At 65.9% G+C, this 54862-nt stretch carries 55 protein-coding genes and 1 tRNA gene (2 of these 56 only partly in view); 17 read left to right on the top strand and 39 right to left on the bottom strand.

Going from position 1 to position 54862, the window contains the following annotated elements; genetic code table 11:
• Positions 1–121 carry the 5' portion of a peptidoglycan DD-metalloendopeptidase family protein gene (locus MY55_RS01340; protein WP_043574438.1) on the bottom strand. The gene continues 557 nt to the left of window position 1, outside the view, so only the first 121 of its 678 coding nucleotides appear in the window; the start codon lies at positions 119–121; the stop codon falls past the left edge of the window.
• A gap of 67 nt (positions 122–188) precedes the next feature.
• Here MY55_RS01340 and MY55_RS01335 point away from each other — a divergent pair, with 67 nt between their 5' ends.
• Complete coding sequence (locus MY55_RS01335; protein ID WP_052258011.1) at positions 189–923, top strand: substrate-binding periplasmic protein; 735 nt, start codon at positions 189–191, stop codon at positions 921–923.
• A 55-nt stretch (positions 924–978) separates the two neighbouring features.
• Here the strand turns inward: MY55_RS01335 and ettA are convergent, their stop codons facing one another.
• The 9 genes from ettA to gpmI form a co-directional block, all read right to left on the bottom strand.
• Entirely contained in the window at positions 979–2646 is a 1668-nt protein-coding gene (gene ettA, locus MY55_RS01330) for an energy-dependent translational throttle protein EttA (RefSeq protein WP_065201906.1), read from the bottom strand.
• Between the two features lie 88 nt (positions 2647–2734).
• On the bottom strand, positions 2735–3160 hold the full coding sequence (locus MY55_RS01325) for a BLUF domain-containing protein (protein WP_065201863.1): 426 nt from the start codon (positions 3158–3160) through the stop codon (positions 2735–2737).
• Between the two features lie 108 nt (positions 3161–3268).
• Positions 3269–3748, bottom strand: a complete 480-nt coding sequence (locus MY55_RS01320; protein ID WP_065201862.1) for a DUF456 domain-containing protein — start codon at positions 3746–3748, stop codon at positions 3269–3271.
• A complete protein-coding gene (gene ppk1 / locus MY55_RS01315) occupies positions 3748–5823 on the bottom strand; it encodes a polyphosphate kinase 1 (protein ID WP_043574440.1) in 2076 nt (691 codons plus the stop codon). Before ppk1 ends, MY55_RS01320 begins: the two co-directional genes overlap by 1 nt.
• 68 nt (positions 5824–5891) lie before the next feature.
• On the bottom strand, positions 5892–6164 hold the full coding sequence (locus tag MY55_RS01310; RefSeq protein WP_043574441.1) for an oxidative damage protection protein: 273 nt from the start codon (positions 6162–6164) through the stop codon (positions 5892–5894).
• Between the two features lie 99 nt (positions 6165–6263).
• Positions 6264–7571 (bottom strand): amino-acid N-acetyltransferase, encoded by a 1308-nt coding sequence (argA, locus tag MY55_RS01305; protein WP_043574442.1) that lies wholly within the window; start codon positions 7569–7571, stop codon positions 6264–6266.
• Between the two features lie 148 nt (positions 7572–7719).
• A complete protein-coding gene (locus tag MY55_RS01300; RefSeq protein WP_279625421.1) occupies positions 7720–9150 on the bottom strand; it encodes a S41 family peptidase in 1431 nt (476 codons plus the stop codon).
• A gap of 28 nt (positions 9151–9178) precedes the next feature.
• Positions 9179–10519 carry a murein hydrolase activator EnvC family protein gene (locus MY55_RS01295; RefSeq protein ID WP_043574444.1) on the bottom strand — a complete coding sequence of 447 codons (1341 nt, stop codon included), beginning with the start codon at positions 10517–10519 and terminating at the stop codon, positions 9179–9181.
• A gap of 67 nt (positions 10520–10586) precedes the next feature.
• The gene (gene gpmI, locus MY55_RS01290; protein WP_043574446.1) at positions 10587–12110 is read right to left on the bottom strand and encodes a 2,3-bisphosphoglycerate-independent phosphoglycerate mutase; all 1524 of its coding nucleotides are present in this window, start codon (positions 12108–12110) and stop codon (positions 10587–10589) included.
• A 106-nt stretch (positions 12111–12216) separates the two neighbouring features.
• Between gpmI and MY55_RS01285 the strand changes: the two genes are divergently transcribed.
• Positions 12217–12513 (top strand): ArsR/SmtB family transcription factor, encoded by a 297-nt coding sequence (locus MY55_RS01285; RefSeq protein ID WP_043574449.1) that lies wholly within the window; start codon positions 12217–12219, stop codon positions 12511–12513.
• A 42-nt stretch (positions 12514–12555) separates the two neighbouring features.
• Here the strand turns inward: MY55_RS01285 and MY55_RS01280 are convergent, their stop codons facing one another.
• Positions 12556–13029 carry a DUF4442 domain-containing protein gene (locus MY55_RS01280; protein ID WP_047236976.1) on the bottom strand — a complete coding sequence of 158 codons (474 nt, stop codon included), beginning with the start codon at positions 13027–13029 and terminating at the stop codon, positions 12556–12558.
• Between the two features lie 281 nt (positions 13030–13310).
• Here MY55_RS01280 and MY55_RS01275 point away from each other — a divergent pair, with 281 nt between their 5' ends.
• The 7 genes from MY55_RS01275 (at position 13311) to trhA (ending at position 17789) form a co-directional block, all read left to right on the top strand.
• A complete protein-coding gene (locus MY55_RS01275; protein ID WP_043574453.1) occupies positions 13311–13925 on the top strand; it encodes a MotA/TolQ/ExbB proton channel family protein in 615 nt (204 codons plus the stop codon).
• Positions 13926–13927: 2 nt separating this feature from the next.
• The gene (locus MY55_RS01270) at positions 13928–14344 is read left to right on the top strand and encodes an ExbD/TolR family protein (RefSeq protein WP_043574455.1); all 417 of its coding nucleotides are present in this window, start codon (positions 13928–13930) and stop codon (positions 14342–14344) included.
• 13 nt (positions 14345–14357) lie between these two features.
• Positions 14358–15377: a tetraacyldisaccharide 4'-kinase gene (gene lpxK / locus MY55_RS01265; protein ID WP_047236975.1), complete on the top strand. Its 1020-nt coding sequence runs from the start codon at positions 14358–14360 to the stop codon at positions 15375–15377.
• The gene (locus MY55_RS01260; RefSeq protein WP_043574457.1) at positions 15367–15549 is read left to right on the top strand and encodes a Trm112 family protein; all 183 of its coding nucleotides are present in this window, start codon (positions 15367–15369) and stop codon (positions 15547–15549) included. The genes lpxK and MY55_RS01260 overlap by 11 nt, the downstream gene beginning before the upstream one ends.
• Positions 15546–16304 carry a 3-deoxy-manno-octulosonate cytidylyltransferase gene (gene kdsB / locus MY55_RS01255; protein WP_047236974.1) on the top strand — a complete coding sequence of 253 codons (759 nt, stop codon included), beginning with the start codon at positions 15546–15548 and terminating at the stop codon, positions 16302–16304. The genes MY55_RS01260 and kdsB overlap by 4 nt, the downstream gene beginning before the upstream one ends.
• A gap of 43 nt (positions 16305–16347) precedes the next feature.
• Positions 16348–17004: an adenylate kinase gene (adk, locus tag MY55_RS01250; protein WP_047236973.1), complete on the top strand. Its 657-nt coding sequence runs from the start codon at positions 16348–16350 to the stop codon at positions 17002–17004.
• Positions 17005–17171: 167 nt separating this feature from the next.
• Complete coding sequence (gene trhA / locus MY55_RS01245; RefSeq protein ID WP_043574460.1) at positions 17172–17789, top strand: PAQR family membrane homeostasis protein TrhA; 618 nt, start codon at positions 17172–17174, stop codon at positions 17787–17789.
• Positions 17790–17852: 63 nt separating this feature from the next.
• Here trhA and MY55_RS01240 read toward each other — a convergent pair whose 3' ends face one another.
• The 15 genes from MY55_RS01240 to MY55_RS01170 all read right to left on the bottom strand — a co-directional run bounded on the left by MY55_RS01240 (position 17853) and on the right by MY55_RS01170 (position 31805).
• Positions 17853–19448, bottom strand: a complete 1596-nt coding sequence (locus MY55_RS01240) for a DUF3369 domain-containing protein (RefSeq protein WP_043574462.1) — start codon at positions 19446–19448, stop codon at positions 17853–17855.
• Positions 19445–20992: a sensor histidine kinase gene (locus MY55_RS01235; protein ID WP_065201861.1), complete on the bottom strand. Its 1548-nt coding sequence runs from the start codon at positions 20990–20992 to the stop codon at positions 19445–19447. The genes MY55_RS01240 and MY55_RS01235 overlap by 4 nt, the downstream gene beginning before the upstream one ends.
• 117 nt (positions 20993–21109) lie before the next feature.
• Positions 21110–22024: a DMT family transporter gene (locus MY55_RS01230; protein ID WP_065201860.1), complete on the bottom strand. Its 915-nt coding sequence runs from the start codon at positions 22022–22024 to the stop codon at positions 21110–21112.
• A gap of 78 nt (positions 22025–22102) precedes the next feature.
• On the bottom strand, positions 22103–23569 hold the full coding sequence (locus MY55_RS01225; protein WP_065201859.1) for an NAD(P)H-hydrate dehydratase: 1467 nt from the start codon (positions 23567–23569) through the stop codon (positions 22103–22105).
• Positions 23566–24183 (bottom strand): flavin prenyltransferase UbiX, encoded by a 618-nt coding sequence (locus MY55_RS01220; RefSeq protein WP_065201858.1) that lies wholly within the window; start codon positions 24181–24183, stop codon positions 23566–23568. Before MY55_RS01220 ends, MY55_RS01225 begins: the two co-directional genes overlap by 4 nt.
• A gap of 72 nt (positions 24184–24255) precedes the next feature.
• A complete protein-coding gene (gene rapZ / locus MY55_RS01215) occupies positions 24256–25098 on the bottom strand; it encodes an RNase adapter RapZ (protein ID WP_043574474.1) in 843 nt (280 codons plus the stop codon).
• A complete protein-coding gene (gene hprK / locus MY55_RS01210; protein ID WP_043574476.1) occupies positions 25079–26035 on the bottom strand; it encodes an HPr(Ser) kinase/phosphatase in 957 nt (318 codons plus the stop codon). The genes rapZ and hprK overlap by 20 nt, the downstream gene beginning before the upstream one ends.
• Positions 26028–26489, bottom strand: coding sequence for a PTS IIA-like nitrogen regulatory protein PtsN (gene ptsN / locus MY55_RS01205; RefSeq protein ID WP_043574478.1), 462 nt, complete (start codon positions 26487–26489; stop codon positions 26028–26030). The genes hprK and ptsN overlap by 8 nt, the downstream gene beginning before the upstream one ends.
• Before the next feature lie 122 nt (positions 26490–26611).
• Positions 26612–26938 carry a ribosome hibernation-promoting factor, HPF/YfiA family gene (gene hpf / locus MY55_RS01200; protein ID WP_043574480.1) on the bottom strand — a complete coding sequence of 109 codons (327 nt, stop codon included), beginning with the start codon at positions 26936–26938 and terminating at the stop codon, positions 26612–26614.
• 67 nt (positions 26939–27005) lie between these two features.
• Complete coding sequence (locus MY55_RS01195) at positions 27006–28409, bottom strand: RNA polymerase factor sigma-54 (protein WP_065201857.1); 1404 nt, start codon at positions 28407–28409, stop codon at positions 27006–27008.
• A gap of 3 nt (positions 28410–28412) precedes the next feature.
• Complete coding sequence (lptB, locus tag MY55_RS01190) at positions 28413–29141, bottom strand: LPS export ABC transporter ATP-binding protein (protein WP_081284603.1); 729 nt, start codon at positions 29139–29141, stop codon at positions 28413–28415.
• A gap of 2 nt (positions 29142–29143) precedes the next feature.
• Positions 29144–29698: a lipopolysaccharide transport periplasmic protein LptA gene (lptA, locus tag MY55_RS01185; RefSeq protein ID WP_043574488.1), complete on the bottom strand. Its 555-nt coding sequence runs from the start codon at positions 29696–29698 to the stop codon at positions 29144–29146.
• Positions 29688–30257, bottom strand: coding sequence for an LPS export ABC transporter periplasmic protein LptC (gene lptC / locus MY55_RS01180; protein WP_043574491.1), 570 nt, complete (start codon positions 30255–30257; stop codon positions 29688–29690). Before lptC ends, lptA begins: the two co-directional genes overlap by 11 nt.
• Complete coding sequence (locus tag MY55_RS01175; protein ID WP_047236967.1) at positions 30254–30778, bottom strand: KdsC family phosphatase; 525 nt, start codon at positions 30776–30778, stop codon at positions 30254–30256. Before MY55_RS01175 ends, lptC begins: the two co-directional genes overlap by 4 nt.
• A gap of 46 nt (positions 30779–30824) precedes the next feature.
• Positions 30825–31805, bottom strand: coding sequence for a KpsF/GutQ family sugar-phosphate isomerase (locus tag MY55_RS01170; RefSeq protein ID WP_043574495.1), 981 nt, complete (start codon positions 31803–31805; stop codon positions 30825–30827).
• 133 nt (positions 31806–31938) lie between these two features.
• Here MY55_RS01170 and MY55_RS01165 point away from each other — a divergent pair, with 133 nt between their 5' ends.
• Positions 31939–33978: a cation:proton antiporter gene (locus MY55_RS01165; RefSeq protein ID WP_425266084.1), complete on the top strand. Its 2040-nt coding sequence runs from the start codon at positions 31939–31941 to the stop codon at positions 33976–33978.
• A gap of 45 nt (positions 33979–34023) precedes the next feature.
• Here MY55_RS01165 and MY55_RS01160 read toward each other — a convergent pair whose 3' ends face one another.
• Both MY55_RS01160 and MY55_RS01155 read right to left on the bottom strand, forming a co-directional pair.
• Positions 34024–36174: an AsmA family protein gene (locus MY55_RS01160; protein WP_043574500.1), complete on the bottom strand. Its 2151-nt coding sequence runs from the start codon at positions 36172–36174 to the stop codon at positions 34024–34026.
• A gap of 59 nt (positions 36175–36233) precedes the next feature.
• Positions 36234–36307 (bottom strand) — tRNA-Gly (locus MY55_RS01155).
• Positions 36308–36920: 613 nt separating this feature from the next.
• Between MY55_RS01155 and MY55_RS01145 the strand changes: the two genes are divergently transcribed.
• Positions 36921–37508, top strand: coding sequence for a hypothetical protein (locus MY55_RS01145; RefSeq protein WP_047248686.1), 588 nt, complete (start codon positions 36921–36923; stop codon positions 37506–37508).
• 10 nt (positions 37509–37518) lie between these two features.
• Here MY55_RS01145 and sgrR read toward each other — a convergent pair whose 3' ends face one another.
• The gene (gene sgrR, locus MY55_RS01140) at positions 37519–39219 is read right to left on the bottom strand and encodes an HTH-type transcriptional regulator SgrR (protein ID WP_047237794.1); all 1701 of its coding nucleotides are present in this window, start codon (positions 39217–39219) and stop codon (positions 37519–37521) included.
• Positions 39220–39307: 88 nt separating this feature from the next.
• Between sgrR and MY55_RS01135 the strand changes: the two genes are divergently transcribed.
• A complete protein-coding gene (locus tag MY55_RS01135; protein ID WP_043574508.1) occupies positions 39308–39523 on the top strand; it encodes a hypothetical protein in 216 nt (71 codons plus the stop codon).
• Between the two features lie 3 nt (positions 39524–39526).
• Here the strand turns inward: MY55_RS01135 and MY55_RS01130 are convergent, their stop codons facing one another.
• The 5 genes from MY55_RS01130 to hflK all read right to left on the bottom strand — a co-directional run bounded on the left by MY55_RS01130 (position 39527) and on the right by hflK (position 46540).
• Positions 39527–41911 carry a chitinase C-terminal domain-containing protein gene (locus MY55_RS01130; RefSeq protein ID WP_047237793.1) on the bottom strand — a complete coding sequence of 795 codons (2385 nt, stop codon included), beginning with the start codon at positions 41909–41911 and terminating at the stop codon, positions 39527–39529.
• Between the two features lie 398 nt (positions 41912–42309).
• Entirely contained in the window at positions 42310–43395 is a 1086-nt protein-coding gene (locus MY55_RS01125) for a YjbE family putative metal transport protein (RefSeq protein ID WP_065201854.1), read from the bottom strand.
• Between the two features lie 21 nt (positions 43396–43416).
• On the bottom strand, positions 43417–44670 hold the full coding sequence (locus MY55_RS01120) for an NRAMP family divalent metal transporter (protein ID WP_080509338.1): 1254 nt from the start codon (positions 44668–44670) through the stop codon (positions 43417–43419).
• Positions 44667–45545, bottom strand: coding sequence for a protease modulator HflC (gene hflC, locus MY55_RS01115; protein ID WP_043574514.1), 879 nt, complete (start codon positions 45543–45545; stop codon positions 44667–44669). The genes MY55_RS01120 and hflC overlap by 4 nt, the downstream gene beginning before the upstream one ends.
• A complete protein-coding gene (gene hflK, locus MY55_RS01110; RefSeq protein WP_043574515.1) occupies positions 45545–46540 on the bottom strand; it encodes an FtsH protease activity modulator HflK in 996 nt (331 codons plus the stop codon). Before hflK ends, hflC begins: the two co-directional genes overlap by 1 nt.
• A 271-nt stretch (positions 46541–46811) precedes the next feature.
• On the opposite strand from hflK, the gene MY55_RS01105 reads away from it, so the two are divergent.
• The 4 genes from MY55_RS01105 (at position 46812) to MY55_RS01090 (ending at position 50169) form a co-directional block, all read left to right on the top strand.
• On the top strand, positions 46812–47711 hold the full coding sequence (locus tag MY55_RS01105; protein ID WP_043574517.1) for an SPFH domain-containing protein: 900 nt from the start codon (positions 46812–46814) through the stop codon (positions 47709–47711).
• Positions 47712–47803: 92 nt separating this feature from the next.
• Positions 47804–48019, top strand: coding sequence for an HP1242/YdcH family protein (locus MY55_RS01100; RefSeq protein ID WP_043574518.1), 216 nt, complete (start codon positions 47804–47806; stop codon positions 48017–48019).
• A gap of 130 nt (positions 48020–48149) precedes the next feature.
• Positions 48150–48431 carry a hypothetical protein gene (locus MY55_RS01095; RefSeq protein ID WP_043574520.1) on the top strand — a complete coding sequence of 94 codons (282 nt, stop codon included), beginning with the start codon at positions 48150–48152 and terminating at the stop codon, positions 48429–48431.
• Between the two features lie 109 nt (positions 48432–48540).
• On the top strand, positions 48541–50169 hold the full coding sequence (locus MY55_RS01090) for a glycosyltransferase family 4 protein (protein WP_043574523.1): 1629 nt from the start codon (positions 48541–48543) through the stop codon (positions 50167–50169).
• 10 nt (positions 50170–50179) lie between these two features.
• On the opposite strand, the gene MY55_RS01085 is transcribed toward MY55_RS01090, so the two are convergent.
• Both MY55_RS01085 and MY55_RS01080 read right to left on the bottom strand, forming a co-directional pair.
• The gene (locus MY55_RS01085; protein WP_230623351.1) at positions 50180–50926 is read right to left on the bottom strand and encodes a substrate-binding periplasmic protein; all 747 of its coding nucleotides are present in this window, start codon (positions 50924–50926) and stop codon (positions 50180–50182) included.
• Between the two features lie 95 nt (positions 50927–51021).
• Entirely contained in the window at positions 51022–51795 is a 774-nt protein-coding gene (locus MY55_RS01080) for a 2OG-Fe dioxygenase family protein (protein WP_047243459.1), read from the bottom strand.
• 230 nt (positions 51796–52025) lie between these two features.
• Between MY55_RS01080 and MY55_RS01075 the strand changes: the two genes are divergently transcribed.
• Positions 52026–52712: a DUF1345 domain-containing protein gene (locus MY55_RS01075; RefSeq protein WP_047237790.1), complete on the top strand. Its 687-nt coding sequence runs from the start codon at positions 52026–52028 to the stop codon at positions 52710–52712.
• Positions 52713–52772: 60 nt separating this feature from the next.
• Here MY55_RS01075 and MY55_RS01070 read toward each other — a convergent pair whose 3' ends face one another.
• The 3 genes from MY55_RS01070 to aceB form a co-directional block, all read right to left on the bottom strand.
• Entirely contained in the window at positions 52773–53384 is a 612-nt protein-coding gene (locus MY55_RS01070) for a glutathione S-transferase (protein ID WP_043574528.1), read from the bottom strand.
• A gap of 87 nt (positions 53385–53471) precedes the next feature.
• Complete coding sequence (locus MY55_RS01065; protein WP_052877973.1) at positions 53472–54161, bottom strand: SIMPL domain-containing protein; 690 nt, start codon at positions 54159–54161, stop codon at positions 53472–53474.
• Positions 54162–54309: 148 nt separating this feature from the next.
• Positions 54310–54862 carry the 3' portion of a malate synthase A gene (aceB, locus tag MY55_RS01060; protein ID WP_043574533.1) on the bottom strand. 1043 nt of this gene lie beyond the right edge of the window, so 553 of the gene's 1596 nt are visible here — the last part of the coding sequence; its start codon lies off the right edge, out of view — the gene reads right to left on this strand; its stop codon occupies positions 54310–54312.

The following is a 54862-nucleotide window of genomic DNA, read 5'->3' as shown; positions in this document are numbered from 1 at the left end:
ACAGGGTGTCGCCGGACTGCACCCGGTAATAGCCGGCGGGGGCGGGGGCGTCGGCCGCGCGGGGCGTGGCGCAGGCCGCCAGCCATAAGCTGCTACAAAGAATGAGGGTTCGCAAATACATGGCCGGAATTCTATCACCGTCTAGCCGCGACCGAGCCGGCGGCGGATGAACGCGGATGGGGAAAGCAATGATGAAATGGGTTGGGCTGGCGCTGGCCTGGTTTGGTTCCTGCCAGGCCTGGGCCGCGCCGGCAGGGGATGTCGTCAATCTGTACACGCTGGACTATCCGCCGTTCGTGATCCGCGACACGCCGCAGAGTCCGCCGCATGGCATCGCGGTGGAGCTGGTGTCGCAGGCGCTGGCGCGCGCCGGGCTGCGGGGACAGTTTGTCGATTTGCCGTGGAAACGGGCGCAGCTGCAGGTGACGAACGAGGAAAGCGGCTGCCTGATGCCGCTGACCCGCTCGCCCAAGCGCGAAGGGCAATACCGCTGGGTGGGGCTGATCGACGACAGCAGTCAGTCCTTGTTCGTCGCCGCCGGCAGCAAGGCGCAGATCCGCACGCTGGCCGACCTGAAGGGTTTGCGGGTGGTGACCTTGCTGGGCTCGTCGATGGCGGAGTGGCTGCGTTTGCATCAGGTGGGGTTTTCCGAGTTGGCGACGACGGAAGACGCCTATCGGGAATTGAGCCTGGGCGTGGCCGACGCCTGGGCGGTGCACAGCCCGGTGGCGCGCTATCTGGTGAAGAAGCAGGGCGTGAGCGCGACGCCGATACGCGAGATTCTGCGGCTGCAGGAAACCGGCATCTACCTCGCTTGCGGCAAGCACATGCCGGAGGAGGAGGCGCAGCGGCTGGGCGCGGCGCTCAAGCAATTGCGCGATGAGGGGGTGGCGGCCAAGGTGATGTCCCGCTATCTGGATTGAGCTCTCAGCAAAAAGCCCCCGCGGAGCGGGGGCTGAATGGCGTGCAGGCAGCCGATCAGCGGCTGATCGGCTTGTAGCGGATGCGCTTGGGCTTGGCGCCTTCCTCGCCCAGGCGTTTCTTCTTGTCGGCCTCGTACTCCTGGTAGTTGCCGTCGAAGAAAGTCCATTGCGATTCGCCTTCCGCCGCCAGAATGTGGGTGGCGATGCGGTCCAGGAACCAGCGGTCGTGCGAGATCACGAACACGGTGCCGGCGTATTCCAGCAGCGCGTCTTCCAGCGCGCGCAGGGTTTCCACGTCGAGGTCGTTGGACGGTTCGTCCAGCAGCAGCACGTTGCCGCCCTTCAGCAGCGTTTTGGCCAGGTGCAGGCGGCCGCGTTCGCCGCCGGACAGCATGCCCACCTTCTTCTGCTGGTCGGCGCCCTTGAAGTTGAAGCGGCCGAGGTAGGCGCGGCTGGACATCTCGAAGCGGCCGACGGTGAGGATGTCGGCGCCGGCGGCCACGTCTTCGAACACGGTCTTGTCGCCGTCCAGGCCTTCGCGGCTCTGCTCGACGAAGGCCATCTGCACGGTTTGGCCGATCTTCACGCTGCCGCTGTCCGGCTGCTCTTTGCCGGCTATCATCTTGAACAGCGTCGATTTGCCGGCGCCGTTGGGGCCGATGATGCCGACGATGGCGCCCGGCGGAGCCTTGAACGACAGGTTGTCGATCAGCAGGCGGTCGCCGAAGCCCTTGGACACGCCGTCGAATTCGATCACTTCATTGCCCAGGCGTTCGGCCACCGGGATGAAGATTTCCTGGGTTTCGTTGCGCTTCTGGGTTTCGTAGCTGGACAGTTCTTCAAAGCGGGCGATGCGCGCCTTGGATTTGGCCTGGCGGCCCTTCGGGTTCTGGCGCACCCATTCCAGCTCCTGCTTCATCGCCTTCATGCGGGCGCCTTCGCTCTTGGCTTCCTGCGCCAGGCGCTCTTCCTTCTGTTCCAGCCAGGACGAGTAGTTGCCCTTCCACGGGATGCCTTCGCCGCGGTCCAGCTCCAGAATCCATTCGGCGGCGTTGTCGAGGAAGTAGCGGTCGTGGGTGACGGCCACCACGGTGCCGGGGAAGCGCACCAGGAACTGCTCCAGCCATTCCACGGACTCGGCGTCCAGGTGGTTGGTCGGCTCGTCCAGCAGCAGCATGTCGGGTTTGGACAGCAACAGCTTGCACAGCGCCACGCGGCGCTTCTCGCCGCCGGACAGCGGGCCGATCTTGGCGTCCCACGGCGGCAGGCGCAGCGCGTCGGCGGCCAGCTCCAGCTGCAGCGCCACGTTGTCGCCGGCGCCGGCGGAGATGATGGCCTCCAGCTTGGCTTGCTCTTCGGCCAGCGCGTCGAAGTCGGCGTCCGGCTCGGCGTAGGCGGCGTACACTTCTTCCAGGCGCTTCTGCGCGCCCATCACGTCGCCCATGCCGCTTTCCACTTCCTCGCGCACGGTCTTGTCGTTGTCCAGCTTGGGCTCTTGCTCCAGGTAGCCGATCTTGACGCCGGCCAGGTGCTGCACTTCGCCGTCGTATTCCTTGTCCACGTTGGCCATGATGCGCAGCACGGTGGATTTGCCCGCGCCGTTCAGGCCCAGGAGGCCGATCTTGGCGCCGGGGAAGAAGGACAGCGAAATGTCCTTGATGATTTGTCGCTTGGGCGGGACGATCTTGCTCACGCGGAGCATCGACATCACGTATTGGGCCATGGATTCGTTCACATTGGTTGGATGGGACTAAGCGCCGATTATAACGAAATCCGCGCCCCTGCTGCGGCCGGGATGCGCGGGGAGGGGATCAGCGGCAGTTGGCGCGGAAGCTCAGCAGGATGTTCATCGCCAGCGTCGGCCGCTGCGCCAGCCGTTGGGGCAGGAAATCCGGACCGTAGACGTCGATGAAGCCGGGATGCTTGCTGATGGTGTCGTCGTCCAGCCGGGTGAAACCCATGCGCCAGTTGGAAAAGCTGCGCTGCTCGATGTCTTCGAGCAGGATTTCTATCAGGTTATGGTGGCGGGGGTCGTCCAGTATGCGCTGGTAGGTTTCGGCGACGGCTGCGGCTTCGCCTTCCAGCACCTGGATGAAGTTGCCGGGGCCATACAGCAGCACGCCGCTGATGTCGTTCTGCAGGTTGTGGCGCACACAGGATTCCAGCAGCGCTTCTTGCTCCGCGTGGCTCAGTTCCTGGCGGGCGGTGCTGACGTAGATCAGGTGCTGCAGCGGCATGGCGAATGTCCTCGGCGGAATGGGCGGACGCTATCGATCGCAACAGCATAGCAAAAACTTGGCGTCCGTTGCCGGGATGGCCGCGCCAGCCATCCGCATGGCCAGGGTTTAAAACGCCAGCGCCAGCGCGGCGGTGGCCAGCATCGCGAAGGCGCAGGCCACTTTGGCCACCGCGCCGACGATGAAGCCGATGATGGTGCCGATGCCGACCTTGCCGGCCTGGAACGCATCCTTGCGGGCGATGAATTCGCCGATGATGGCGCCCAGCAGCGGCCCCAGGATCACGCCGGCCACGCCGAAGAACATGCCCACCAGGCTGCCGATGAAGGCGCCCCACAGCGCCTGGCGGCTGGCGCCGGTGGCCTTGGCGCCCAGCAGGCCGGCGACGAAGTCTATCAGCAGGCCCAGCGCCGCCAGCACCGCGAGTATGGTCAGACTGATGGCGCCGAGGTGCTGGAAATTGTCCAGCCACGAGGCCAGCAGCATGCCGCCGAACAGCAAGGGCAGGCCGGGAATGGCCGGCAGCACGGTGCCAGCCAGGCCGGCCAGCATCATGACGACGGCCAGCAGATAGCCCACCATCGCCATTATTTGTCTTCCTGCGGCTGGGCGGAGTAGGACTCCAGCAATTGGCGCTGCGCGCAGTGCGGCTTGCCGCGGCTGCCGCGGCGCTTGTAGCTGCCGTCGGGCTGCATGTCCCAGCTGTTGACGTTGTCTTCCAGATACAGCCGCAGCGCTTCCTTGATGATGCGGCGCTTGAGCTTGCCGTCGATGATGGGCACGCAGGTTTCGATGCGGCGGAAGAAGTTGCGGCTCATCCAGTCGGCGCTGGACATCAGCAGGTCTTCCTTGTGGTCGTTGTAGAAGTAGAACACGCGCGGGTGTTCCAGGAAGCGGCCGACGATGGAGCGGACCGAGATGTTGTCCGACAGGCCCGGCACGCCGGGGCGCAGCGCGCAGACGCCGCGCACGATCAGCTGGATCTTCACGCCCGCCTGGCTGGCGCGGTACAGCGCGTGGATCACCTGCGGCTCCAGCAGCGAGTTCATCTTGGCGATGATCTGCGCCGGCTTGCCGGCCTGGGCATGCTCGGTTTCGCGCTCTATCGCCTGCATGATCATGCTGTGCAGCGTGAACGGGCTTTGGAACAGCTGCTTCAGGCTGCCGGCGCGGCCGAGGCCGGTCAGCTGGACGAAGATGTCGTTGACGTCGCTGGCGATTTCCTCGTTGCAGGTCAACAGGCCGAAGTCGGTGTACAGGCGGGCGGTGCGCGGGTGGTAGTTGCCGGTGCCCAGGTGCACGTAGCGGTGCAGGCCGCGCTCCTCGCGCCGCACCACCATCAGCATCTTGGCGTGCACCTTGTAGCCGATCACGCCGTACACCACGTGGGCGCCGGCATCTTCCAGCCGGCTGGCCCAGCTGATGTTGGCTTCTTCGTCGAAACGCGCCATCAGCTCCACCACCACCGTCACTTGCTTGCCGGCGCGGGCGGCGGCGATCAGCGACTCCATCAGCACCGAGTCGGTGCCGGTGCGGTACACCGTCATCTTGATCGCCACCACGTGCGGGTCGGTGGCGGCCAGGGTCAGGAAGTCGATCACCGGCTGGAAGCTCTGGTACGGGTGGTGCAGCAGGATGTCGCCCTTGCGGATGGCTTCGAACAGCTGCGCTTTTTTCTGCAGCGGCGGCGGCAGGGTGGGGCTGAACGGCGCGAATTTCAGATCGGCGCGGTCCACCAGGTCGGGCACCTGCATCAGCCGCACCAGGTTCACCGGGCCGTTGACGCGGTAGACGTCGCGCGGCTGCAGATTGAACTGGGTGAGCAGGAAGGATTCCATGTGCTGCGGGCAGGTGTCGGCGATTTCCAGCCGCACCGCGTCGCCGAACTGGCGCTGGCGCAATTCGCCCTGCAGCGCGGTGCGCAGGTTCTTGAAGTCGTCGTCGTCGACCGACAGTTCGCTGTCGCGGGTGACGCGGAACTGGTAGCAGCCCTTCACCGTCATGCCGGGGAACAGCTCATGCACGTGCGAGTGCAGGATGGAGGACAGGAACACGAAGCAGTGCGGCCGGCCTTCGCATACTTCGGCCGGCAGCTTGATCACGCGCGGCAGGATGCGCGGCGCCTGCACGATGGCGGTGCCGGAGGCGCGGCCGAAGGCGTCGCGGCCTTCCAGCTCCACCGTGAAGTTCAGCGACTTGTTCAGCACCTTGGGGAAGGGGTGGGACGGGTCCAGGCCTATCGGCGTCAGGATGGGCATCAGCTCGCGGAAGAAAAAGGCCTCCACCCAGTCCTTTTGCTGCTGCGTCCACTCGCCGCGGCGCAGGAAGACGATGCCCTGTTCGCGCAGCGCCGGGAACAGCACCTCGCTCATCACCGCGTATTGGTCTTTCACCAGTTGATGGCTGGCGCGCGCCACCTTGGCCAGCGCCTGCTCCGGGGTGCTGCCGTCGGCCAGGATGCGCTCCGGCGTGGCGTGGGCGGCGTCCTGCAGCCAGGCTACGCGCACTTCGAAGAATTCGTCCAGGTTGGAGGAGACGATGCAGAGGAATTTCAAGCGTTCCAGCAGCGGCAGGTTGGCGTCTTCGGCCTGGGCCAGCACGCGGCGGTTGAATTCTATCAGTCCCAGTTCGCGATTCAGCAGCAAGTCTTGCGGTTGTGACATAACGGTGTGCGAGCCAATTACGGTGAATGGAAACAATAAAGCCCTCGCTTGGAGGGCTTGGCGGGGGTTTAGTTCTGCGGCGGGGTGTAGCCTGCCGGGGCGTCGGCGCCCTGGCCGAAGAAATAAGCGTCCAGCTGCGCGGCCAGGTACTGGCGCGCGCGGGCGTCGGCCAGGCTGAGGCGGTTTTCGTTGATCAGCATGGTCTGGTAGCGCAGCCAGCCTTGCCAGGCTTCCTTGGAAACGCTTTCGTACACGCGCTTGCCCAGCTCGCCCGGCAGCGGCGGGAAGTCGAGGCCTTCGGCTTCGCGGCCCAGCTTGACGCAATTGACGGTTCTGCTCATGGCTCTATCCTTGCTTTTGAATTCTGGTTGGGGTCAACGGGCTATTTTGTCACATAGCCCGCGTCCTTCCAACCGTGGCGGCATCATGGCCGTTGCCGGTTACAGCTTCTTTACAAACACCTTGGAGCGGCGCTGGTAATTGTAGAACTGCTGGCGCGCCAGCGGCAGCGAGCTTCTGTCGGCCTCGGCGAAGCCGCGCTCGACGAACCAGTGCGAGGTCTGGGTGGTGAGCACGAACAGCGACTGCAGGCCGCGGGTGCGGGCCTGGTATTCGACATGGCGCAGCAGCATTTCGCCGAAGCCGCCGTCGCGCTTGGCCGGCGACACCGCCAGGCAGGCCAGTTCGGCGGTTTCCGCCTCCGGGAACGGGTGCATCGCCACGCAGCCGTAGATCTTGCCGTCGTGCTCCAGCACCGAGTACTCGCCTATCTCCACCTCCAGCCGCTCGCGGCTGCGGCGCACCAGCACGCCTTGCTCTTCCAGCGGGCGGATCAAGGCCAGGATGTCGCCGACGTCGTCGATGCTGGCGTTGCGCACCCGCACCAGCGGGTCGCGCGCGATCATGGTGCCGTTGCCGCCGCGGGTGAAGTGCTCCAGCAGCAGCGCGCCGTCCTCGTGGCGGCTGATCAAGTGGGCGCGCGGAATGCCTTCGCGGGTGGCGCGGATCGCGTAGGGCAGGTAGGCGGCCACGTCTTCCGGCAGGCTGCCCGCTTCCAGCAATTGTTCGGCCTGCAGCGCGGTGAGCGAGCTGATCAGCTGGCCGTCCTGCTCCACCGCGCCGCGCCCCTCCACCACGAAAATCAGCTTTTCCGCCTTCAGCGCAATGGCGGCGTGGGTGGCCAGCTCTTCCATCGCCAGGTTGAAGCTTTCGCCGGTCAGCGAGTAGCCCACCGGGGTCAGCAGCACCAGCTCGCCGGCGTCCAGCCGCTGGCGGATGGCGGCGGCGTCGACGCGGCGCACCTGGCCGGTGTACTGCATGTCCACGCCGTCCAGCACGCCCAGGGGCTGGGCGGTGACGAAGTTGCCGCCGGCCACCCGCAGGTGGGCGCCGTGCATCGGCGAATGCGGCATGCCCATCGACAGCCTGGCCTCCACGTCGTGGCGGGTGGCGCCGGCGGCCTGCTTGACCACGTCCATGGTGCCGGCGTCGGTGACGCGGCGGTCGCGGTGGAACATCCGCGCGATGCCGTGGCGTTTCAACAGCGCCTCGATCTGCGGGCGGATGCCGTGCACCAGCACGATGCGCACGCCGAGGCTGACCAAGAGATTGATGTCCTGGGCCATGCTGGAGAAATCGCCGTCAAGCAGGCTCTCGCCGCCCATGGCCAGCACGAAGGTCTTGCCGCGGTAGGAATTGATGTAGGGCGCGGCTTCGCGGAAGGTGAGAACAAACTCGCGGGTGAGCATATGGGCGGACTCCGGCCACTCGATTGGGAATAACCGATAAGAATATCAGCAATGGCGGCGCCGCTGCGCGAAGTTTTCGCCGCGGCGGGGCGTGGATGCGAAAACGCCGCCAGCTGGGCTGGCGGCGTCGCAATGGGCGCGCGGAGGATCAGTCGGCGCGTTTTTGCAGGATCTGCTGCACTTTCAGCACGTTCAGGCCCTGGGACAGCTGGTAGTCGTTCTTCGGGCTGGGATCGCGCGGGCCGAACTGGCTGGCGTCGTCCGGCGCCGGCGCTTCCTTGCCCTTTTCCGGCGCGGCCGGGGGCGGCACCAGCTTAGGCGCCGGTTTGGCGGCCTTGGCCGGCTTGTCGTCGCCGTTGGGGTTGGCCAGGTGGTTTTCCAGATCAGCCTCGCGCACGCGCAGCGCCTGGTCGGCGGCGGTGAGGGTGGCGTCTTCCACCACCACGTCCGGCACGATGCCCTTGGCCTGGATCGAGCGGCCGCTAGGGGTGAAGTAGCGGGCGGTGGTCAGCTTGATGCCGCCCTGGCTGCCCAGCGGCAGGATGGACTGCACCGAGCCCTTGCCGAAGGTTTGAGTACCGACCAGCACCGCGCGCTTCTGGTCCTGCAGCGCGCCGGCGACGATTTCCGACGCCGAGGCCGAGCCGCCGTTGACCAGCACCACCATCGGCACGTTGCGGGCGTCGGCCGGCAATTTGGCCAGCGGGTCGCTGCCGCCGATGCCGGCGTAGTTTTGCAGGGTGGCGGTCAGGCGCATCTTGGCGTCCGGGGTGCGGCCCTCGGTGTACACCACCAGCTTGTCCTTGGGCAGGAAGGCGGCGGCGACGCCGACGGCGCCGTTGAGCAGGCCGCCCGGGTCGTCGCGCAGGTCCAGCACCAGGCCCTTCAGCGGCTGCTTGTTGTCCTTGTACAGCTTCTGCAGGCCGGCGGCCAAGTCTTCCGCGGTGTGCTCCTGGAACTGGGCGATGCGGACGTAGCCGTAGTCCGGCTCCAGCATCTTGTACTTGACGCTCTTGGTTTTGATCACCGCGCGCGCCAGCGTGAAGATCAGCGGCTTGGTCTCGCTCTTGCGGGCGATGGTCAGCGTGACCTTGCTGCCCGGCTTGCCGCGCATCTTTTTCACCGCGTCGTTCAGCGACAGGCCGCGGACCGGGGTTTCGTCGATCTTGATGATCAGGTCGCCGCTCTTGATGCCGGCCTTCTGCGCCGGGGTATCCTCGATCGGGGACACCACCTTGACCAGGCCGTCCTCGGCGCCGATCTCGATGCCGAGGCCGCCGAACTCGCCCTGGGTGCCTTCGCGCAGCTCCTTGAATTCCTCGGGATCCATGTAGTCGGAATGCGGATCCAGGCCGGTGAGCATGCCCTTGATGGCTTCGTCTATCAGTTTCTTGTCGGTCACCGGCTCGACGTAGCTTTGCTTGATCAGGCTGAACACCTCGACAAAGGTGCGCAGCTCGCCCAGCGGCAGCGGCGACGCTTCCTTGTCGGCCAGCGCCTGCATGCTGATGGTCAGTACGCCACCGGCCATGGCTCCTGCCACCAACCAGGCGATTTTCTTCATTCTTTGGCTGCTCATGCTGTGCAAATTCTCCGTACCCGGCACCTTAGCGTGTCCAGGCCTGCGGGTTGAGGGGGCGTCCGAGGTGCCGGATTTCAAAGTACAGTCCGGCTTCCCCATTGTCCAGTGTTCCAGTGTTGCCGAGTGTTTCACCAGCTTTGACGCCGGCGCCGGACGATTTGGCGATGGCGGACAGGCCGGTGTAGACGGTCATGTAATTGCCGCCGTGGTCGATGATCACCGCCTTGCCGAATCCGCGCAACTCATCGGCATATACTACCGTGCCGTCGGCCACGCTGTGTACTGGCTGGCCGCCGGCGGTGCGAATAAAAATGCCTTTCCAGGTGGTGCCTTCGCGGCGCATCTTGCCGAAGGCGCCGGCGATCTGGCCGGCCACCGGCAGCTTCATCTTGCCCTGCAAGCTGGCGAAGGCGCGGCCCGAGGCGCTGCCGTCGGCGACGTCGTCCACTTTCTCCGCCGGCTCTTCCTTGACGATCACCGGCTTCTTCGCCTCTTCCGGCACCGGCTTGCCCTGTTTCTTGGCTTGCGCGGCCAGTTGGCGGCGGCGTTCGTTTTCCTTGCGCGCGGCTTCGCGGGCGGCGGCGAGCTTGGCCTTGCGGGCTTCGGCCGCCTTGCGCGCCGCTTCGGCGCGGCGGCGCTGGATTTCGCGGTTGATCTGGGCGATCAGGTTGGACAGGTGCTTCTCGTCCTCCTGCAGCTGGGTCAGCTTGCTCTGGCCCTGCTTGATCTCGCCGGACACCTTGTTCAGTTGCTGCTGCTGCTGGCTTTTGTCTTTCTCCAGCTCGCTCTTTTCCTGGCTTTTGCGGCTGGACAGGCTGTTCAGCCGCGCCAGCTCTTCCTCCAGCTGGGCGGACAGCGCCTGCAGCTGTTGCTGTTGGGCCACCAGTTGCTGCGCCAGTTGCTGGTCGGCGCGGGCGATGTGCTGGTAGTAGGCGAGGTCGCGCGAGCTCTGGTTGGGGTCGCTGTCGTTGAACATCAGCTTCATCGCGTCGTGCTGGCCGTTCTTGTATTGGCGCACCAGCATCTGGCCGACGCGCTGGCGCACGTCGGCCAGGCTCTTGCGGCTTTTCTCGATCTGCGCGTTCAGGTCGGCCAGCTGCTGCGCGGAGCGATTCTGCTTTTGTTCCAGCGTGGCCAGCGTTTGCCGGGTCTGGCTGATCGCCTGTTCCGACTCCTTGATCGCCGACTGCGCTTCCTTCTGCACCGTCTGTTTCTGCGCCAGGTCTTTTTTCAGGCTGTCGATTTCCTTGCGCACGTTTTTCAGGTCCTGCTGGTGCGGGGCGGCGGACAGGCTGGTGGAGGAGGCGTTGGTGTTGGCCGCCTGGGCGGCGCCGGCCAGCAGGGCCAGCAACAGGTAAGGTTTCATTCCCTTGGTGTTCTTTCGCTTGGGGCGATGGCGGCGGCCATGTTCCGGCCGCCGCGTGGTGAGGCGATTATTGGAAGTCGATCAGCGATTGACCGGTCATCTCGGCCGGTTGTTCCAGGCCCATCATCGCCAGCAGCGACGGCGAGATGTCGCGCAGCGAGCCGCCGCCGCGGATGGTCGCCGGGCGGCCGATATACAGGAAGGGCACCTGGTTGGTGGTGTGCTGGGTGTGCGGCTGGTGGTGCGCGCCATCGTACATCTGCTCGCAGTTGCCGTGGTCGGCGGTGATCAACACCTCGCCGCCGGCGGCCAGCATCGCGTCGACGCAGCGTTCGATGCAGCCGTCCAGCGCTTCCACCGCCTTCACCGCGGCGTCGAAGATGCCGCTGTGGCCGACCATGTCGCCATTGGCGTAGTTGCAGAAGATGGCCTGGTATTGGCCGGACTGGATCGCGGCGACGATTTTGTCGGTGACTTCTCCGGCGCTCATTTCCGGCTGCAGATCGTAAGTGGCCACCTTGGGCGACGGCACCAGGATGCGGTCTTCGCCGGGGTAGACCTGCTCTTCGCCGCCATTGAAGAAATAGGTGACGTGCGGGTATTTCTCGGTTTCGGCGATGCGTAGCTGCTTCAGGCCTTGCGACGACAGGTATTCGCCCATGCCGTTGTGGATCTTCTGCGGCGCGTAGGCGGTGGGCAGCGCGGAATAGGCTTCGCCGTAGCTGGTGAGGGTGGCGTAGCAGCCGAACTTGGGCTGGCGGGCCTGGAAGCCGTCGAAAGCCGGGTCGGTCAGCGCGGTGGTCAGCTGGCGGGCGCGGTCGGCGCGGAAATTCATGAAGATCAGCGCGTCGCCGTCCTGCATCTTCACCGGCGCGCCGATGCCGGTGGCCTTGACGAATTCGTCGTTCTCGTCGCGCTCGTAGGCGGCGGCCAGCGCTTCCAGGCCGGTTTCGGCGTGGAACAGGCCTTCGCCCTCCACCAGCAGCCGGTAGGCCGGCTCGACGCGCTCCCAGCGCTTGTCGCGGTCCATCGCCCAGTAGCGGCCGGTCACGGAAACCAGGCGCGCGTTCGGGCATTCGGCCAGTACCGCGTCCAGGCGCTTGAGGAAGGTTTCGGCGCTGCGCGGCGGGGTGTCGCGGCCGTCGAGGAAGGCGTGGACGTATATTTTCGCCACGCCGGCGGCCTGGGCGGCGCGGATCAGCGCGTGGATGTGGTTTTCATGGCTGTGCACACCCCCATCGGATAACAGGCCCAGGATGTGCAGCGCCGAGCCTTGAGCTTTGCTCATGGCTTGCTGCAGTGTGTCATTGTTTGCGAAATGCCCGTCCTCGATGTCGCAATCGATGCGGCTGATGTCCTGCTGCACGATGCGGCCGGCGCCGATGTTCAGGTGGCCCACCTCGGAGTTGCCGAACTGGCCGGAAGGCAGCCCGACAAAGTTTTCCGAGGCGTTGATCGTGCCGTAGGCGTAGCGCTGGCGCAGTCGGTTCCAGGTTGGCATGTTGGCGTGCAGGATGGCGTTGTCGTCGCCTTCCGTGCGGTGGCCGAAGCCGTCGAGGATTAATAGCAACACCGGTGTGATTGATTTCATGGCATTCGCATTCAGAATATTAGAAAACCTTGATAGTATCGGATTTTGCCGATACTATAGTCCCGCAGTCAAATCAATAAAATGACGCTACATTAGGAGAAAAGCTTTGCTGTTCAACGACGACCAGATCGAACAGACATCGCGGGCGATGAAGGCCATGTCGCACCCGCTGCGTCTGAAGATCATATCGGTGCTGGAAGACCGGGAAGTGAGCGTGCAAGACATTGTCGAGCAGGTTGGCACCTCCCAGAGCAATATTTCCCAGCATCTCGCCATTATGCGGGACAAGGGAGTTTTGCGCACGCGCAAGGATGCCAACCGCGTCTACTACCGGGTGGGGGATATCCGCACGCTGGAAGTCCTGCGGATGATGCGTGAGGTCTTCTGCGGCTTCGGGGAGTAAGCACCCAGAATCCATATAGAAAAAGCGCGAACGCGGCTTTTTCTATATGGGCTTCGCCTGGCGGCGTTCGGGTTTGCGTTTGATGTACAGCGTCTTGTGCACGGTGGCCACCAGTTCGTCGTCGCCGTCGCGTATCTCCACCTTCATTTCGGGCAGGTATTTGCCGCCATCGGCGGTTTGCTCGCGGATGTCTCTCAGCAAGGCGTCGCTCAGTTCGAAGCGGGCGCGCACCAGGCCGCGGCCCGGCTTGATGTATTCGATGCGGCCTTCCTTGTCCCAGACGTAGTAGTCGCCGCCCAGCTGGCGCAGCAGCATCAGCATGTAGAACGGATCGGTCATCGCGTACAGGCTGCCGCCGAAATGGGTGCCGACGTAGTTGCGGTTGCCTACGCCCAGTTTCAGCCTGACTTCGGCCTGGCGGAAGTCGGCAGACAGGCGGTGGACGCGGATGCCGGCGCCGAGGAAGGGCGGCCACAGATTGAGCAGCAGCTTGATCAGCCAGATAGGCAGGTTCATGATAGGAATTCAAACGATTGTTTGGATAGTCGTATCGTCGACAAAGCTTTGAGCAAAGTCAATGCCGACTTGCGCGCGCCGGCGCCGAGGGCGGAAATTTATCCACAAGAATCGCGGAATAACCTTGTGGATAAGTTGCGGAATGGGCCGGTGGCAGCGGCTTTCGACAGTCCATGCCCAAAAAAGCGGCAATCGGCTGTAATTTTTGCCGGCTGGAGGTTGCCTCGCCGCCACTGAGGTAATAAAGTCTAACGTTTGTATCGACTACGGAGACAGCTTCTGTGTGGGCTATCGTTGAAGCGGCCGGCTGGCCGATCTGGACCATTCTGGCGGCTTCCGTCGTGTCGCTGGCCATCATTCTGGAGCGTTTGTACAGCTTGCGCCGCGGCGTGGTGGTGCCGGAAGGCCTGCTGGCGCAGACCCTGCAGGAATATCGCCGGGTGGACCTGCGCGACGAGCTGATGCACCGCCTGGCGCGGCATTCTCCGCTGGGCCGACTGTTCGCGGCCGGACTGCGCAATGTCAGCGGCAGCCGCGAGGTGATGAAGGAGTCGATCGAGGACGAGGGCCGCCAGGTGGCCTACCAGCTGGAGCGCCTGTTGACCACGCTGGGCACCATCGCCGCGATGGCGCCCTTGCTGGGCCTGCTGGGCACCGTGATCGGCATGATCGAGATCTTCGGCTCGCAAAACGGCAGCGGCGCCAATCCGCAGCAACTGGCGCACGGCATCTCCGTCGCGCTCTACAACACCGCTTTCGGCCTGATCGTGGCCATTCCCAGCATGATGTTCTACCGCTTCTTCCGCTCCCGCGTCGACGGCCTGCTGGTCGAGATGGAGGCGCAGGCGATCAAGCTGGTGGAAGTGGTGCACGGCGAGCGCCGGAACGGGAGCTGAGCATGAACTTTCGTCGCGGCCGCGGCCGGGAAGAGCCGGAGATCAACTTCATCCCGTTGATAGACGTGCTGCTGGTGATCCTGATTTTCCTGATGGTCACCACCACCTATTCGCGCTTCTCCGAACTCAAGATCAATCTGCCGAGCGCGCAGGGCGAGCAGCTGAAGAACAAGACCGTCGAGATCCGCGTCGCGGTGGCCGCCGACGGCGCGATGGCGGTCAACGACGCCCGCATCGCCGCCGCGGACAAGTCCGGCCTGCTGGCCAGGCTGAAGGCCGCCGCCGCCGGCAAGAGCGACGTGGTGGTGGTGGTCAACGCCGACGCCCGCTCCACTCACCAGTCGGTGATCACGGTGATGGAGGCGGCCCGCGAGGCCGGCCTGTCGCAGCTGACTTTCGCCACCCAAAATTTGAAGTGAAGCCCGAAACGGCATGAGTTTGATAGAACGACACTGGTACCGGCCGCTAGGCTGGCTGACTGCCCTTCTGGCGCCGCTGGAAGGGCTTTTTGCGCTGCTGGCCGCCGGCCGGCGGCTGGCTTTCCGCCGCGGCTGGAAAAGCAGCGAAACACTGCCGGTTCCGGTGGTGGTGATAGGCAACATCAATGTGGGCGGCGTCGGCAAGACGCCGCTGACGCTGGCGCTGCTGGCGGATTTCGCCGCGCGCGGCGTCAAGGCGGGCGTGATCAGCCGCGGCTACGGCGGCAGCGCCGCCGGGCCGACGGAGGCGCTGCAGGGCGGCGACCCGGCGCGGGTCGGCGACGAACCCTTGTTGCTGGCCGCTTCCGGCGCGCCGGTGGTGGTGGGGCGCGACCGGGTGGCCGCCGGCCGCCGCCTGCTGGAGCGGCACCCCGATGTGCAACTGATATTGAGCGACGACGGCCTGCAGCATTATCGGCTGGCGCGCGATCTGGAAATCGCGGTGCTGGATGGCCGGCGCGGCGTCGGCAACGGCCGCCTGCTGCCCAACGGGCCGCTGCGCGAGCCATTGTCGCGGCTGCGGACGGTGGACGCGGCGGTGGTGAACGGCTCCGGCGCTGATCTGGCGTTGCCGCCCGGCCTCGCGCGCTTCGACATGACGCTGCGCGCCGGCGCCTGCCACGCGCTGGGCGACGCGGCGCGGCTGCGGCAGGCCGACGGCTTCGCCGGCTTGAAGGTGGTGGCGCTGGCCGGCATCGGCCATCCCGAGCGCTTTTTCGATACGCTGGCGGGGTTGGGCATCGCGGTGGAGCGCCGGCTGTCTTTTCCCGATCATCACGCGTTTTGCGCCGCCGACATCCCGGCCGACGCCGACGCGGTGATCGTCACCAGCAAGGACGCGGTCAAGCTCGAGCGCGTGCTTCATGATGCGGCGCAGCGTGCTAGACTATGGGTTTTGCCGGTTCAGGCCACGCTGGCGCCTGGGCTGTGCGACTGGATACTCGCCCGCTTGAAGATGGAACATGGACGCTAAATTTCTGGAAATCCTGGTGTGCCCGTTGTGCAAGGGCCCGTTGCTGTTCGACAAGAGCAAGGACGAACTGGTCTGCAAGGGCGACCGTCTGGCCTTCCCGATCAAGGACGGCATCCCGATGATGCTGGAAGCGGAAGCGCGCGAGCTGGCGCCCGAAGAAGAAGTCAAATGAGCGGCTTCACCGTGGTGATCCCGGCGCGGATGGCTTCCAGCCGCCTGCCGGGCAAGCCGCTGGCCGACATCGCCGGCAAGCCGATGGTGGTGCGGGTGGCCGAGCAGGCGGCGAAGAGCCGCGCCGGCCGCGTCATCGTCGCCACCGACCACGCCGACATTCTGGCCGCCTGCGCCGCGCATGGCATCGAGGCGGCGCTGACGCGCGCCGACCACGCCAGCGGCACCGACCGCCTGGCCGAGGTGGCCGCCCAGCTGGGCCTGGCCGACGACGCGGTGGTGGTCAATGTCCAGGGCGACGAGCCGCTGATCCAGCCCGAGCTGATCGATCAGCTGGCCGAGTTGATGCTGGCAGGCGATGCGCCGATGGCGACGCTGGCGCACGCCATCCACGACGCCGCCGACCATTTCAATCCCAATGTGGTGAAAGTGGCGCTGGACAAACATGGCCGCGCGCTCTATTTCAGCCGCGCGCCGATTCCCTACGCCCGCGACGCCTACGCCGCCGGTCGCGACAGCCTGCCGGCCGGGCTGCCGGTATACCGCCATATCGGCATGTACGGCTACCGCGCCGGCTTCCTCGCCGCCTATGCCGGCCTGGAGGCGGCGCCGCTGGAGCAATACGAAGCGCTGGAACAATTGCGCGTGCTCTGGCATGGTTATGCCATCATGGTGGCGGTGGCGGACGAGGCGCCTGCCGCCGGGGTGGACACGCCGGAAGACCTGGAACGGGTGCGCCGGCTGCTGGACGCCTGAGGGCTAAAAGAATTCATAAATCAAACAGACTGGAGTCATACACATGCGATTGATCCTGTTGGGCGCTCCGGGCGCCGGCAAAGGCACCCAGGCCAATTACATCCGCGAGAAATTCGGCATTCCGCAAATCTCCACCGGCGACATGCTGCGCGCCGCGGTGAAGGCCGGCACGCCGCTGGGCCTGGAAGCCAAGGCGATCATGGATGCCGGCGGCCTGGTGCGCGACGACATCATCATCGGTCTGGTCAAGGAGCGCATCGCCCAGGCCGACTGTGCCAACGGCTTCCTGTTTGACGGTTTCCCGCGCACCATTCCTCAGGCCGAGGCGATGATCGCCGCCGGCGTGGACATCGACTACGTGGTGGAAATCGACGTGCCGGACGCCGCCATCGTCGAGCGCATGGCCGGCCGCCGCGTGCACCTGGCTTCGGGCCGCACCTATCACATCGCCTTCAATCCGCCGAAAGTGGCCGGCAAGGACGATGCGACCGGCGAAGAGCTGGTTCAGCGCGATGACGACCGGGAAGACACCGTGAAGAAGCGCCTGGCCGTATATCATGAGCAAACCGCCGTGCTGGTGGGCTTCTACGGCAAGCTGGCCGCCGCCGGCGACGCCAAGGCGCCGAAGTACGTGAAGATCGACGGCACCCGCGCGGTGGAAACCGTGCGCGACGAGGTGCTGGCCTCGCTGGGCGCCTGATTCCGCCGTCGTATAGCCGGAAGCGGGCGCTGCCCGCTTTTTTTGTTTGCGCAAGACGCTGGCGGCGCGGCGCAAACAGGCGGACAATTGAACCCGCGAGCCATTGCGGGCTCCAATGGGTTCACTGATGTCAGGCCGGCAAGACGGACCGGCCCAAGGATAAAATCATGTATCACGGGGAACGTTTCAACGGCTATTCCCACCTGGCCGGCACTTTGCTGGCGGTAGCCGGATTGGTGGTGCTGGTGGTGGAGGCGGCGATGCAGGGCGACCCCTGGAAGATCGTCAGCTTCAGCCTGTACGGCGGCACGCTGGTGGCGCTGTATCTGATCTCCACGCTGTACCACAGCTTCACCGGCAAGGCGAAAGCCATTTTGCAGAAGTGCGACCATTCGGCGATCTATCTGCTGATCGCCGGCAGCTACACGCCATTCGCGCTGGTGACGCTGCGCGGCGCCTGGGGCTGGACGCTGTTCGGCCTGAGCTGGGGCCTGGCGCTGTTCGGCATCGTCCAGGAGCTGACGCTGGGGCGGCGCACGCGCCTGCTGTCGATGATTCTGTACGTGGTGATGGGCTGGCTGGTGCTGATTGCCATCAAGCCGCTGATCGACGCGCTGGCGCCGGGCGGCCTGTTCTGGCTGGGGCTGGGCGGCCTGCTGTACAGCGTCGGTATCTACTGGTTTCTCAATGACGAGAAAATCCGCCATGGCCACGGCATCTGGCACTTGTTCGTGCTGGGCGGCAGCATCTGCCAATATGTCTGCGTGCTGAACTACGTCGCCTGAGCCGGCGGCGAAGCCAGCGAAAACGGCAGCCTCCGGGCTGCCGTTTTGCATGGGCGCGGCGGCTTATTCCTGCTGCGGCGCCACCGGCAGGCGGTTCTCGTTCACCAGCCGCGTCAGCGCCTCCACCACCAGCGGGTCGAACTGGCTGCCGGAGCGGCTGCCGATGTACTTCATCGTGTCTTCCATGCTCCATGGCTCCTTGTACGGGCGCTTGTTGAGCAGCGCGTCGAACACGTCGATCACGGCGACGATGCGGGCCGACAGCGGAATGTCCTGGCCGGCGATCTGGCGCGGGTAGCCCTTGCCGTCGAAGTGTTCGTGGTGGCCGCCGGCGATTTCCGAACCCAGCGACAGATAGCTGGTGCCTTCCACCATTCTGGCCGACTTGTCGAGGATCTGCGCGCCTATGGTGGCGTGCTGCTCCATCACCGCGCGCTCTTCCGGGTCCAGCTTGCCGGGCTTGAGCAGGATGTGGTCGGGGATGGCCACCTTGCCGATGTCGTGCAGGATGCTGGCCATGCCCACCATGTCCATGAACTCGCGCGTCATCAGCTCCGGATAGTGGTTGTGCTCCAGCATCTCCTGGGCGATGGCGTCGGTCAGCTTCTGCACCCTGAGCACGTGGTCGCCGGTGTCGGTGTCGCGGAATTCCGCCAGGTCGGCCAGCGCCACCACGGTGGCTTCCTGGGCGCTGCGCAGCTGGTTGTACAGGTAGAGATTGTCGTAGGCGGCGGAGATGCGCTGGCAGAACACGTCCAGCAGATCGCATTCCACGCTTTCCAGCGGCCATTGCGGCATGAAGTGCACCGCGAATTCGCGGCGGTTGCGCGAGGAGATGTACAGCACGTCGTAAGGATGCTGGAAGATGCTGCGCTTTTCGTGGAACACGCGCTGGATCACCTCGGCCAGCTTGGGCTCGCTGGAGAGGTCGCCGGCTTCGGCCAGGTATTCGTAGGAGCCCGACACCGCCAGTATTTCCAGCTCTGGCCGGCCGCTGTGGTTCTCATTGCGCACGCACAGGATGCCGTCGGTGCCGATGTCCAGCAGCGCGCTGATCTGGCGCAGCACGCCGGAGGCGAATTCGCGCAGCGAGTGCAACTGGTACAGGTCGGACGCGCTTTCCAGTATCTTGGCCAGACCCTGGCGGTTTTTCTCCAGCGACACCATGTTCTCGTAGGCGCGCAGCGAGGCGATGGTGGTGGTGAACAGCTTCTGGGTGGTGAGCTCGGTCTTGGTCTTGTAGTCGTTGATGTCGTAATTGAGGATGACTTCCTGCTCCGGGGCCTGGCCGGGCTGGCCGGTGCGCAGAACGATGCGCACCACGCCGTTGCCCAGGTCGCCGCGGATGCGATGCACCAGCTTGAGGCCGGCATCCTCGCTCTCCATCACCACGTCCAGCATGATCAGCGCGATGTCCGGATGCTGCTGCAGTTGCTGGAAGGCCTCGACGCCGCTGTAGGCGCTGATCAGTTCCAGCGGCCTTTCCTTGTAGCTGATGCCGCGCAGCGCGATGCGGGTGGCGGTGTGCACGTCTTTTTCATCGTCGACGATCAGCACCTTCCACGGCTTGCGCATCTCGGAAGGGCGGACATTGTCTTCGTTGTCATTGTCGTCCAGCAGCCAGTTGTCGTCATCGGGAGGCAATGTCTCGGTGCTCATGCCACATTCTCCTTGTGCTGGACGGTGGGGGCGATGCAGGGCATTTCCAGCGTGAATCGGGTGCCTTGTCCCGGCTCGCTGTGTACCTCGATATTCCCGCCCAGCCTTTGCCTTACGATGTTGTAGACGATGTTGAGGCCGAGGCCGCTGCCGCCGCTGCCGCGCCGGGTGGTGAAGAAGGGCTCGAAAATCCGGCTCAGGTTTTCCGGCGCGATGCCCTTGCCGCTGTCGCTGATGTTCAGCGACACGTGCTGGGCGTCGTTGCGATGGGCCTCGATGACGATATTGCCAGCAATCTCCCCGCCTTCATAGCCGTGCACCAGCGCGTTGACCACCAGATTGGTCAGCACCTGGGCCAGCGCGCCGGGATAGCTGTCGAGCAGGATGTCCTCTTCGCACTGGATGTCTATTCCCACCTTGGTGTGCTTGAAGCGCGGCTTCAGGCTGGTGATCACCTCGTTCAGGTAGTCGTGCAGATGGAAGCTGCGCCTGGCCTCGCTGGTCTGGTCCACCGCCACCTGCTTGAAGCTGTGGATCAGGTTGGCGGCGCGTTCGGAATTGGCCAGTATCAGCTCGCAGCATTCCTGCGCGGTTTCCAGGTAGCTCTGGAAATCGCTCTTCTTGACGTTGCCGCTGTCGAGCTTGCCGGTGATGTGCGAGGTGGCGGTGCCCAGGTGCGAGGCGGCGGTCAGCGTGATGCCGACCGGGGTGTTGATTTCGTGGGCGACGCCGGCCACCAGGCTGCCCAGCGACGCCATCTTTTCCGCCTCCACCAACGTTTCCTGCGTCGCCATCAATTGGCTGTAGGCCAGCTGCGCCTTTTCCTTTTCCTCGCGCGCCACGGCTTCGGCGGCGGTGCGCTTGACCAGGTCGGCGGCGGTGCGAGCGACGATGCGGTTGAAGCCGTTGACGATGGCGCCGATCTCGTCGTCGGCCAGGTGGGTGATCTGCGCGCCGGTGGCGTCCGGCGCGCGGATGGCGGTGTTCAGCGCCTGCTGCAGCCGCGACAGCGGCTGGAAGATGAAGCGCTGCAGATTGAACGACATGATGAAGAAGATCATGCCGTCCAGCAGCACGATCTGGGCGATGATGGTGATCAGGTGCTGGTCTTCCCGCGCGCGCAGCGCGTCGTGCGACAGGTAGACGGTGGCGGTGCCCAGATGCTCCTTGCCCTGGTAAACGATGGGGATGCTGAGCATGTCGTCCACCTTGGGCCGCTCGTTGGGCAGCATGTCGCGCAGGCTGCCGCCGCTGTCGCGGGTCCGGCCCAGGTTGAGGCCGCTTTCGCCCTTGACGTTGATGGCGATCACCGAAGGCCAGCTCAATTCGCTGTCCAGCGCCAAGCGCACGTTCTCGTCGTCCAGCTGCCAGATGCCGTGCGGCAGCGACAAGGACAAACGGGATTGCACCGCGGCGCGCTGAGTCTGGAAGTCGCTCTGGTCTATGCTGTAGTCATGAAGATAGAAATACAGACCCGTGCTGCCCAGAATGGTGGTGATCCACGCCATCAGCCATAACATTAACCTTGTCTTGATGCTTTTCATGGTGCCTGTTTATTCGTGCCCTCAGAATCAATCGTAGGCAGAGCGGGGCGGAATTGCCATGATGGATCCACACTCGGTTTCTTCTGCGTGGCCGGGTTCCCGCCGCGGATGCCGGCATCAGCCGGGACCGTCGGCCACCGGCAGCGGCGGGGCGCGCCGCAAGGGCAGCTTCTGCACGGCCAGGCCGCCCAGGATCAAGGCCAGGCCCAGCAGGGTGGAGGCGAGGATGGCTTCGCCCAATATCAGGTGGATCAGCAGCAGCGACAGCAGCGGCGACAGGAAAATCAGATTGGCGATGCTGGCGGTGCTGCGGGTCAGCTTCATCGCCGACAGCCACAGCACGAAGGTGAAGCCCATCTCCAGCGCGCCGACGTAGGCCGCGCCGGCCAGCCCCTGCCAGGAGGGCGGCGCCAGTTGGCCATGCCAGGCGCACCAGGCCAGGCTCAGCGGCAGGCTGAAGGCGAAGTTGAGCGCCAGGCCCAGCACCGGCTCGCGGCTGTCGCGGGTGTTGAAGATCCAGTAGCCGGCCCACAGCAGCGTCGAGGCCAGCGCCAGCGCCACCCCCAATTGATTGGAAAAATGCAGCGCCAGCAACTGGCCGCGGGTGCCGATGACCAGCACGCCCAGGTAGCAGATCAGCGCGGCGATGGCGTCCAGCGGGTGGAGCTTCTGCTTGAGCAGCGGCACCGCCAGCAGCGTCATGGTCAGCGCCCAGGTGTAGTTGATGGCCTGGGCCTCCTGCGCCGGCAGCAGCGAATAGGCCTGGAACAGCACCAGATAGTAGGCGAAAGGGTTGATCGCGCCGAACAGCAGCGAACTTTTCCAGTGGCGGCGCAGCGTCGCGGCCAGCTCCGGCAGCCGGCCTTGCCAGGCGAGGATGGACAGCAGCGACAGCAGCGAAGCGCCGCTGGCGTACAGCACCAGCTGCATCGGGCTGAGGTGTTGCAGGCTGAGCTTGAAGGCGCTGGCGACGGTGGACCAGGCCAGGACGGCGGCGAGGCCGAAGGCGTAGGCTTTTTTCTGTGACGACAAATCGGGTCTCCGCGGATGGGGTGCCCGATCCATCTTAAACATAAACCGCCGGCGCCGGCAAAACGGCGTCGGCGCGGTTTAGCCGCCGGCCAGCATGCGGTTCAGCGCCTGGCTGATCCGGGCGGGGGTGGCGGAGGCGGTCAGGCCGATCGGGCCGCCGTTTTCCCGGCGGTAGCCGTCGCCGGCGAGGCCGTGCGCGTGAACGGCCAGCGCGGCGGCCTCGAAGGGCGGCAGGCCCTGGGCCAGCAGCGCGGCGATCAGGCCGGTCAGCACATCGCCTTGTCCGGCGGCGGCCAGTTCCGGCCCGCCGCTGGCGTTGAGCTGGTAATGGCCGTCGGGGCGGGCGATCAGGCTGCCGGCGCCCTTGAGCACCGCCACGCAGCGGTAGCGCGCGGCCAGCGCCCTGGCATGGCCGACGCGGTCGCGCTGCACCGCGGCGGTGTCGGTCTGCAGCAGGCGGGCGGCTTCGGCAGGATGCGGCGTCAGCACGGCGGGGGATGCGCGGCGGCGGAGGCGTTCGGCGGCATCCGCATCGCCGGCGAGCAGGTTGAGCGCGTCGGCGTCCAGCACCAGCGGCTGCGGCAGCGCCGCGACCTGCCGCAGCAGTTTGCCGGCCAGTTCCTGCTGGCCTAGGCCCGGGCCGAAGGCGATCACGTCGGCGGCCGGCAGCTCGGGCGTTTCGTCCAGCGGGCGCATCATCAGTTCCGGCGCGACCGGGTCCACCGGCAGCCTGTCGTCCAGCGGGCACAGATAGACCTTGCCGGCGCCGCCTTGCAGCGCGCTGCGGCCGGCCAGCAGCGCGGCGCCTAGCATGCCGGGCGCGCCGCCTATCACCGCCACCGAGCCGAAGCTGCCCTTGTGGCTGTCGCGCCGGCGCGCGAGGCCGGCGGCGCTAGGGGCGTTGAGCGCGCCTTCCGCGGCGGGGAACAGCTGCCGCGGGCAGTCCAGCTCAGCCAGCTCCACCACGCCGGCCAGGTCGGCGCCGTCGCCGCAGAACAGGCCTGGCTTGTGGCACAGGAAAGTCAGCGTATGGTCGGCGCGGATGGCGGGGCCGGCCGCCCGACCGGTGTAGGCGTCCAGGCCGCTGGGGCAGTCCAGCGCGAGCGTGGGGCAGCCCAGCGCGTTGAGCCGCTCCATGCGCCGGCCCCAGTCCTCATCCAGCGGCCGGCTGAGGCCGATGCCGAACAGCCCGTCGATCAGCCATGCCGGCGGCGGGTAGCCGCCCGGCAACTCCGACAGCAGCGCCACGCCCGCCGCCCGTACCGCGCGCAGCGCGGCCAGGCTGTCGGCGCCGGTTGGCGCGACGGGCAGCAGGATGTCTATCAGATAGCCGCGGCGACGCAGTTCCAGCGCCGCGTACAGCGCGTCGCCGCCGTTGTTGCCGGGGCCGGCGCAGACCAGCAGCCGCGAGCCGGGCGCGGCATGGCGGCCCATCCAGTCGGCGGCGGCCAGCGCCGCGCGCCGCATCAGCTGCAGGCCGGCGGCGTTGGCGGCGCGCTCCAGCCGGCGCAGCGCGTCCAGGCTCAGGATGGGCTGCGAGGTCATGGCGCGGCTTCTCCCCAGCGCGGCGTCAGTTCGTGCGCCACGCCCAGTTGATCCAGGATGCGGGCGACGACGAAGTCCACCATGTCGTCCACGCTCTGGGGGTGCGTATAGAAGCCCGGCGCCGGCGGCAGGATCACCGCGCCCATCCGGGCCAGCTCCAGCATGTTTTCCAGGTGGATCACCGACAGCGGCGTCTCGCGCGGCACCAGCACCAGCTTGCGCTGCTCCTTGATGCAGACGTCGGCGGCGCGTTCGATCAGATTGTCGCTCATGCCGTGGCGGATGGCGGCCAGCGTGCCCATCGAGCACGGGCACACCACCATCGCGTCCGGCGGGTTGGAGCCGGACGCCGCCGGCGCGAACCATTCCTCGCGGCCGTACACGTCGAGCAGGGTGGGGTCGGCCGCATGGCGCTGCAGCAGCCAGGCCTTCATTTCGGCCGGGCGCGAGGGCAGGGTGATCTGCATTTCCTGCTTGGCCACCACCTGGGCGGCCTGCGAGTACAGCACCCAGGTGCGGATGCCGGCGGCGAGCAGGGTTTCGATCAGGCGCAGGCCGTAGGGCAGGCCGGAGGCGCCGGTGAGGGCGACGGTGATGGTTTTGGGACGGGACATCGGCAGCGTTCTCCAGCGGGCGCGCGGGGCCCGCGTCGGGCAAGCGCGGGACGGCGGGGCCGCCCCGGCGGATCAGGGTTCGCGGTACAGCTGGCGGTGGCGCACCAGCACTTGCCTGTCGGCGAAGGCGCGCGCCAGGTTTTCGATGATGTAGACCGAGCGGTGCTGGCCGCCGGTGCAGCCGACCGCCACCGTCAGGTAGCTGCGGTTTTCCTTGCCGTAGCAGGGCAGCCATTTGGCCACCATCGCTTCGATGTCGGCGATCATTTCGGCGACTTCGCCGTGTTTGGCGAAGAAGTCGATGATGGGTTGGTCGCGGCCGGTGAACGGGCGCAGCTGCGGGTCGTAATAGGGGTTGGGCAGGCAGCGCGCGTCGAACACGAAGTCGGCGTCCTGCGGCAGGCCGTGCTTGAAGCCGAACGACTCGAAGATCAGCATCAGCCGGCTGCCGTCGGCGTCCACCAGTTCGCGGACCCAGCTGCGCAGCGCGTTGGCCGACAGTTCGCTGGTGTCGATGCGGGTGCCGAGCTCGGGCACTTCGGCCAGCATTTCCTGCTCCAGCCGTATGCTTTCCTCCACCGTGATGCCGGCGCCGGACAGCGGGTGGCGGCGGCGGGTCTCGGAGAAGCGCTTGACCAGGGTTTCCGTCCGGGCTTCGAGGAACAGCAGGCGCACGTCGATGTTCTGCGCGCGCATCCGCGCGACCGCGTCGGGCAGCGCGCCCAGCGACGGGCCGGAACGGGTGTCGACGCTGATGGCGATTTGTTCGTAGCCGAAATCGGCGTACAGCGACATCGCCTCGGGCAGCATGGTGGCCGGCAGGTTGTCGACGCAGTAGAAGCCGGAATCCTCCAGCGCGCGCAGCGCCACCGACTTGCCGGAGCCGGACAGGCCGCTAATCAATATCAGGCGCATTTTCCTGGTCTCGCAAGAAGTTGGTGTGGCGTTCGATGAATTCGCGGGTGCTGTCTATGCCGCGCAACTGCAGGATGTAATTGCGCACAGCCGCTTCCACCAGCACCGCCAGGTTGCGGCCGGCGGCCACCGGCAGCACCACTTTGCGCACGGTGACGCCGATGATGTCCTGGGTTTCCGACTGGATGTTGAGCCGGTCCAGCGCCTGCATCGCCTGGTCGTTGGCCTTGACCAGGTGGATGATCAGCTTCAGCACTTTTTTCGGCCGCACCGCGGTTTCGCCGAAGATGGTGCGGATATTGAGGATGCCGAGGCCGCGCACTTCGAGGAAGTCGCGCAGCAGCGGCGGGCAGCGGCCTTCCAGCGTGTCCGGGCCGATGCGGTACAGCTCCACCGCGTCGTCGGCCACCATGCCGTGGCCGCGGGAGATCAGCTCCAGCGCCAGTTCGCTCTTGCCCATCGCCGAATCGCCCATGATCAGCACGCCGATCTCGAACACGTCGAGAAACACGCCGTGCAGCACGGTGGACACCGCCAGCGCGCGCGCCAGATAAATGCGCAGCACGTCCATCAGGTACGGGCTTTCCAGCGAGCTGCACATCAGCGGCACGTTGTGGCTGTGGCAGTAGTCGCGCAGCAGCCGCGGCACCGGCTGGTTGTTGGCCACCATCACCACCGACATGCTCTTGTGGAACAGCTGGTCCAGCGCGGTCTTGGCGGCCGACTGCTCCAGCTTGTTCAGGTAGTCGACCTCGGCCAGGCCCAGCACCTGCACCCGGTTCGGGTGGATGAAGTTCAGGTGGCCAACCAGCGCCAGCGTAGGCCGCTGGTCGTCGTTGCCGATGACATTGTCCGAGCCGCCGGTGCCGGCGACCCAGGTCAGGTTGAGCTTCTGCTGGTTTTCCTGATACAGCCTGCGTACGGTGATGCTAGGCATGGGGGGCCCACTCGCTGAGGAGCTGGTAAAGTTCATCGCGCATCTTGATGCTCAGCATCTGTTCGCGCATCTGGCGGCTGGAGAACAATTGGGCCAATTCGGAGAGCACCTGCAAGTGCAGATCGGTGGCGTGTTCCGGCACCAGCAGCACGAACAGGCATTGCACCGGCTTGCCGTCCGGCGCGTCGAAGGGAATGGGCGCCTTCAGCCGGATGAACACGCCGGTGGCCTCCTTCAGGCCGCGGGCGCGGCCGTGGGGAATGGCCACGCCTTGACCCAGGCCGGTGGAGCCCAGTTTTTCGCGGCTGAACAAGCTGTCGAAGATTTCGCTGCGGGCGATGCCGCGGGTGTTTTCCACCAGCAGGCCCACCTGTTCGAATACCCGCTTCTTGCTGGAGACGTCCAGATCCAGCAATACATGGTCCGGAGTCAGGATCTTGCCGATGAGATTCATATTGGATTATGCATGCGGCTCTTGGATAAACCCGGAATTCTACGTTGCCTTGATAGTACTGAAAACCGGCAAGCGCAAAGAAAAACGGGAACCGGATGGTTCCCGTGGCTTTCTTCAGGCGGTCACAGCGAGGCTTGAGAAACTTCGCCGGAGCTCTGCGCCCGGTGTTCGGTGAGCTTTTCCTTGTACTTCAGAACCTGGCGGTCCAGCTTGTCCATCAGCAGGTCGATGGCGGCGTAGAGGTCGGCCTCGGAGGCTTCGAGGTGGAGGTCCTTGCCGGACAGGTGGACGTTGACTTCGGCCTTCTGGACCAGCTTGTCTACCGACAGGGTGACGGAGATGTCGATCACGTGGTCGACGTGGCGGGTGATGCGCTCCAGTTTGCTTTCGATGTATTCGCGCAGCGACGGGGTAACTTCCAGGTGCAGACCGGTTACTTTGAGGTTCATACCCTAGCTCCTTCTGGTGTTGGCCGCCCGGTCGGGTTGTCGGGCGGCATGTATTCCCCAAGGCTTGCTACAGAGCCTTGCGCAGATTCACCGCCGGAATCTGCATGGCTTCACGATACTTGGCTACGGTGCGTCTGGCAACCTGAATTCCCTGCTTGCCTAACGCATCGGCGATGGCGCTGTCCGACAGCGGCTTGCCGCTGTCCTCGCTGTCTATCATGCCGCGTATGCGAGCCTTGATGGCGGTGGCGGAGCACTCGCCTCCACTATCGGTTTCCAGCGCGCTGCCGAAGAAATACTTGAGCTCGAACAGGCCGCGCGGGCAGAGCAGGTATTTCTGGCTGGTGGAGCGGGAAACCGTGGATTCGTGCAGGCCCAGCTCATCCGCGATGTCGCGCAGGATCAGCGGCCGCATCGCCACTTCGCCGTGTTCAAAGAACGATTGTTGCCTGTCAACGATAGCTTCCGCCACTTTCAGGATGGTGTCAAATCGCTGCTGGATGTTCTTCACCAGCCAGCGGGCCTCCTGCAGGCGGCCGGCCATTTCGCCCGCCTGGCCGCGGCTGTCGGCCAGCATGCGCTCGTAGAGGCGGTTGACCCGCAGCCTGGGCATGGCGGAGCGGTTCAGTTCGGCCACCCAGCGGCCGCGCCGCTTGCGCACGCTGATGTCCGGAATCACGTAATGGACGTCGCCGTGGCTGAAGCCGGTGGCGGGGTGGGGGTTGAGGCGGGCGATCAGCGCCTGGGCGGCGCGCAGCTCGGCGTCGCCGCAGCCCAGCGCTTTCTTCAGCTTGGCGTAGTCGCGGCCGCCCAGCAGCGCCAGGTGCTCGCGCGCGATGGCCAGCGCCAGCGCCCGGCCGGGCTCGTCCGCGGCCAGCCGCTGCAGTTGCAGCAGCAGCGATTCGGCCAGCGAGCGCGCGCCGACGCCGGCGGGATCGAATTGCTGCAGCAGCTTGAGGCCCACCGCCAGCTCGTCGCTTTCCAGCTCCAGCTCCAGCGGCAGGTGGCTGGCCAGTTCGTCCAGGCTGAGCGGCAGGTAGCCGTCGTCGTCCAGCTCTTCGATCAGCAGCCGGACGATGGCCAGATCGCGGCCGGCCAGCGCGATTTCGCCCAGTTGCGCCAGCAGGTGCTCGCGCAGGCTGACCTGGCACGGCACGTTGAGCATGGGGTCGTAGTCGTCGTCGCCGCCCTGGCGGCTGCCGGCGCCCCATTCCAGCAGTTCGCCGCCGGCGCCGTCGTCATGGCTGTCCGGCGCCTCGTCGGCGGCGGTTTCGCGGCAGTCCTGGCCTTCGGGCGCGGCTTCGGCGTCGCGCGGCTCGTCGCCGCGCTCCAGCAGCGGATTGTCCAGCAGGAAGCGTTCCACCTCGGTTTGCAGATCCAGCGTGGACAGCTGCAGCAGTTTGATCGATTGCTGCAGCTGCGGCGTCAGCGTCAGCTGTTGCGATACCTTGAGCTGAAGGGCCTGTTTCATCGCTTACAGGTGGAAATGCTCGCCGAGGTAGACCTCGCGCACTCTTTCGTTGTTGACCAGCTCTTCCGGCTCGCCGGAGGCCAGCACCGAGCCGTCGCTGATGATGTAGGCGCGGTCGCAGATGCGCAGCGTTTCGCGGACATTGTGGTCGGTGATCAGCACGCCGATGCCGCGGCCCTTCAGGAAGGAGATGATCTTCTGGATGTCGATCACCGCGATCGGATCGACGCCGGCGAACGGCTCGTCCAGCAGGATGAAGCGCGGGCGGGTGGCCAGCACGCGGGCGATTTCCACCCGGCGCCGCTCGCCGCCGGACAGCGACAAGGCGTTGCTGTCGCGCAGGTGGGCGATGTTGAGATCGTCCAGCAGCAGGTCCAGCTCTTTTTCCAGCTCCTTGCCCTTGCGGCCGGAGATCTCCAGGATGGACGCGATGTTTTCCTCCACCGTCATGCGGCGGAAGATCGATGCTTCCTGCGGCAGATAGCCGAGGCCCAGCTGCGCGCGCTGGTGGATCGGGTAGCGGGTGATGGAAGCGTCGTCCAGCCTGATGTCGCCGTCGTCGGCGCCGACCAGGCCGACGATCATGTAAAAACTGGTGGTTTTGCCGGCGCCGTTGGGGCCGAGCAGGCCGACGACTTCGCCGCTTTCGATCTGCAGGGACACATCCTTGACCACAGTGCGCTTCTTGAAGCGCTTCTTCAGGCGGGAGATGGTGAGTACGCTGTGCTTCATGTTCATGGTTTGGCGGCTCCGGCCGGCTTGGCCGCCGCGGGCTGCGAGGCTGCGTTCTTGGGCTGCAGGATCACGGTGGTGCGGCCCTTGCCGGCATTGCCGGCGCCGCCGCCCTGCACCTGATAGGTTTCGCTGCGGGTGTCGTAGCTGATCACGTTGCCGATGGCGAGATCGCCGTTGCGCTTGACGCGGGCGTTGCCGGTGAGCACGGCCAAGTGGCCGGCGCTGCTGTAGTCGAGCTTGCTGGCCTGGCCCTCCACCCAGCCGCCGTTGTTGTCCATCTTCTGGCGGAAGGTGACGATGCGGCCGGTGGCCTGCAGCGTCTGGTTGCCTTGCTTGTCCTGGGTGGCTACCACCTTGTCGGCGTTCAGCCGCAGGGTGCCCTGGATCACCACCACATTGCCTTCGCAGGTGGATACGCCTTTGATCTGGTCCATGGTGCAGCCGTTGTCGCTGGTGATTTCCATGGGCTTGGTGCTGTCGGCCTGTTCGGCGTGCGTCAGGGCGGAAGCCGCCAGCAGCAGGCTGGCCAGCAGGATGCGGGTCTTATTTGGCATAGATGATCTTGGTGGTGGACAGCAGGTTGAGCAGGCCCAGCGGTTGCTGGTAGACGAAGCCGATGGAGTGGGCCACCGACTTGCCATGGTAGACCACCGACGGCGCCTTGGTGCTGGCGATGTGCTTGGCGGAGTCCACCAGCATCACGCTGCTTTCCAGCCGGGTTTCGGGCTGCTTGCTGTCTGCGGGTTTGATCAGGGTGACTTTCTTGTCGAAGAAAGCCTGCTGGTTCTTGTTGTTGTAGCGGCCGGACTCGCCGAAGACGTGGTATTGCAGCGCCCCTTGCTGGTATTGGTACAGGTCGGGGTTTTCGAAATAGGCGTCCGGTTTGCTCGGATACTGCCACATGCGGGTGGCGATCAGCCGGTCGGCGATCTTGCCTTGCAGGTCGAAATGGGTGGCGACCAGGTTTTCCGCCACGTATTCGGGCTTGTCCGGGTCCAGCTCGCGGTGGCGGGTGTCCCAGCGCGAAATCTGGTCCAGCCACAGGGTGAGCATGGCGGTGAGGCCGATCAGCAGCACGGGGAACAGCCGGTGGGAGCGCAATAGCCGCATCATGCCAAGTACCTGGCGACCACGGCGTCGAAACTGCCCTGCGCCTGCATGATCAATTCCGCCAGTTCGCGCACCGCGCCGTGGCCGCCCGGGTTGCCGGTCACGTAATGGCAGTGCTGGCGCACTTGCGGCGGCGCTTCCGGCACGGCGACGGCCAGGCCGACGCGGGTGAGGATGGGCAGGTCGATCAGATCGTCGCCGATGAACGCGCACTCGTCGGCGCTAAAGCCGGTTTTTTGCAAGAGGTCGGCCAGCGCTTCGCCCTTGTCGTGGACGCCGCCGTAGTAGTGGTCGATCTTCAGTGCGCGGGCGCGGTGCTCGACGCAGCGGTCGGCGCGGCCGGAAATGATGGCCAGCTGCACGCCGGTGCTCTGCAGCAGGCGCAGCCCCAGGCCGTCCTGCACGTAGAACGATTTGCTCTCTTCGCCCTGGGCGTTGTAGTAGATGCGGCCGTCGGTCATCACGCCGTCCACATCCATGATCAGCAGTTTCACCTTGCGGGCCTGCTCGGAAATCATTCGCATTGCTTGGTCCTTGCTGCCGGCCGCCGGATCGGGCGGCGCGGCGGAATCAAAATACGCCGGCCTGCAGCAGGTCGTGCATGTGCAGCACCCCGCTGAGCTTGCCTGCGGCGTCCACCACCACCAGGCTGGTGATCTGGTTCTGCTTCATCACGAAGCCGGCCTCGGCGGCCAGCTTGCCGGCCTGGATGGTGCGCGGCGAGCGGCCCATCACCTCGTCTATCTTCAGGCTGTAGACGTCGGCCGAGCGCTCCAGCGTGCGGCGCAGGTCGCCGTCGGTGTAGATGCCGCGCAGGGTGTCGTCGGCGTCGCAGACGGTGACCATCCCCAGCCGCTTCTGCGACATTTCCAGCAGCGCGTCCTTCAGCAGCGTGCCGGGCGCCACGCGGGGCAGGGCGTCGCCGCTGTGCATCAGGTCGGCGACGTGCACCAGCAGGCGCCGGCCCAGGCTGCCGCCGGGGTGGGACAAGGCGAAGTCGCTTTGGCTGAAGCCGCGGACCTCCATCAGCGTGACGGCCAGCGCGTCGCCCAAGGCGATCTGTACCGTGGTGCTGGTGGTCGGCGCCAGGTTCAGCGGGCAGGCCTCGCGCTCGACATGGGTGTGCAGCAGGATGTCGGCGGCCTGGGACAGCGACGACTCCGATCGGCCGGTGATGGCGATCAGCCGGCTGCCTTTCAGCTTCAGCGCCGGCAGCAGCGACACCACTTCGCCGGATTCGCCGGAGTTCGACAGCGCGATCACGATGTCGTCGCCGGTGATCATGCCCAGATCGCCGTGCGCGGCCTCGGCCGGATGGACGAAGAAGGCCGGCGTGCCGGTGCTGGCCAGCGTGGCGGCGATCTTGCGGCCCACATGGCCGGACTTGCCCATGCCGGTGACGATGACGCGGCCCGGGCAGGCCAGGATGGCGTCGACCGCGGCCAGGAAATCGCCGTTCAGGCGTTCGGCCAGGGTGACGAGCGCGGCGGCTTCGGTTTGCAGAACCTCGCGCGCCATCTCCAGGCGGCTGGTGGAGTGTGTTTTTTCCATAAGGCAAAAGTATATCAAAGGTTATAATCGATTGACGCGCGAGCTGGTGCAACTTTTGCTTGGCCGTCGCATTTTCCCCGCTTTCCGTCCATCTGATGTCCATTCCCGGGAGACCCAGCCGCCGATGCATTCCATGGCCCCCATCGTTATCGTCCTGTTGGCCGCAGTGTTGGCGGTAACCCTGTGCCGCAGCCTGAAAGTCCCGCCGATGCTGGGTTACCTGGTAGTGGGCTTCCTGGCCGGACCAGGCGTGGCCAGCCTGATACCGCAAGGCAAGGAAACCGCCTTTCTGGGCGAGATCGGCATCGTGTTCATGATGTTCACCATCGGCCTGGAATTTTCGCTGCCCAGGCTGAAGGCGATGCGGCAGCTGGTGTTCGGCGTCGGTTTCGCCCAAGTGGCTGTGACCATGCTGCTGGTGGCCGCGGCCATCGCCTATCTGACCGGCAGCCCGCTGACTGGTTTCGCGCTGGGCGGCGCGCTGGCGATGTCGTCCACCGCCATCGTCAGCAAGCTATTGACCGAGCGGCTGGAGTTGAACCAGCCGCACGGCCAGCTGGCGATAGGGGTGCTGCTGTTCCAGGACATCGCCGTGGTGCCCTTGCTGATTCTGCTGCCCGCCTTCGCCGGCCATAGCGAGACCTTGTGGCTGGATCTGGGCAAGGCGGCATTGAAGGTGGCGCTGGTGCTGGCGCTGCTGCTGTTTTTCGGCCAGCGGCTGCTGCGGCCGTGGTTCCATCTGGTGGCGCGCCAGCGCTCCGGCGAATTGTTCATGATCAACGTGCTGCTGGTGACGCTGGGCGTGGCCTGGCTGACCGAGCTGTCCGGCCTCAGCCTGGCGCTGGGCGCCTTCGTCGCCGGCATGCTGATCTCGGAAACCGAATACCGCTATCAGGTGGAGGAGGACATCAAGCCGTTCCGCGACATCCTGCTGGGCTTCTTCTTCATCACCGTGGGCATGCGGCTGGAGCTGTCGGTGCTGTTCAACCGCTTCGGCGAAGTGCTGATGCTGCTGGCGCTGCTGCTGCCGCTGAAGCTGGCGGTGGTGTTCGGCCTGGGCCGCTTGTTCGGCCACCGCGCCAATGATGCGATGCGTTCGGCGCTGGCGCTGGCGCAGGGCGGCGAGTTCGGTTTCGTGCTGCTGGCGCTGGCGATGGACCTGCAGCTGGTGGCCACGCCGATGGCCCAGGCGGCCATCGCCGCCATCCTGATCTCCATGTTGATCGCGCCTTTCTTGATCATGCACGGCGAGCGCATCACCCGGCGGCTGGTGAAGCAGGACTGGATGCTGCAGTCGCTGGATCTGCACCAGATGCTGGTGGCGAGCATGAGCAAGAGCGAGCACGTGCTGATCTGCGGCTACGGCCGCAGCGGCCAGGCGCTGGCGCGGCTGCTGGAGGCGGAGAGCATCAATATGTTCGCGCTGGACATGGATCCGGAGCGGGTGCGCGAGGCCGGCGAGGCCGGCGATCCGGTGGTGTTTGGCGACGCCGGCAAGAAAGAGGTGCTGATCGCCGCCGGCCTGATGCGGGCGCGGGTGGTGGTGGTGACCTTCGCCGACACCCATGCGGCGCTGCGCATTCTGCACGCGGTGCGAGAGGTGAGGCCGGAATTGCCGGTGATCGTCCGCACCATAGACGACAGCGAGATGGATGTGCTGCGCCAGGCCGGCGCCGACGAGGTGGTGGCCGAGGTGATGGAGGGCAGCCTGATGCTGGCCTCGCAGGCGCTGATGGAGGCCGGCGTGCCGCCCAGCCGCGTGCTGCGGCGCATCCGCGCGGTGCGCGAGGAGCGCTACGATCTGTTCCGCGGCTTTTTCCGCGGCAGCAGCGACGAGGTGGAAAGCCTGGACGAGGCGCTGGTGCCGCGCTTGCTCAGCATCCAGGTGTGCGGCGGCGCCGCCGCCATCGGCCATCCGCTGGGCGCGCTGAAGCTGGAGGCGCTGGGAGTGGAGGTGAAGGCCATCCGCCGCCATCGGCCATCCGCTGGGCGCGCTGAAGCTGGAGGCGCTGGGAGTGGAGGTGAAGGCCATCCGCCGCCATCGGGTGCGCCGCACCGACTTCGACGCCAGCTTCGAGATCGGCGCCGACGATGTGCTGGTGCTGCTGGGCACGCCGGAGCAACTGGCGCTGGCGGAGTCGAGGATTCTGCAGGGCGATTGAGCGTGGCATGAAAAAGCCCCGGCAAGCCGGGGCTTTTCTTTGGCGCCGTCTGGCGCTCAGGGCAGAATGGTGGTGATCTGCTTCTGCAGTTGCTGCTTCAGCGCCTGCTTTTTCTCGCCCTCGGTCTTCTTGCCCTTCACCATCGCGTTGAAATCCAGCGCGTACACCGGCGCGTTGATCGGGCCGGTGATCTTCAGCGGCACGTTGACGCCCTTGAGCTGGGCAAACTCCTGCGGATTGGCCTGCACGTCCATCGTGTAGTCGACGATGCTCTGTTTCAGGTCTATCTTGCCACCGCCGTTCACGTTCACCAGCTGCGAGGCCAGCTTCAGGTCCTGGTTGCGGGCGATGCCCTTGTCCAGCTTGAAGCTGGTCGACAGCGTGGAGAAGGTGGTCTTCTGGTCGTTCTGCGCGGCGCTGTTCCATTCCTTCAGCTCCGCCGGCAGGTTCTTCAGCGCCGCCACCAGGTCGATGCCGGTGAGCGCGCCGTTGTTCAGGCTGAAGGCGGCGTCGCCGCTGAGGGTGTTGCGCAGGTCGGCGAAGGATTTGCCGTCGGCGCTGATGTCTATCTTGCCGTTGCCCTTGCCGTCCAGCCGGCCGAAATTGAACAGGTCCACCAGCAGCGGGCGGATCTTCATCCCCTGCAGCGTCTGCTTGACCTGCAGGCGCGGCACGTCGCGGCGGCTGAGCGAGGCGTCGCCCTGCAGGCGGCCGTCGTAGATGTCGGCCGACATCTGGTCCAGCTCCAGCGCGCGCGGATTGATGCGGACGTTGCTGCTGATGTGGTTGATGCGGAAGCGGCCCATCGCCAGCTCGCCTATCGCCACCTTGCCGTTGAGGTCGAAGAAATCCAGCCAATCGAGCGGAATCTCGTTGGTGTTCTGGAAGATGGCCACCGGGTCGCCCTGGCTTTCCGGCAGGTAGCGGTTGAGGTCGAGCTTGCCTATGGTCAGCGTGGCCTCGTGGCGCGGTTTGATCAGGCCGTATTGGCTGAGGGTGGCCGACACGTCGGAGCCGTCCAGCTTGCCGGCCACGCGCAGATTGAAGCGCGGCTCGTCGATGTCGCCGTCCAGCGAGCCTTCCATGCTGGTGACCAGCTTGCCGCGCGGCAGCGCCGGGGTGGCGATGGTGCTGGTCAGCTTCAATGGCTGCATCAGCAGCTGGTTCATGCCGGCCAGCGAGAACGGCGCGTTGAGCTTGACGTTGACCTTGGTGCTGCCGGCCAGCCAGTTGAATTCGCCGTCCAGCTTGTCGGCGTACAGGCCGCCCTCGCTCAGCTTGAGGTTTTCCAACTGCGCCTGCAGCTGGTACTGGCTGCGGGCGTAGATCAACTTGGCGCTCAGGCTGCCGGAGGGCATGGCCAGCTCGTGCAGGCTGGCGTTGATCTGCGGCAGCGCGAGCTTCACTTCGCTGCTGGGCCTGTCGCTGCTGAACGACACGGTGACGTCGCTGCCGGTGGCCTGCAGCGAGGCGAAGTTGAGCTTGTACTGGCCGGTGACGCTGAGCTTGGTCTCGCCCAGGCCCTGGATGTTGCTGATCGCCACCGCCTCCAGCTGCGGCAGGCTGACCTGGTCGTCCTGGATGGCCAGCGGCGTGTTCAGCGCCAGCCGCACCGGGCGCTTGTCGTCGTCGAGAATGGCGCCGGCGCTGACGCTGGCGGTGCTGCGCAGATCGTCGGCGTCCAGGCTGATGCTGGACAGGCGCTTGTCGGTGTGGGTGGGCTGGTCGGACAGCAGCAGCGTGCCTTCGCGGATGCGCAACTGGTCCAGCTTGATGCTGTAGGCGCCTGGGCTGCGGCGCTGGAACAGGTCGGAAATATTCAGTTGGCCGTCCAGCCCGCGCGTGATGCTGGCGCTGGGGCCGTATAGCTCCACCGCCTTGATTTCGCGGTTGCCGAACAGCAGCGGCATCCAGGCCAGCGACACGCGCAATAGTTCCACCCGGGCGAAAACGGCGGGCTTGCCGGGTTCGCTGATGCTGACTTTTTCTATGTCTATGCCGGGATAGGGGAAAACGGAGGGAGTGATGCGGCCATCGATATGGACGGCGCGGCCTGTGTCGTTCAGGGCGTGGGTCAGCGCGCCGCGCACGGCGGCTTCGTCGAATTGCCAGTAGATCAATGCGCGGATCAATACCAGCAGCAAAACCACGGCCAGCGAGCCGTAAGTCGCGATTCTTAGCCACAGCCGGCCTGAGTTCAATTTCATAGGAGATCGCTCGGAGAGGCTATGCATGGAGTATTTGGAGACGGGTAGTCGGAAGCCTGTGGAGCGGGTGAAGGGAATCGAACCCTCGTCGTAAGCTTGGGAAGCTTCTGCTCTACCATTGAGCTACACCCGCGCGCTTCGCTAGAGCCCCCGAATTTAGCGGGTTTCGCCGGGGTTGGCAAGGTTTTGCGGCGCAACAAAAGCCCGGACGGCAGGGGTGGCGGCAAAGGCTTGCGGCGCGAAAATCCTAAGTGATTGATACGAAATGGACTTGGCGGGCCGCGATGGCGCTGGCGATTGCTTTCGCATGCGCCGGCAAGTTTATCCCAAAGGCATGCTGTGGCGCGGTGAAATGCGCCTGGGGCAGCGGGGCCGGCCGGCGGCGGGGTGCGCGATTTCCGTCTGCGGCGGCCAGGGGCGCGGCGCGGAGAGTGCGGGTTTGCTCTTGCGGCGGGTGCTGGTGTCGGGGCGGGGCCGATAGTCGCCGATCGCAGCCGCCGCGTAAAGTCGCCGCAGCCGGGGCTTAGCCATATTTTTACCAGCGCGCCATTGATGACATTGTGTTTTTTCAGGCTTATGCTAGCGCATCCGCCAGCCGGCTCGTTGGCGTGGCATGGCGGAGCGAAAACTAGAAAGCGGCATTTGAGGATAGCGGGTGATCAAAATCGCCGCGGCGATGGCGTCGCGGCGGCCAGCGGGGAGACGGGTTTCAGGAAACGGACGAGATGGTTTCAAACAATTCGCAAATGAGTCGAATCGCGCGCCGGCCTTGGCTGGCGGCATTGTCGGGGCTGGCGCTGGCCATTCTCCCGCATGGCGGCGCGCATGCCGCCGAGCCGCTGCAGCCGTACCGCGGGGAGTTGAAGTGCCAGGCGCGGGAGATGGACGATATCTGGCTGGACCAGCGTCTCGCCTGCGTTTCTCCCGGGCAGAAGTTCATCGTCAATGCCGCCGGGGCCAGCGGCGCGGCTCGCGACGTGGCTTTTGTTGTGAACGAGGCGATCTACGACAAGAATTTTTATCCTATCCAGGATCGCAAGGTGCGCTACTACCAGTCATTCCTGTGCGTGCGCAATGCGCCGGCGGACATCCGGCCGCTGTTTCTGTCGGGCGACCTCGCCAATGCGCTCAAACTGAGCAATCTGGATCAAAAGCCGGAAGGCGTGGGTCCGACCTCGGTGAATATCGCCGGCGGCGACCGCGACGGCTGGGAGGCGACGCCGTGCGATCCGGCGCGCCATCCGCTGATCGTCGACTACCGCACCGGCGCGGTGGTGTCGGTCAACCCGGCGGCGCTGGCCGGCCTGCGGATTTACCAGTTGCCCGGCCGCTGAGCCGTCGGTCTCATTTCGGCGCGGCGGACATGTCTTCGGGGCGCAGCCAGGCGGATTTGAAATCGAACCAGCCCAGGCTGTTGAGGCGGAAATCTTCTATCTGGCCAGGGCCGTTCAGCCTCAGCCAGTTGTGGAACAGCGGCAGCAGCCAATGCGTTTGCACCACCGCGGCGGCCAGGCCCTGGGCGTTTTCGCTTCCTTGGCGCCAGCCGTCCAGCCAGCCGTCCAGCGGCAGTTCGGGCGCCAGGCAGCCGCGCAGCAGCGGGGTGCCCAGCAGCCAGGCGGGAATGGCGTAGTCGGTGGCGCGGGTGAAGTTGACCGAACCCAGCCATAGTTCGGCTTCGCCGCGGCCCTGCTCCCAGTCGCCATAGCTGTATTTTCGGCATTCCAGCTCCACGCCGAAGGGACGCAGGCAGCGCGCGATGGCGTCGGCGATCAACTGGTATTCCGGGTGCTGTTCATAAAAAGCCAGCCGCAGCCGGGAAAACGGCGTCCGGGTCGGCGCGGCTGCAGGTTTGGCATGATGCCAGCGCGGCAGCAGGCCGGAGGCGGCCACCCAATATTGTCGGACCGCTGGCGCGGTTTGTTGCATGATGGCCAGCGGCGCCAGCACGTGGGCCAGCCACTGGCGGGCCTGGCTGTCGCGCATGGCCGGCGCGCGGCCGTCGCACAGCAGGAAATAGACGCCGGCCTCCAGCGACATCTCGGTTTGCGGACGGACGGGCTGCGGATTGATTTCCACCGTCAAATCGCAAAGGCCGGGCCCGCCGGGCTCCAGTTCGTCGCCCAGCTTGGGCATCATCCAGATATCCACCTGATCCAGCAGCGCGCGGTAGCCGAAGTAGTCGTCGAAGGCCTGCAGCGACAGCCGGTGCGCGTCGTTGGCCGCGACGCGGTAGGGGCCGGTGCCCACCGGGTGCGAGGCGAAGCCGGGGTGCTTGTCATGATCGGCCGGCAGGATCAGCGCCGCGCTGTCGGCCAGCAGCCAGGGCAGCCAGCGATCGGGCCGCTCCAGCTCCAGCGCCAGGCTGTGCGGCGCCAGGCGGCGGATGCCGCGCAAATGGGAAAACAGCGGCCAGCGCCGCAGCCGTTGCAAGGTGGCGGCGATGTCGTCCTGCGTCAGTTCGCGGCCATCGTGCCAGCGCACCGCCGGGCGCAGGTGGAAATGCCACTCGGCGTCGCCATGCTGTTGCCAATGATGCGCCAAGTCGCCTTCTACTTCCCCTTTTTCCTCGTTTATCCGTGTCAGGCCGTTGAAGATCTGGCTTACCAGGTGGCGTTCGGAGCGCCGCAGCGGCGTGCCCGGATACAGATTGGGCATCGGCCGGTAATAGGGCACGCCCAGCACCTGGCGGTCCTGGCTCCAGCGCCGGCCCAGCCTGGCCAGCAGAATGGGCGCCAATTGCCGGGGATCGCCGCCCAGCAGCGCCGCGGCCTGTTCCACGCGCCCTTGCTCCAACAGCTGCGCCGCTTGGTTTTGCCGCAATTGCTCCAGGCTTTGCGCGAAGCGCAGCAGCGAGCGCTGGCCGCGGCCGGCGCGCGACTGCCAGTCCAGCCAGCCCAGCTGCTGCATTTGCGCCAGCAGGCTGCGCATATGGCGACGGGTGCAGGGCAGGATGTCCGCCAGCTGTTGCAGCGAGGCGGCGGCGTCCTGGCCGCCGAAGTGCTGGTGCAGGCGGCGGTATTGCTGCAGAAGGCGGGGGGTTGGCATAAAAGAGGAAATTTATTTGGTTAAGTTCAGCAATTTTTTCTTCATGTTATCAGCGTGACAATAGCGGCTCCACTGCAAGGAGTCCAGCATGAACGCCGATGATCTCGCCCGTTATTACCAAGACTATCTGTCGCGCCAACCATCCCGCTTCGGAGTCTCGCCGCTGCGGGCGCTGGCCCAGCTGCGCGAAGTGATGCAATGGCCGCAGGAGGCGGCGGCCGCGGAGAAAAAAAGCGGCCGGGAGAGCCCGGCCGGAACGAGGGAACAAGAGAAACGCGGCGGCCCGCGGCTGCGGGCCGGTTGAGGCTTATTTCAGGTAGGGCAGGTAGGGCGCCTCGTCGCGGATGGCGTAGGTTTTGCCGTTCAGGCCCACCGTGTAATGGCTGGGGCCGGAGATCGGCAGGTAGTACACCACGTCCAGCGTCACGCTCTGGCCGGCCGCCAGGCTCTGCCAACTGGGCAGCTTCACCGACACGCGGTTGAAGTCGCCCTTCAGGCCGCCGACATTGCTGCCGCTGTGGCCGGTGCTGATCACCTTGAGTCCGAAACCGGACTGGTCGGCGATATTGGCCGGGGCCGAGGTCGGCACGTCGAACTGGAACTCGGTGCCGCCGGGCAGCGTGGTTTGCGAACGGTTGACGATGGTGAGCTTGGGGTTGATCGGATAGTTGTTGTCGCCCAGCGCGAAGTTGCCCAGGCTGAAGCCGACATCGATGGCCGCAGTCGGAGCCGGCGCGGCGTCGGCGCGGCGGGCGCTGACCTTGGCCGGCTGGCTGAAGGTGTTGTACAGCAGGTTGGTCAGGGTGTTGCCGATGAAGTATTCGCCCTGGCCGCCGTTGCGCTGCGCGTTCCAGTCGTAGTCGCCGGCCAGCTCCCAGAACATCACGCCCCCGATGTTGTTGGCGTCGATCCAGGCCGCCTTCTGCGCGATGGACTGTTCGTCCTCGGTGGACAGGAACACGTTCTTGCTGGCGTTCCACAGCCACGGCGCGGTCAGGGTGGCGTTGTAGTTGCGCTGGTAGCTGCCGGTGAGCTGGTTGATCGGCTGGCTGGTGTCGATGCCGTAGGACGCGAGGTAGCTGCCGGCTATGCCTTTTTCCAGGTTCTTGGCGTGCCACATCGGATTGGAGCCGCCCGGGATCTCCTTGCCGTTGTCGTCCAGATCATGCCAGATGTTGTCGATGCCCACCGCGCCGTCGCCGCACTCCGTCAGGCCGGTCGGGCAGTTGCTGCCCACTGCGCTGCCCCACAGGCCGTTGCTGCCGCCGGTGACGTTTTTCCAGCCGCGGGTGTAGTAGGGCACGCCCATGTTGACGCGCGAAGCCGGCAAGCCGCCGCGGTAGTAATGGTAGGCCCAGTCGGTGTTGAGGTAGCCGATATTGCCGTACTGCGCGGTGCCGTAGACGTTCCAGAACGTCAGTTCGGCGTCCTTGCCGTCGTCGTACAGCGCGGCGTTGGGGCCGACGAAGCGGTTCCAGGCACCGTGCAGGTCATACGACATCACGTTGACGAAGTCCAGGTACTTCAAGCCCTGGAAGGTTTCCATGCCGCGCAGCAGGTAGCCGGAGGCTGGTACCGCGGCGGTGATCTGGTAGTAATGGCCGTCCTGGGCGGCGGCGCGGTCCAGCCGGTCGCGCAGCGTTTGCAGCAGCGCCACATAGCCCTTGGTCAGCGAGCCGAGGCGGGCGTTGGAGAAGCTCCAGTCCAGCGGATTGCCGGCGTTGCTCATCGAGGTCGGGTATTCGAAATCGATGTCGACGCCGTCGAAGCCGTACTTGCGCAGGAAGGCGACGGCAGAGTCGGAGAAGGCGTTGATGCCGGCCTGGTTGACGGTGCCGTCGGCGTTGACGGTCATGCTGTAGAAGCCGCCGCTGGCCACGCGCTTGCCGCTGGCGTCGAAATAGCCGCCGGTTTCGGCCCAGCCGCCCACCGAGATCAGCGTCTTCACGCCCGGGTATTTGCGCTTGTACTGGGTCAACAGGTTGAAATGGCCTTTGTAGGGCAGGCTGGCGTCCATCTCGGCGCCGGCCACGCCCGGCCATGTCATGTCGGTGGCTGGATTGCCGGCGGCGCTGTCGTTGACCGACAGCTGATTGTTGCCGTCGACATGGGCGAAGGCGTAGTTGATGTGGGTGAGCTTGCCCCAGGGAATATTGTTCACCAGATAGGCCGGGCTGCCGTCCTTGCCGGTGCGCCAGCTGGTGAAGTAGCCGATGATGCGGCGGCGGCTGCCGTTGGCCAGTTGTTCCGCGCCGCCCTGCTTGTAGGCCGCGCAGTAGGGCACGTCGACGCTGGGGGTCTGCGCCAGCGCTTCGGGGCGGCACAGCGCGTTGCCGGTGGGGGCGGGCACTTGCACCAGCGGTGGGTCGGGTGGCGGATTGGGATTGCCGCCGCCGCACTGGCCGATCAGCTGCCACGGGCTGGCGTCGCCGGCGGCCGGGGTGTTGCCCTGCGTCCACCATTTGGCCTGCCAGGTCTGGTTCTGGTAGCTGACGCGCTGGCCGCCGGTGTAGACGGTGGCCGCGCTCCAGGCGGGATCGGTGCAGGTGGCGTCGGCGGTCTTGACCAGCCACGACGCTTGCGTCGGCTGGAAGGGGCTGCCGGTGACGGCGCCGTGGCTGGCCAGCAAGGCGGCGCCGCCCAGCGCGCCGGCGGCCAACCCGCCTTTCAGGAACATCAGGGTTTTGCTCACGCTTTCCTCCTGTTCTAAGTGTGGGTGAGGCTGTGAAAGATACGGCTAGTTGTATTTAAGTGGTATTAACAAATGGAATGTAGCGGTTAGGATTAAAAATGCCCCTGTTCTTTTTGTCAGGGCGAAAGCGGGATGAAACAGCCGATTTGACGGCTTTGCTTAAGAAGGGGATTGGGAGACAAGGACTTGCGGAGAATGCTGCATTGCGGCGAAAGCGCTGGCGGCAAGGACGAATTCACGCAGAATTGGGGTGGAAAATGCGGGAGTGGCGCTGGAAAAGTGTGGCGCGTTTGCGTCAAGTTACCGCGCGGCGGCGGCGGACGGGAGCGGGTAGGCACGCGTTGGCGGCGCATCGAACAGACCAGATGCAGACCATCCGGGCGCGCCGCCAGCGCGCGTCAATGGCGCGGCGCCGCCGGGTGGTGGCTGGGCGTGGGCAGAAAGCCCTGGCTAAGCAGGTGCCAGGCCAGCCAGGCCAGCGCCAGCGCGCCGATGACGGCCGCCGCCAGCACCAGCGCCTTGAGCGGCGGGCTGAGGCTGGCATCGTCGTCGCCTGCTTCCTCGTCTATCGCCGCGGGCTGGCGCGGCTGGAGGACAGCCGCGCTTTCCTCTAGCGCCGCCGCGGCGGGCGTTTCGGCGCAGGCGGCGGGCGGTGCGGCTGCGGCTATGGCCGGTTCGGGCGGCGCGATGGGAGAGGGCGATGGCTCGCCGGCGATGCCGGCCTCGCCCAGCATGGCCAGGCGGCGGGTGAGCGGGGCCAGCAGCTGCAGCGGCGGCAACGCGGGCAGGCGCTGCCGTTGTTCGCGGATGATGCGGCTTTCCACCAGCACGAAGACCGTAGCGAGCAGCGGCACCGCGATCTGCAGCGCCGGCGCTTGCGCGGCGACCCAGTCGTTCCACAAGGGGTCGCTCACCGCCAGGCTGCCGGCCAGCCAGCCCAGCACCGCCGCGCCGGCCGGGATCAGCAGCGGATAGTCGTCCATCAGCCGCGACAGCAGCAGGCTGCCGTACATCAAGAGCGGCACGCTCAGCAGCAGGCCGAACAGCAGGAACAGCAGGCTGCCCTGGGCGGCGGCGGCCAGCGCCACCACATTGTCCAGGCTCAGCGCCAGGTCGGCGCTGACCACCAGCGTCACCGCGTTCCATAGCTGCCGGCTGTGGCCGGCCTGTTCCGCCAGCCGCGCGCCGTCGTCGTCCGCGCTGTCGTCGCCCAGCAGCAGCTGGATGGCGATCGCCAGCAGGACGGCGGCGCCGATCAGCTTGAGCGTCGGCACCATCAGCAGCACGCCGGTGAGCGCGGTGAGCAGCAGGCGCAGCGCGATGGCGAAGCCGGTGCCCCACAGCACTGCGCGGCGGCGCAGCTCCTGCGGCAGCGCGCGGCAGGCCAGCGCAATCACCAGCGCGTTGTCGCCGCTGAGGATCAGGTCCAGAAACGAGACCTGGAAAGTCAGGCCGAAGGCGTGGGCGAGGCTGTCGGGTTCCATGGATTCATCCGGCGCGGGGCGTCAGTCCAGGCTGCCGGCGATGCCGGAGTAGAGGCTGAAGCCGCCGATCAACAAAAACAACAGGGCCAGCAGCAGGCGGTAGCCGCGTCCGGGCTTGAGCGCGGGCGGCAGCTCGCGGCTGGCCAGCCAGTACAGGCCGGCCAGCATCGCCGGCAGCAAGAGCGCGTTGGCGACCGAGGTGGCGATGGACAGCTTGACCAGGTTGACGCCGGACGACACCAGCGCGCCGGTGCCGATCAGCATCAGCGCGAAGCTGCCGTAAAACCACGGCGCCTCCAGCGGACGCCGCGCCAGCGATTCGCGCTTGCCCGCCAATTCGCCCAGCGCCCAGGCGCTGGTCAGGCACACCACGATGGTAGCCACCAGCGCGCCGCCGGACAGTGCCAGCGCGAACAGCAGCCGGCCGCCGGCCGGGCCCAGCAGGCGGGTGAAGCCGCCGGCCAGCTGCGGAATGGTGTCCAGGCTGGCGCCGCCGCCGCCATGGCCGAAGGCGACCGCGGCGGCGATCAGGATGCCGGCGGTGATCACCTGGCACAGGATGGCGCCCAGCAGGGTGTCCAGCCGCGCCGGCCTGAGGTCGGCCAGCGTCAGGCCCTTGTCCAGCAAGGCCGACTGCTGGTAGCAAATGGTCCAGGGCATGATGCAGGTGCCGATATTGGCGGCGGCCAGCAGCAGGAAATCGTGATTACCCAGCGGCAGTTGGGTCAGCTGCGCCAGCATCTGGGCCGGATCGGGTTTGGCCAGCCAGGCTTCGGCCAGGAAGGCCAGTTCGAACACCCCTAGCGCGATGGCGGTGCGCTCCACCGAGCGGTAGCTGCCGGTGCACACCATGAGGAAAATCAGCGCGCCCAGCAGGCTGATGGTTTGCCACACCGGGATGCCGAACAGCTGGCCGACGCCGGCCAGGCCGCTCAGCTGGGTGGCCAGCGCCCCCAGGCAGCTGAGCAGCAGCACCGAGGCGGAGGCCCGCTCGGCCCGGCGGCCCCAGCGCCGGCGCACCAGCTCCCCGTAGCTTTTGCCGGTGCCCAGCGCCAGCCGTATCGTCAGCTCCTGCACCATGTACAGCAGCGGGATCAGCAACAGCAGCAGCGGCAGCATCCGGTAGCCCCAGTGCGCGCCGCTTTGGGCGGCGGCGATCACGCTGCCGGTTTCGGTGTCGGCCAGCATCACCACCAGGCCGGGGCCAAGCGCGGCCAGCAGGTGGCGCAGGCGGCGCAGCGTCGACGGTGGCAGCGACATGTCGGCCCCGCTCATGGCTTGCCGCCCGCCGGGCCGTTTTTCAGGTCGCGCAGCAGTGCCGAATCGGGCGACAGCACCAGCACCGGCGCCGAGTCGGCCAGCGACTGGCGGTAGGTTTGCAGCGAACGGTAGAACTTGTAGAACTTCGGGTCCTTGCTGAAGGCCTGGGCCAAGATGCGGCCAGCCTCGGCGTCGGCCTCGCCGTGGGTGATGGCGCTTTGCCGCTGCGCTTCGGACAGGATCACGGTGCGGTCGCGGTCGGCCTTGGCCTGGATCTGCTGCGCCCATTCCGCGCCTTGGGCGCGCAATTCCTTGGCCTCCTGCTGGCGGGCCGATTTCATCCGGTCGTAAATCGCCTGGCTGGTTTCCAGCGGCAGATCGGCGCGGTGCAGCTGCACCTCGGTCACGTCCAGCCCCAGCGGGCGGGCGCGTTCGGTCACCTCCTGCTGGATGCGCGCGACGATGGCGAGGCGGCGCGGCGACAGCAGGTCTGACAGCGGCGCCTTGCCCAGCTCGCGCCTGAGCGAGGTGCTCACCAGTTGGGTCAGCTGCGCGCGCGCCTGCTCCTCGGTGCGCAGCGCCTGGTAGAAGCGCAGCGTGTCGGCGATGCGGTAGCGGGTGTAGGTTTCCACCTCCAGCCGCTTCTCGTCGCCCAGGATCACCTGTTCCGGCGGCGGGGCCAGCATCTGCAGCCGGGTGTCGTAGTACTGTACGCTATCGATCAGCGGAAGCTTGAATTTCAGCCCCGGCTCGCCGTCCACGTTGACTGGCGCGCCCAGCCGCACCACTAGCGCCTTTTGCCCCTCGTTCAGCGTGTACTGCGCCGACAGCGCCAGCCAGACCGCGGCGATGCCGGCCACCCAGCCGATTCCGCGCCATTGCTTGTCCATCAGCGGTTCTCCTTGCCGGCCTTGGGTTTGTCCTGCAATTGCAGCAGCGGCAGCACGCCGCTGCCGTTCTTGCCGCTGCCGTCTATCACCACCTTGCTGGCCTTCTTCAGCATGTCGTCCATGCTTTCCAGGTACAGCCGCCAGGCGGTGACGTCCTTGGCCTGGGCGTAGGTCTGGTATACCGAGTCGAAGCGCTTGGCCTCGCCCTGGGCCAGGTTGACCACCTGGCTGCGGTAGGCCTCGGCCTCCTGGCGGATGCGCTCGGCCTCGCCGCGCGCCTTGGGCAGTATGTCGTTGCTGTAGGCCTGCGCCTCGTTGCGGGCGCGCTCCTGGTCGGCGCGGGCGCGCTGCACGTCGTTGAAGGCGTCGATCACCGCCGCCGGCGGGTCCACGCGCTGCAGCTGCACCTGGGTGATCAGGATGCCGGCCTGCTGCGCGTCCAGCCGCTGCTGGATCAGGCCGCGGGTTTCTTCGGCCACCTGCTGGCGGCGGTTGGACATGGACGCCTGGATGGGGGTGTGCGAGATCACTTCGCGCAGCGCGCCCTCGGCGGTGATGCGCAGCGCCTGCTCCGGCTCCTTGGCGCTGAACAGGAAGCGGCCGGCGTCCTTGATGCGCCAGAACACCGCGCAGTCGGCCTCGACGATGTTTTCGTCGCCGGTCAGCATCTGTTTCTCGCGCGGGTCGGCGGCGTCGGGCGGCGAGCCCTCGTACAAATTGGCCAGTTTCAGCTGTTTGATCTGGGTGACTTTGGGCAGCTGGATGGTTTCCACCGGCCAGGGCAGGTGGTAATGCAGGCCGGCCGAGGTGGTGTCGCTCCAGCGGCCGAAGCGCTGCACCACGCCTTGTTCGTCCGGCTCCACCCGGTAGATGCCGGAGGCGAGCCAGCCGGCCGCCAGCAGGCCGCCGAGCAGCAACAGGCCCTTGCCGCGCATGCCCAGCAATTGCAGGGCGTGGTCCAGGCGCTGGCGCAGGGCGGCGGCGGAGCTGTCCATGGAGGAGTCATGGTTTTTGGGCTGTGGAGGCTGGCTGGGCATGGCGGGCTCTTGATATTTTGACCACGGTGTATGTGTGGTTTAACGCGGTGGATGCCAAACGGATGACATCTATTGCCAATTTAGTCGATGATCCGCGGCAGGGAATGGCAATGATGGCGGCGCCTTCTATCTTAATTGCATATTTGCGCGGCGCGGACGTATGCTGGCTGCCGGGCCGCAGCCGGCGAAGGGCGCCGGACATGCGTTGCCTGCCTGAAGGGGCTTGTCGATGCAACCATTGACGCGATTATTGTTGAAAATAGCCGGCGGCCTGCTGACGCTGGTCATCTTGGGGAATGTGCTGGAGAAATCGGTGCTGAGCTGGACGGTGATCAATCCCGGCTATACCGGCATCAAGATCAACCGGCTGGTGGACCGCGGTATCAGCAAGGAAAACGTGGTGACCGGCTTCGTGTTCTTCAATCCCATCCAGAGCGTGGTGGTGGTGTATCCCACCTTCGTCCAGCGCGAAGTATGGACCCGCTCGGCCACCGAAGGCAGCGCCGCCAACGAGGAGCTGAGCTTCAACACCAAGGATTCGGTGCCGGTTTCGATAGACGTGGCGGTGTCCTATCTGCTGCGCGCCGACAAGGTGCCGGAGTTCTACACCCGCTTCCGCGCCGACGACATTTCCAACTGGACCCACGGCTACCTGCGCGACACCGCGCGCAACATCGTGGTGGCGCTGGGATCGGAATACAGCTTCGACGACGTCAACGGCGTGAAGAAGGAAGAGTTTCTCGGCCGGGTGGCGGCGGAGCTGAACCGGCGCACCATGCCGATAGGCGTGTCTATCCAGCAGTTCGGCCTGGTGGGCGCGCTCAGGCCGCCGCCGGAGCTGGCCAATGCGGTGAACGCCAAGACCAAGGCGATTCAGGACTCCATCCGCACCGAGAACGAAGTGCGCGCCGCCACCGCCGAAGCTCGCAAGAAAGTGGCCATCGCCGAGGGCGAGGCGGCCGCCAACCGCGCGCTGGCCTCGTCGCTGGATGACAGGCTGCTGGCCTGGGAAAGGCTGAAGCTGCAGCGCGCCTACATAGACAAATGGAACGGCCAGATGCCCAGCGTGGTGGGCGGCGGCGAAGGCGGCGGCATGCTGCTCAACCTGCCGGCGCCGACGCAGAAATGACTGCGGCAGATCAAATCGCGGCGGCTGAGTTGACGTTAGCATGAGTCGTGGCCGGCTGAAGCCGGCTGTACCCACCCGCCAAGGAGGCTGAGATGTTTCCCGAATACCGCGATCTGATTTCCCGCCTGAAAACCGAAGACCCGCATTTTGGCCGCCTGTTCGATTTGCACAACCAGCTGGATCAGCAGATCAAGAACATGGAGGCGCGCATCATCCAGGCTTCGGCGCTGGAAATCGAAAACCTGAAAAAGGAAAAACTGAAGCTGAAGGATGAGTTGTACGTGTTGCTGAAGGCGCATACCTCCTGAGCGAGCCGTGGCGCCAGGCCGTTGCGTGCGAAACCGGAGCCTTGCGCTCCGGTTTCGCATTTCCCCTCAGCGCGTCGGGAAAGTTCCTACTAAAACTAAAAAACAATTTCAGACGACGGGGAAGTCCTCCATGCATTTCGATGAAATCCACAGCAGCCATTTCGTCACCCTCAGCCGCACTCCCTTGCCGCATACGCTGATCGAGCAGGCGCTGGTCAATATCGGCGGCGGCGGCAACGACGGCATGAATTTCCGCAAGCAGGCGCTGGCCGCCGCCGGCTGGAGTTACGACGGCCTGGTGCCGTTCGCCAAGCATCCTGACAAGGCCGCCCAGGCTTTCAACCGCCTGCGGACGGCATTGGCGTCCTATACCAGCGCGGAGGCGCTGATGGCGGCGCTGGAGGCCGAATAAGCCGGCATTGCCAGCGTTTGGCGCGCTGGCGCACAATAGCGCCGCGCCGGAATCCCCCGGCGCTGGCGCGCCCCGCGGGTAGGCGCCGACTGAATCGCCAGGAGGCGCAATGGGCAAGCGGGTTTTCGGCAGCATCGATTCTTTTGTGGAAAGCTCGGAAACGGATCTCAAGCTGGGGCGGCTGGTCGCCAACTTCGGCTTTCTGCGGGCTTTGCTGCGCTACGCCGAGTTCGACGAATTCCACCTGTTTTGCCCGGCGCTGGACAATCTGAAGCTGGTGCAGCGGCGGCTGGAAGCCTGCGTCGACGACGCGCTGCTGTCCCGGGTGGTGTTGTCGCATCATCTCAATGTGCCGGACGCCTTGTCCCGCACCGACTTTTCCGCTTTCCACCTCGGCGACTGGTACTGGTACCTGCCCAAGATGGCGCGCCTGCGCGCGCGCCATGCCAGCCATCCGCTGCCGCTGACCGCGCCCATCCACAGCCTCAACGGCGGCGACATGTTCGACAAGGTGGCGGCGCTGACGGCCGCGCCGCTGCGGCCGGGCGACGCGCTGTTCTGCACCTCCACGCTGGGCCGAGGGGTGGTGGAGCGCCATCTCGATCATGCCTTGTCGTCCGGCGCCGGCAACCGCCCGGCCTGCCGGCTGCTGCCGCTGGGAGTGGAGGAGGAATACTTCGTCCGCCGCGACCGCGCGGCGTGCCGCCAGCAACTGGGGCTGGAGGCCGGCGCTTTCCATCTGCTCTACGTCGGCCGCCTGTCGCCCGCCACCAAGGCCGACCTGGTGCCGCTGCTGTACCTGTTGGCGCGTTTGCGGCTGGAGGCGCCGCGCGTCGATTGGCGGCTGCTGCTGGCCGGCGGCGCCGCGGCCAGCGATCTGGACAACCTGCGGCAGGCCGCGGCGGAGTTGGGGCTGGACGGCGCGGTCACGGTGCTGGGTCCGGTCAGCGACGCGGACAAGCACGCGCTGCTGGCGGCAGCCGACGTGTTCGTGTCGCCGGTGGACAATTATCAGGAGACTTTCGGCATTTCCATCATCGAGGCGATGGCCGCCGGCTTGCCGGTGGTGGCTTCCGATTTCGACGGTTACCGCGATCTGGTGCGCGAAGGCGAGACCGGCTTTCGCATTCCCACGCTCGCCACCCAGCCGCCGCGGGTGGCCGGCGACATGCTGGAGGTGCTGGAGGACAATCTGTCCTCGCTGCTGCACGCGCAAGGCGTGGCGCTGGACATGGAGGCGTTTGGCCGGCGGCTGCTGGAGCTGGCCGCCGATCCCGCGCTGCGCCGCCGGATGGGCGAGCGCGCTCGCGCGGTGGCGTTGGCGGAATATTCCTGGCGCGCCGTGATCCAGGGCTATGACGCCGCCTGGCGCGAACTCAAGCGCGAGGCCGACGCCGCGGGGCTGCAACCGTGGACCGGAACGCCGCGGCCGGACATGCGGGACATATTCCGCGATTATCCGACGCGCCATCTGGAAGGCGGGTTGGCGCTGGAGTTGACCGCCTTGGCCCACGCGGTGCTGCGCGGCGAGCTGCCGATGCCTGCCACCTATGCCGAGGTGGCCTTGCTGAGCAGCGGCGAGCTGCTCAGCCACACGCTGCGGACGCTGCTGGCCGGCCCGCAAACGGTGGCGGCGGTGCGCAGCCAAGTGCAGGCCAGCCTGGCGGTCGCCGCCGACCACGTCGATTACCAGCTCGGCTGGCTGCTGAAGTACGGCCTGCTGCGGCTGCTTGCCTGACGGCGGCGCGTCAGTCGCTGCGGTAGCGGCGGCGGATGGCCTGCAGGCGGCCGTCGGCGCGGATGCGGTTGAGCGCGTCCTGCAGCTGTTTGACCCGTTCCGGCGGGGTGGCGCGGTTGAGCGCGAACCAGTACTCCAGCTTGCCGTCCAGCAGCAGGACCGGGGCCACCGCTTTTTCGGTTTTTCCTTGCAGGCGCAGCTGCCAAGCCATCGCCCAGTCCAGCATGGCCACCAGGTCCAGCCGTCCCAGCTGCAGTTTCTTCAGATTGGTGGCGTCGCTGTGGCCGATGTCCAGCGCGCTGCCGGCTTGCAGGCCCAGCGCGGCGAGCTGGCTGGCGGCGGCCGATCCGGCCAGCGCGCCGTTGTGGTAGCGCAGCAGGTCGTTCGGCGAGGCGATGCGGATGTCGTCGCGCGCGGCCAGCCGGTACAGGTAGATGCGGCGCGGCCCGATTGGCCCCACCCACTGGAAGTGCTGCTCGCGCTCCGGCGTGCGCACGATGGTGTACAGCAGGGTGTCCGGCGTGCTCTCCACCTTGGCATAGGCGCGCAGCCAGGGCAGAACGTCGATGCTGAGCTTGAGGCCGGCTTCCTTGGCGACCAGGCGCAGCACCTCGGTGGAGTAGCCTTGGACGTTGTTGTTCTCAAGGTAGTTGAGCGGCGGCACGTCTTCGGTGTAAGCGTGAATGTCCGCTGCCGCTACTGCCGCCGCGCACCAGCAGCAAGCCGCCGCCAAAACCATCGCGATCTGTCTGGCCACTCTGTTGTTCCCCGATCCCGCTTGTTGTCGTTGCCATAGTGACTATCAGCATAGGAAAGCAAGATTACCATTTTGGCGGCGGCGCGCAGAGGGGGTCAACTGTGGCGGCGGAAGCTCAGCAGCAGCACGTCGCGGCTGCCTTCGCGCGAGGGGTCGAGCTGGGCCACCGGGGTGACGCCGTGCAGCACGCGCTCGTCGTTGACCAGCGCGATGTCGAGGGGATCGCTGAGCGTGAATTCGGCCAGCGGCTGGTGTTCCAGATCGTACAGCTCGGTGGCGCCGTTCACCAGGTTGCGCCGCCGCACCATCATCATCAGCAGGAAGTGCACGCCGTCGCGGTGTATGCCTTCCGGGGTGGGCTTGCCGCGCTCGCGGTTGCGCGCCTCGATGCGGAACTGGTGCGCTTCGATATGCCAGCGGGTGTAAGGCGACAGCTTGCCGAATATCGAGCAGCCCAGCTCCAGCACCGATTGCATGGTGGCGCCCAGCAGGATTTCGTTGCGTATCGGCTCGAAGTGGCGGGCGACGCCGCCGTTGAGCGGATTGTACTGCCGGCTTTGGTAGTGGGGCTGGTGGGCTTCCGCCCGCGCGCGCCGCGCCGAGGGCTCGGCGCTGAGGGTGGCGTGCAGCCGTTGGCGGTAGCTGCCGCCGTCGGCCATGAACTTGTCTTGCCGCAGGTGGTTCCAGCTATCCTGGAACGCTTCCCAATCGGCCAGCGCGCGCGGGTCCTGCAGCAGCAGCAGATCGCGCGACAGCGCGGCCGGCAGCAGGCAGAAGTCGCGGCAGGCCATTTGGCGGCACAGGGCTTCCAGTTGCGCGTCCCGGTCTTGCAGCGCTTGCGGGCGGGGCGCCGTCGGGGTGTTGGCCATGGTTTGTCTTCCTGATTCTTGTTGTTCGCTTGTCGATTGATTTTGCGACATATGAATTTAAAAACAAACACATTTATTCATATTGAATTTTACGATGCCGGGCCATCGTCGTTGCCAGGCTGTGCGGCGCGATCCGGCTTGGCGGGAATGGCGCAATGCTGCAAGATTGCCGGGCGGCGCGCGCTGGCGCCATGGTGCTTCCATCACATTACAAGGAGTGAAACAGCTTTATGAGCCTCTGGTTTCCTGTCATCCGCCGTTTCATCGTCGTCCGCATGCTGCTGGCCAGGCCGCGGCTGGTGTGGTCGGCGCTGTTCGGCGCGTTAGTGATCCTGGCACTGCCCCATGTAGCGGCCATGCACGACGTCACCCGCTATATCGTCGGCTGGAATGCCGGCGCTTGGCTGTATCTCGCGCTGGTGGCCTGGATGATGTTCGGCCCGCGCCAGCAGCAGATCCGCCATTGGGCGCGGCTGGAGGACGAGGGGCAGTGGCTGGTGATGCTGCTGGTGGTGTTGGCGGCGATCGCCAGCCTGGCGGCCATCGTGCTGGAGCTGGCGGTGGTCAAGGACATGAAGGGCTGGCTGCGCGGTGCGCACATTCTGCTGGCGGTGTTGACGCTGCTGTCGTCATGGGCGTTCACCCATGTGATGTTCGCGCTGCATTACGCGCGAACCTTCTATGCCGAGCATGCCCGCGGCGGTTCGGGCGGATTGGAGTTTCCCGGCACCCGGCTGCCGGATTACGCCGATTTCCTCTATTTCGCCTTCATCATCGGCACGTCGGGCCAGACCGCCGACGTCAGCTTCACCGACAGCCGCCAGCGCCGCGCCGGAACCGCGCATTGCGTGCTGTCTTTCTTCTTCAACGCCACGGTGCTGGCGCTGATGATCAATATCGCCGCCGGACTGATCTAGCCTGCCGCGGCATGCGAAACGCCACCTCGACGGGTGGCGTTTTTGCTTGCGCGGCGCGCTTCAGGCGGCTGGCGGCTCGGTGTCGATGAAGGACTGGCGGGCATACAGCCTTTGCAACAGCGCGTCCAGATTGGGGTGGCTGGCGCGCCAGTCCAATTCCGGCGCGCGGAAGTCCAGGTAACCCAGGCAGCAGCCGACGGCGATGTCGGCCAGGCTGTAGCCGTGGCTGGTGCACCACGGCTTTTCTCCCAGATCCTGCGACAGCGTCGCCAGCGCGCGGGCGATCTTGCCGCGCTGGCGCTCCACCACTTCCTCCATCTGCTTTTCCGGCGGGCGGCGGCGCTCCAGCACGATGGCCACCATCGCGTCGATGATGCCGTCGGCCAGCGCCTCCCAGCGGCGGGTGCCGATCAACTGGCGATTGTCTTGCGGCAGCAGCCGCGACACCGGCGAGCTGTTGTCCAGGTATTCGACAATCACCCGCGAGTCGTACAGCGTGGAGCCGTCGTCCAGCTCCAGCACCGGCACCTTGCCCAGGGGGTTGTACTCCGGGACGCGGCTGTCCGCGCTCCAGGGCGTTTCCTCCTCGAGCGGGCAGTCGATTTTCTTTTCAGCCAGCACGATGCGGACCTTGCGGGCGTAAGGGCTGGTCAAAGAAGCGATCAGTTTCATGTTCAGGGGCGATGGGGAAGTCGGAAGGGGCGCCGGCAAGTGCCGGCCAGAGCTTACTTTAGCGCAAGCCGGCCGGGGCTGAAAGCCTTACTTGAGTTCCACCTTGCCGCTGACCTGCAGTTGCAGCTGGGTCTGACCCGGCTGCAGGTCGGGCTGGCTGACGTTGGATTCGGCGCCGGCCACCGCGGCTTTCATCATCATCACCGGCGGACGGAAGCCGTGGTTTTGCTGGCCGATATCCAGTTGCTGGATGTTGACGGCGTTTTTGCCCAGCGCGCGCGCCGCCACTTCGGCCTGGTTTTTCAGGTTGGCGATCGCTTCCGGAATCATGCCCTGCTCGGCGTTGCGGCGTGCTTCGTCGGAGACGCCGAATTGCACGCCTTCCAGCAGCATGGTCTGTTGCAGTTTGGCGATCAGCTCGGCGGCCTGGGCAAAGTCCTTGCTCTTCAGCTGGATCTCGGAGCGGCCTTGCCAGCCGGTGATCTTGCCGTTCTTGTCGTAGCTGGGCCAGGTGCTGTAGCTGCCGCTGGACAGTTGCACGTCCTTGTAGCCGCGGCCGATGGCCAGGCCGTTGGCGGTGGCCTTGTTCAGCCTATCGGCCAGTACCGCGGCCTGGCTGTTGCTTTGTTGCACATACAGGGTGGCGCTGATCTGGTCGTTGGCGATGTCGCGCTGGGCGCTGGCCGACAGGTTCAGCTGGATGCCTTCGGCGGCGGCGGGAAGGGCGGCGGCCAGCAGGCAGCACATCAGCATGGGTTTGAGGCGGGACTTTTTCATTCTGGCTCCTTGGCGAGGTGTGCGGGAAGTAGACTCCGCTTCGATCGGCTTGGCAAGAGCGGGTTCCATGCGGCCGGCGTGAAAATGACCGGCCGCTAATGCGAAACGGCCCGCGAGGGGCCGTTCGGACTGCCGCTGTTGCGGCGGCTCAATCTATGTATTCGTAGCCGGGCAGGGTGAGGAATTCGACGAAGTCGTCGGAGGTGGTCAGCAGGTCGAACATCCTGGCGGCGTCCTCGTATTGTTTGCTCCAGCGGCTGCCGTACTCGTCCTTCAGCTTGGCCACTTCGCGCGCCTGCAGTTCGCGGAACAGCTCCAGCGTCACCTTGCGGCCATCGTCCAGCACGCCTTTGGGGCTGCGCAGCCACTGCCAGATCTGCGAGCGCGAGATTTCAGCGGTGGCGGCGTCTTCCATCAGATTGTGGATCGGCACGCAGCCGTTGCCGGAAATCCAGGCGCCCAGGTATTGGATGCCGACATTGATGTTCATGGCGAGGCCGGCTTCGGTGATCGGCGTTTCCGGCTGGAAATTCAACAGGTCGGCGGCGGTTACGGCCACGTCCGGGCGCTGCTTGGCGATCTGGTTGGGCGCGTCGCCCAGCACCGCGCTGAAGGCGGCGTCGGCGATAGGCACCAAGCCCGGGTGGGCCACCCAGCCGCCATCGTAGCCGTCGGTGGCGTCGCGGTCCTTGTCGGCCTTG

Source organism: Chromobacterium subtsugae (genome assembly GCF_001676875.1).
Taxonomy (GTDB): domain Bacteria; phylum Pseudomonadota; class Gammaproteobacteria; order Burkholderiales; family Chromobacteriaceae; genus Chromobacterium; species Chromobacterium subtsugae.
Note: the sequence above shows the minus strand (reverse complement) of the source record. Positions and strands in the feature narration are given on the sequence as shown.

Excerpts from the sequence above, each read along its gene's own strand:
- MY55_RS01335 (WP_052258011.1), top strand. The coding sequence starts at position 189 with ATGATGAAATGGGTTGGGCTGGCGCTGGCCTGGTTTGGTTCCTGCCAG.
- ettA (WP_065201906.1), bottom strand. The coding sequence starts at position 2,646 with ATGGCCCAATACGTGATGTCGATGCTCCGCGTGAGCAAGATCGTCCCG.
- MY55_RS01325 (WP_065201863.1), bottom strand. The coding sequence starts at position 3,160 with ATGCCGCTGCAGCACCTGATCTACGTCAGCACCGCCCGCCAGGAACTG.
- MY55_RS01320 (WP_065201862.1), bottom strand. The coding sequence starts at position 3,748 with ATGGCGATGGTGGGCTATCTGCTGGCCGTCGTCATGATGCTGGCCGGC.
- ppk1 (WP_043574440.1), bottom strand. The coding sequence starts at position 5,823 with ATGTCACAACCGCAAGACTTGCTGCTGAATCGCGAACTGGGACTGATA.
- MY55_RS01310 (WP_043574441.1), bottom strand. The coding sequence starts at position 6,164 with ATGAGCAGAACCGTCAATTGCGTCAAGCTGGGCCGCGAAGCCGAAGGC.
- argA (WP_043574442.1), bottom strand. The coding sequence starts at position 7,571 with ATGCTCACCCGCGAGTTTGTTCTCACCTTCCGCGAAGCCGCGCCCTAC.
- MY55_RS01300 (WP_279625421.1), bottom strand. The coding sequence starts at position 9,150 with ATGAGCAGCCAAAGAATGAAGAAAATCGCCTGGTTGGTGGCAGGAGCC.
- MY55_RS01295 (WP_043574444.1), bottom strand. The coding sequence starts at position 10,519 with ATGAAACCTTACCTGTTGCTGGCCCTGCTGGCCGGCGCCGCCCAGGCG.
- gpmI (WP_043574446.1), bottom strand. The coding sequence starts at position 12,110 with ATGAAATCAATCACACCGGTGTTGCTATTAATCCTCGACGGCTTCGGC.
- MY55_RS01280 (WP_047236976.1), bottom strand. The coding sequence starts at position 13,029 with ATGAACCTGCCTATCTGGCTGATCAAGCTGCTGCTCAATCTGTGGCCG.
- MY55_RS01270 (WP_043574455.1), top strand. The coding sequence starts at position 13,928 with ATGAACTTTCGTCGCGGCCGCGGCCGGGAAGAGCCGGAGATCAACTTC.
- lpxK (WP_047236975.1), top strand. The coding sequence starts at position 14,358 with ATGAGTTTGATAGAACGACACTGGTACCGGCCGCTAGGCTGGCTGACT.
- MY55_RS01260 (WP_043574457.1), top strand. The coding sequence starts at position 15,367 with ATGGACGCTAAATTTCTGGAAATCCTGGTGTGCCCGTTGTGCAAGGGC.
- kdsB (WP_047236974.1), top strand. The coding sequence starts at position 15,546 with ATGAGCGGCTTCACCGTGGTGATCCCGGCGCGGATGGCTTCCAGCCGC.
- adk (WP_047236973.1), top strand. The coding sequence starts at position 16,348 with ATGCGATTGATCCTGTTGGGCGCTCCGGGCGCCGGCAAAGGCACCCAG.
- trhA (WP_043574460.1), top strand. The coding sequence starts at position 17,172 with ATGTATCACGGGGAACGTTTCAACGGCTATTCCCACCTGGCCGGCACT.
- MY55_RS01240 (WP_043574462.1), bottom strand. The coding sequence starts at position 19,448 with ATGAGCACCGAGACATTGCCTCCCGATGACGACAACTGGCTGCTGGAC.
- MY55_RS01235 (WP_065201861.1), bottom strand. The coding sequence starts at position 20,992 with ATGAAAAGCATCAAGACAAGGTTAATGTTATGGCTGATGGCGTGGATC.
- MY55_RS01225 (WP_065201859.1), bottom strand. The coding sequence starts at position 23,569 with ATGACCTCGCAGCCCATCCTGAGCCTGGACGCGCTGCGCCGGCTGGAG.
- MY55_RS01220 (WP_065201858.1), bottom strand. The coding sequence starts at position 24,183 with ATGTCCCGTCCCAAAACCATCACCGTCGCCCTCACCGGCGCCTCCGGC.
- rapZ (WP_043574474.1), bottom strand. The coding sequence starts at position 25,098 with ATGCGCCTGATATTGATTAGCGGCCTGTCCGGCTCCGGCAAGTCGGTG.
- hprK (WP_043574476.1), bottom strand. The coding sequence starts at position 26,035 with ATGCCTAGCATCACCGTACGCAGGCTGTATCAGGAAAACCAGCAGAAG.
- ptsN (WP_043574478.1), bottom strand. The coding sequence starts at position 26,489 with ATGAATCTCATCGGCAAGATCCTGACTCCGGACCATGTATTGCTGGAT.
- hpf (WP_043574480.1), bottom strand. The coding sequence starts at position 26,938 with ATGAACCTCAAAGTAACCGGTCTGCACCTGGAAGTTACCCCGTCGCTG.
- MY55_RS01195 (WP_065201857.1), bottom strand. The coding sequence starts at position 28,409 with ATGAAACAGGCCCTTCAGCTCAAGGTATCGCAACAGCTGACGCTGACG.
- lptB (WP_081284603.1), bottom strand. The coding sequence starts at position 29,141 with ATGAAGCACAGCGTACTCACCATCTCCCGCCTGAAGAAGCGCTTCAAG.
- lptA (WP_043574488.1), bottom strand. The coding sequence starts at position 29,698 with ATGCCAAATAAGACCCGCATCCTGCTGGCCAGCCTGCTGCTGGCGGCT.
- lptC (WP_043574491.1), bottom strand. The coding sequence starts at position 30,257 with ATGATGCGGCTATTGCGCTCCCACCGGCTGTTCCCCGTGCTGCTGATC.
- MY55_RS01175 (WP_047236967.1), bottom strand. The coding sequence starts at position 30,778 with ATGCGAATGATTTCCGAGCAGGCCCGCAAGGTGAAACTGCTGATCATG.
- MY55_RS01170 (WP_043574495.1), bottom strand. The coding sequence starts at position 31,805 with ATGGAAAAAACACACTCCACCAGCCGCCTGGAGATGGCGCGCGAGGTT.
- MY55_RS01165 (WP_425266084.1), top strand. The coding sequence starts at position 31,939 with ATGGCCCCCATCGTTATCGTCCTGTTGGCCGCAGTGTTGGCGGTAACC.
- MY55_RS01160 (WP_043574500.1), bottom strand. The coding sequence starts at position 36,174 with ATGAAATTGAACTCAGGCCGGCTGTGGCTAAGAATCGCGACTTACGGC.
- MY55_RS01145 (WP_047248686.1), top strand. The coding sequence starts at position 36,921 with ATGAGTCGAATCGCGCGCCGGCCTTGGCTGGCGGCATTGTCGGGGCTG.
- sgrR (WP_047237794.1), bottom strand. The coding sequence starts at position 39,219 with ATGCCAACCCCCCGCCTTCTGCAGCAATACCGCCGCCTGCACCAGCAC.
- MY55_RS01135 (WP_043574508.1), top strand. The coding sequence starts at position 39,308 with ATGAACGCCGATGATCTCGCCCGTTATTACCAAGACTATCTGTCGCGC.
- MY55_RS01125 (WP_065201854.1), bottom strand. The coding sequence starts at position 43,395 with ATGGAACCCGACAGCCTCGCCCACGCCTTCGGCCTGACTTTCCAGGTC.
- MY55_RS01120 (WP_080509338.1), bottom strand. The coding sequence starts at position 44,670 with ATGAGCGGGGCCGACATGTCGCTGCCACCGTCGACGCTGCGCCGCCTG.
- hflC (WP_043574514.1), bottom strand. The coding sequence starts at position 45,545 with ATGGACAAGCAATGGCGCGGAATCGGCTGGGTGGCCGGCATCGCCGCG.
- hflK (WP_043574515.1), bottom strand. The coding sequence starts at position 46,540 with ATGGACAGCTCCGCCGCCGCCCTGCGCCAGCGCCTGGACCACGCCCTG.
- MY55_RS01105 (WP_043574517.1), top strand. The coding sequence starts at position 46,812 with ATGCAACCATTGACGCGATTATTGTTGAAAATAGCCGGCGGCCTGCTG.
- MY55_RS01100 (WP_043574518.1), top strand. The coding sequence starts at position 47,804 with ATGTTTCCCGAATACCGCGATCTGATTTCCCGCCTGAAAACCGAAGAC.
- MY55_RS01095 (WP_043574520.1), top strand. The coding sequence starts at position 48,150 with ATGCATTTCGATGAAATCCACAGCAGCCATTTCGTCACCCTCAGCCGC.
- MY55_RS01090 (WP_043574523.1), top strand. The coding sequence starts at position 48,541 with ATGGGCAAGCGGGTTTTCGGCAGCATCGATTCTTTTGTGGAAAGCTCG.
- MY55_RS01080 (WP_047243459.1), bottom strand. The coding sequence starts at position 51,795 with ATGGCCAACACCCCGACGGCGCCCCGCCCGCAAGCGCTGCAAGACCGG.
- MY55_RS01075 (WP_047237790.1), top strand. The coding sequence starts at position 52,026 with ATGAGCCTCTGGTTTCCTGTCATCCGCCGTTTCATCGTCGTCCGCATG.
- MY55_RS01070 (WP_043574528.1), bottom strand. The coding sequence starts at position 53,384 with ATGAAACTGATCGCTTCTTTGACCAGCCCTTACGCCCGCAAGGTCCGC.
- MY55_RS01065 (WP_052877973.1), bottom strand. The coding sequence starts at position 54,161 with ATGAAAAAGTCCCGCCTCAAACCCATGCTGATGTGCTGCCTGCTGGCC.